Genomic DNA, 54,178 nt, shown 5'->3' on the forward strand with positions numbered 1-54,178 from the left:
CGGCAAGGGCTACATCACCGGCACCATCGCGGGCATCGCCGCCACCAGCAAGAAGCAGAACGCGGCCTGGGAGTTCGTGAAGTACATCAGCACCGACACGGACGCGGTGGTGAACTTCTCCAACGCCATCCACAACGTGCCGTCCACGCTGGCGGCCCTCAAGTCCCCGAAGCTGAAGTACGACCCGCGCTTCAAGACGTTCCTGGACATCGCGGCGAACCCGGACTCCACCACGGCTCCCGCCTCCCTCAACGGCGGTGTGTACCTGACGACGGTCCAGGAGCTCGGTTACGACTACGAGAGCGGCAAGCTCACCGACCTGAAGGCGGGCCTGAAGAAGGCCGCCGCGCAGATCGACACGGACATCGAGCAGGCGAAGTAGCGATGAGCACGATCACCCTCGCGTCGAAGCGCCGCCGGGCTGGCCTCGCTGCGAAGCAGCGGAAACAGGCACTGCGTACGGCCGCCTTCATGTCGCCCTGGCTGATCGGATTCGCGGTCTTCTTCGCGTATCCGCTGATCTCCACGGTCTATTTCTCGTTCATGCACTACGACGGCTTCAAGCCACCCACGTGGAGCGGAACGAAGAACTGGAAGTACGTCTTCGAGCACTATCCGTTCTTCTGGCCCGCGATGCGCAACACCCTGTGGCTCGTCGTGGTGATGGTGAGCCTGCGGGTCGTCTTCGGACTCGGTGTCGGCCTGCTCATCACGAAGATCAAGACGGGCACCGGCGTCTTCCGCACCCTCTTCTACCTGCCCTACCTGGCCCCGCCGGTCGCCGCGACCATGGCCTTCGCCTTCCTCCTCAACCCCGGCACCGGCCCGGTGAACTCGCTCCTGGAGAAGGTGGGCATCCCTGCCCCGGGCTGGTTCAACGACCCGACCTGGTCCAAGCCCGCGCTGACCCTGCTGGCCCTGTGGGGCGTCGGCGACCTGATGGTCATCTTCATGGCCGCGCTGCTGGACGTACCGAAGGAGCAGTACGAGGCGGCGGAGCTGGACGGGACGTCGGCCTGGCAGCGGTTCCGGTACGTGACGCTGCCGAACATCTCGCCGATCGTCATGTTCGCCGTCGTCACCGGCGTGATCCAGACCATGCAGTACTACACGCAGCCGCTTATCGCCGGGAAGGTCGCCTCGGGCGTGATCCAGGGCGCGGGCACCCAGTTCGAGCCCGGCTACCCGGAGAAGTCCACGCTGACCCTCCCCCAGTTGGTCTACAACCTCGGCTTCCAGCGCTTCGACTACGGCTCCGCGTGTGTCGTCGCCCTGGTCCTCTTCGCCCTGTCGATGGTGTTCACCGCGTTCCTGATGCGGCGCCGGGGCGGCCTCATCCAGGCAGGTGAATGACGATGACCCAAGTGCTGGACAAGCCGGTCGAGCTGAAGGCCCCGGCCTCCCCCGCCGAGCGCACCGCCCGCCGCAGGGCGCTCCTGGAGTGGGTCGCGATCCACTCCCTCGGTGTGGCGGCCGCCCTCTTCTTCACGCTCCCGTTCGTCTTCGTCTTCCTGACCTCGCTGATGAGCGACACCCAGGCGCTCAGCCGGGACCTGATCCCGCACACCTGGGAGTGGGGCAACTACCGGAAGGTGTTCGACACCCCGGGCTTCCTGACCTGGTGGAAGAACACGCTGATCTATGCCGGCCTGGGCACCGTCCTGACCGTGGTGTCCTCGATCCCCGTCGCGTACGCGCTCGCCAAGTTCCGCTTCCGGGGCCGCAATCTGTCCCTCATGCTGGTGATCTCGATGATGATGCTGCCCCCGCAGGTGATCATCATCCCGATGTACCTGTTCTGGGCGAAGCAGCTGGACCTGTCGGGCACGCTGTGGCCGCTGATCATCCCGATGGCGTTCGGCGACGCGTTCTCCATCTTCCTGCTGCGGCAGTTCCTGACGACGATCCCGAACGAGTACCTGGACGCGGCCAAGGTGGACGGCTGCGGCGACCTGCGGACCCTGCTGAAGGTCGTCCTGCCGATGGCGAAGCCCGGCATCGCGGCCGTCGCCCTCTTCCAGTTCTTCTACGCCTGGAACGACTACTTCGGGCCCCAGATATACGCCTCCGAAAATCCGGGCGCCTGGACCCTGAGTTACGGCCTGGAGTCCTTCAAGGGCGCGCACCACACCGACTGGAACCTCACCATGGCCGCCACCGTGCTGGTCATGGCCCCCGTGATCCTCGTGTTCTTCTTCGCCCAGAAGGCGTTCGTCGAGGGCGTCACGCTCACCGGAGTGAAGGGTTGATCCACGTATGAAACTCACCGTGGTCGGCGGAGGCTCGACCTACACGCCCGAACTCATCGACGGCTTCGCCCGCCTCAGGGACACCCTGCCCGTCGAGGAACTGGTGCTCGTCGACCCGGCCGCCGACCGCCTGGAACTGGTGGGCGGCCTGGCCCGGCGGATCTTCGCCAAGCAGGGGCACGGCGGCCGGATCGTCACCACCGCCGACCTGGACGCGGCCGTCGAGGGCGCGGACGCGGTGCTGCTGCAACTGCGGGTCGGCGGACAGGCGGCCCGCGAACAGGACGAGACCTGGCCGCTGGAGTGCGGCTGCGTCGGGCAGGAGACGACCGGTGCGGGCGGTCTGGCGAAGGCGCTGCGGACGGTCCCGGTGGTGCTCGACATCGCCGAGCGGGTCCGCCGCGCCAACCCGCGCGCGTGGATCATCGACTTCACCAACCCCGTCGGCATCGTCACCCGCGCCCTGCTCCAGGCCGGGCACAAGGCCGTCGGGCTGTGCAACGTGGCGATCGGTTTCCAGCGGAAGTTCGCCGGCCTGCTCGGCGTGACACCCGCCGACGTCCACCTCGACCACGTCGGCCTCAACCACCTCACCTGGGAGACCGGCGTCCGCCTCGGCGGCCCCGAGGGCGAGAACGTCCTGCCCAAACTGCTGGCCGAACACGGCGAGACCGTCGCCGGCGACCTGCGGCTGCCCCGCCCGCTCCTGGACCGTCTGGGCGTGGTCCCGTCGTACTACCTGCGGTACTACTACGCGCACGACGCGGTGGTGCGGGAGCTGCGCACCAAGCCGTCCCGGGCGGCCGAAGTGGCCGCGATGGAGAAGGAGCTGCTCGCGATGTACGGCGATCCGGCGCTGGACGAGAAGCCGGAGCTGCTCGCCAGACGCGGCGGCGCCTACTACTCGGAGGCGGCGGTGGACCTGGCGGCGGCCCTGCTGGGCGGAGCCGGCAGCCCGTACCAGGTGGTGAACACCCTCAACCGGGGGACCCTGCCCTTCCTGCCCGACGACGCGGTGATCGAGGTGCAGGCGGCGGTCGGGCCTGCGGGCCCCGCCCCGCTGCCCGTGCCGGAGGTCGACCCGCTGTACGCGGGGCTGGTGGCGAACGTGACGGCGTACGAGGAGCTGGCCCTGGAGGCGGCGCTGCGCGGGGGGCGGGACCGGGTGTTCAGGGCCCTGCTGTCCCATCCTCTGATCGGCCAGTACGAGTACGCCGAAGCCCTCACCGACCAGCTGGTCGCACACAACCGGGAGCACCTCGCGTGGGCCTGACCGCAAGCGTCCTCGCCATCGACGCGGGCAACAGCAAGACCGACGTCGCGGTCCTGGCGGCGGACGGCCGCGTCCTGGCCACGGCCCGCGGCGGCGGGTTCCGTCCGCCGACGGTGGGCGTGCCCGCGGCGGTGGACGAGCTGGCGCGGGCGGTGGCCCGGGCCTACACGGCCGCCGGCGTGGACTCCGTCTCCCATGTCTCCGCCTGTCTCGCCAACGCGGATCTGCCCGTGGAGGAGAAGCAGTTGGCGGCCGCACTGCACGCGCGCGCGTGGGGTGCGACGGTCGAGGTCCGCAACGACACCTTCGCGATCCTGCGGGCGGGAGTGGCCGAGCCCCGGGGCGTCGCGGTGGTCTGCGGCGCGGGCATCAACTGCGTCGGCATGCGCCCCGACGGGCGCACCGCGCGCTTCCCCGCCCTGGGCCGCATCTCCGGTGACTGGGGCGGCGGCTGGGGCCTGGCGGAGGAGGCCCTGTGGTTCGCCGCCCGCGCGGAGGACGGCCGGGGCGAGCCCACCGAGCTGGCGCGCACGCTCCCTGCCCACTTCGGGCTGGATTCCATGTACGCCCTCATCGAGGCCCTGCACCTGGAGCGCGTCGCGCACCTGCGGCGGCACGAGCTGACGCCGGTGCTGTTCGCGACGGCGGCCGGCGGCGACGCGGTGGCGCGGGCCGTGGTGGAGCGGCTGGCCGAGGAGGTGGTGACCATGGCCGCGGTGGCGCTGGCCCGGCTGGACCTGCTGGACGAGGAGACGCCGGTGCTGCTCGGGGGCGGGGTGCTCACGGCCGGGCACGCCCAGCTCGACGACCGGATCGGGGAACTGCTGGCCGTGCGGGCACCGAAGGCGGTGGCCCGGGTGGTGACGGCGAGCCCGGTCCTCGGGGCGGCGCTGCTGGGGCTGGACCGGCTGGGGGCGGCGGCCGGGGCGGGGGAACGGGCGCGGAGCCACTGGGAGGCCTGAGGGCGCCGGCGGGCCCCCTCCCGTGGAACCGAACAGAATCCCGGCGCGTATTCATGGGCACGGGGAGGTGACAAAGCCGCCCCCCGCTGCCCAATGTCGTACCCGGCGGTGATACTGGTCGGCAGCAGATGACCATGGGGGAGGTCAACGTGACACAACCGCCGACGAGCAGCGCGGCGCCACCGGTACAGGCACCGGCACCGGTTCCGGCCCGGACGCCGGCGCCCGTCCCGGCGCCGCCCCGGCGCACCGCGTTCGCCGAGGGCGTCGACCGGCTGCGCGCCGCGGCGACCACGGAACCGGGCCGGCTGCGCGTCATCGGTGCCGTACTGGCCCTGCTGGTCGTCGTGTTCGGCGCGGTCACCGCCTGGCAGGAGAGCGACCGGGCGGCCGCGGCCGACGACGTGCTGCACAGCAGCCAGCCGCTCAGCTCGGGCGCGGCCGACATCTACCGCTCCCTGGCGGACGCCAACACGGCCGCGTCCAGCGGGTTCCTGGCGGGCGGTCAGGAGAGCCCGGCCTCCCGCGACCGGTACGAGAAGGACATCCGTAACGCCGCGGCGGGGCTCGTCACGGCCGCCGCCGCCTCCGATCCGGGCTCCCCCTCCGAGGCGACCGTCGCCAAGCTCAACAAGCTGCTCCCCGAGTACAAGGGCCTGATCGAGCGCGCCCGCACGTACAACCGGCAGGGCTATCCGGTGGGCGGCGCGTACCTGCGGTACGCCAACGAGAAGATGCAGAACGACATGCTCCCCAAGGCCCAGGAGCTCTACACGACGGAGAACCAGCGGCTGAGCTCGGACTACGCGGACGCCACGCCCTATCCGTGGGCCGCGATAGCGCTCGGGGTCCTCGCGCTGGCCGCGCTCGCCTGGGCCCAGCACCGCGAGTACCGGCGCACCAACCGGGTCCTGAACCACGGCCTGGTCGCGGCGACGGCCGCCGCCACGGTGGTCCTGCTCTGGCTGGTCGTCGGTCACGCCGTCGCCCGCGCGGGCCTCGACGGCTCCTACGAGCACGGCGTCCGCTCGCTGAACGCGCTGCACGACGCCCGCATCGCCTCCCTGAAGGCGCGGGGGAACGAGAACCTCTCCCTGGTGGCGCGCGGCGCCGAGACCGTCAAGGTCGGCGACAAGAGCTACGACGCCTACTACCTCGCCTTCGACAAGGACATCAAGGAACTCGGCGCGCACCTGTCCAAAGCGGCCGGCCTCGCCGACGACCAGGCGGGCACCAAGCCGGTCCAGGCGGCCGAGGGCAACATGGCCGAGTGGACGAAGCGCCACGGGTCGGCCCGTGACGAGGACGAGAGGGGCAACTACGAGCAGGCCCTCGACCTGGTGATCGGTGCGAAGGGCGCGAAGGGCTCGACCGGCGACTGCTTCGACGCCGTCGACGGCAACCTGAAGGACGCGCTCGCCCACGAGCAGACCGAGTTCCAGCAGTCGGCCGGTGACGGCCGCGACGCGATGACGGGCCTCCCGACCGGCGCCGCCGCCCTCGCCGTCCTCGGCGCGGCCGGCGCGGTGTTCGGCATCGGCCGCAGGCTTTCGGAGTACCGGTGACAGGGGGCATGAGCATGCACGCACAGCGAGTGCGGGCCGCGCTGCGGGGCCCGGGCCGCGTCGTCGCGACGGCGGGCGTCCGCGCGCCCGCGACGGCCCACGGCACAGCCACCACGATCGGCCACGGCCGCACGCCTTCGGAGTACCGGTGACAGGGGACATGAGCATGCACGCACAGCGAGTGCGGGCCGCGCTGCGGGGCTGGGGCGGGGTGGGCGCGATGGCGGTCGTGTGCGCGCTGGCGCTGGCCTTCGTGCTGTTGCTGCCGCTGAGCCAGTCGCACGGGAGCGGTGGGCAGGGCCTCGGTGGGCAGGGCGTCGCCGACGCGCGGCAGGCTCGGGCCAAGACGTGCCCGGCTCCCGAGAAGCAGACGCTGCCCCCGTCGGGGGCGGACGGTCCCACGATCGACAAGATCAAGGCCCGCCAGGGCGACGCGCGCAAGATCATCGTGGGCGTCGACCAGAACAGCTACCGCTGGGGCTACCGCAACCCCAACACCGAGGGCGCGGAGCTCGAGGGCTTCGACATCGACCTCGTGCACCAGATCGCCAAGGACATCCTGGGCGACGCGAACGACGTCCAGTTCAAGGCCATCCCCACCAGCCAGCGCACCGACGCCGTCAAGAGCGGCCGCGTCGACATGGTCGTCCGCACGATGACCATCACCTGCGAACGCCTCGGCGAAGTCGCCTTCTCCGCCCCGTACTTCAAGACCGGCCAGCAGGTGCTGGCGCCCAAGTCGTCGTCCATCAAGGGGTACGACACGCTGGCGCACAAGCGAGTGTGCGCGGCCGACGGTTCGACCGCCTACACCCAGCTGGACCACGACAAGACAGCCAGCAAGCTGGTCGCCGTCCCCAACCAGCTCGACTGCCTGGTACGGCTCCAGCTCGGCGAGGTCGACGCCGTCGTCACCGACGCCGCGCTCGCCGCCAGCCAGGCCGCCCAGGACCCGACGGTCGAACTGAAGGGCGCCCCCTTCACCACCGACTACTACGGCGTGGCGATGAACAGGAAGGCGAACGATCTGGTACGCCGGGTCAATCAGATCCTGGTGCAGTACCGCGCGAACGGCTGGCAGGAGTCCTACAACAGGTGGCTGTCGGCGACACTGGGGGCGGACTCCGGCCCCTCGAAGCCGCCCACCCCGGAGTATCTGCGCAAGAGCTGACAGGAGCGTCGCGCGGGCGATCTTCGGGCATGAACTCCAGCAGACTTGAGGCGACGAGAGCAAGAGGTGATCGATGGGCGTCACGGACCCCGCCGGGCCGGTGATGGACCGGGACGAGGTGGACCGTGCGCTGGCGCGGCTCGGCGCGGAGCACGAGGCGATCGAGACCTCGCTGCTCGCCCTTCAGGACCACGCGGGCCGCCGCCTCCTCGAAGGCGCCGAACTGACCGGCGTCACCCAGGAGCGCTGGACGGCCACGGAGGCGTCGATCACGCTGCTGTGGACGTACTTCGACGCGTACACGGCCGCGCTGCGCGGCGCCCGGGAGATCCGCGCCCGCCGCCGCTGGTCCAGTCGCGAGGACCTGGTGGAGCTGACCGAGCTGCTGCGCGGTGAGTCCGTCACGGTCGCGGGCGGCGCGACGGCGACCGCGAACGCGCCGACGCTGCTGTCCGCCCCGGGCCGGCTCAGCGAGCGGTTCTCGCTGTCCGGTCTGGTGGACCGGATGAACGAGCTGTACGCGCGCTCGCTGGACGTGGTCGTCGCCGCCGACGCCGTGTGGTCGGCGCTGCCCGCCCGGATCGATTTACTGGCCGCGGAGCTCCAGCGCACCCGCAAGCTGGCGCACTCGGTCGGCGTGCGCCCCGGGGAGCACCCGGCGGGCGACGACCTGGAGCGCATCACGCGCACGCTGACCAAGCTGCGCGAGCAGGTGGTCTCCGACCCGCTCGCCTTCTGGGCGCGGGCCGAGGGCAGTTCTGCGCCGGGCGGCGGTCGGCCGGACACCACCGTGTACGACCGTGAGGCGCGCGCCCTGGAGGACGTACGGCGGGAGATCGACGCCGTACTGACGGTACGTCAGGATGCCGAGCAGCGGCTGGTGCGGCTGCGGGACGTGCTCTCCCGCGCGGACCGCACGCTCGCCGAGGCCCGCACCGCGCGCGGCGAGGTGCTGGCGAAGATCGCCGCGACGGAGGTGCCCGTGGTCAGCGGCCCGCCGACCGTGCTCCAGGAACAGCTGGCGGCGGCCGCCGAGTACCGCAGACAGGCCCAGTGGCACCGGCTCTCCCCGCTCCTGGAGTCGCTGGAGCAGAAGGCGGAGGACGAACTGCTGCGCGCCCGCGAGTCCCTGACGGCGGTCACCGCACCGCTCGCGGTCCGCGCCGAACTGCGCGGCCGGCTGGACGCGTACAAGGCGAAGGTCGCCCGGCACGGGCTCGCCGAGGACCCGTTCCTCGTCGAGCGCTACGACGCGGCGCGCCGCATGCTGTGGAGCGCGCCCTGCGACCTGCGGGTCGCCGAACAGGCCGTGCTGCGCTACCAGCACGCGGCGGCCGAACTGATCGGCGCGCCGCGCGTGCCGCAGCAGGGCGGGCCCGAGGACCGTAGGGGGGAACAGACGTGAGTCAGGCACAGCAGACGTGTCAGCGGCCGGGCTGCGAGGGCAGTTACGAGGACGTGGGCGGCGGCGAGCTGTACTGCGACACCTGCGGTCTCGCCCCGGTCGTCAGCTCGAGCGGCATGGTCGGCTCGCCGCCCACCGGGATCACCGGCGGCGGCAAGGGCTCCTCCGGCAGCTCCAGCGCGCGTTCCAGCAGCCGCAGTTCACGGACGTCCTCGCACTCCTCGAAGTCCCGTCGTTCGGTGTCGGGACGGCTCTCCCGGTCCGTGTCGGGCAAGTCGACGGGCCGCTCGGTGTCGGTGCGCAGCTCCGGTTCCAGCGCCGGGTCGTCGGCGCGCAGCAGGCTGGGCGCCGGACTGGTGACGGTGCCGCAGGTGCCGCGGCCCGACCCGCGCGTGATGGTCCTGGAGAACCCGGAGGTGCCCGAGCGCAAGCGGTTCTGCTCGCGTTCGGACTGCGGCGCGCCGGTCGGCCGGGCGCGCGGGGAGCGGCCCGGACGCACGGAGGGCTTCTGCACCAAGTGCGGCCACCCGTACTCCTTCGTGCCCAAGCTGAAGGCCGGGGACATCGTGCACGGCCAGTACGAGGTCGTGGGCTGCCTGGCGCACGGCGGCCTGGGCTGGATCTACCTGGCGGTGGACCGCGCGGTCTCCGACCGGTGGGTGGTGCTCAAGGGCCTGCTGGACACCGGCGACCAGGACGCGATGGCGGCGGCGATCTCCGAGCGGCGCTTCCTCGCGGAGATCGAGCACGCCAACATCGTGCGGATCTACAACTTCGTGGAGCACCTCGACCAGCGCACCGGCTCCCTCGACGGCTACATCGTCATGGAGTACGTCGGCGGCAAGTCCCTGAAGGAGATCGCCAACGCCCGCCGCGCCCCGGACGGCAGACGGGACCCGCTGCCGGTGGAGCAGGCGTGCGCGTACGGCATCGAGGCGCTCGAGGCGCTCGGCCATCTGCACAGCCGCAACCTGCTGTACTGCGACTTCAAGGTCGACAACGCCATCCAGACCGAGGACCAGCTCAAGCTGATCGACATGGGCGCGGTGCGCCGCATGGACGACGACGAGTCGGCGATCTACGGCACGGTGGGCTACCAGTCGCCGGAGGTCGCCGACGTCGGCCCGTCAGTGGCGTCCGACCTGTACACGGTGGGCCGTACGCTCGCGGTCCTCACCTTCGACTTCCAGGGCTACACGAACGTCTTCGTGGACTCCCTGCCCGACCCGGACAACATCGAGGTGTTCCGCCGGTACGAGTCCTTCTACCGGCTGCTGGTCCGCGCCACCGACCCCGACCCGGCCCGCCGGTTCGCCTCCGCGCAGGAGATGTCCGAGCAGCTGACGGGCGTCCTGCGGGAGGTCGTGTCCCTCCAGACGGGACGGCCCCGGCCCGCGCTGTCGACGCTGTTCGGGCCCGAGGTGAAGGTCACGGACACGGAGTTGTTCCCCAAGCCGGCCGGGGACGTGTCACGGCTGGGCGCGAGAGCGGTACAGGTGAAGGGCCCGGCCACGCCCGCCGCCCTGCCCGCCGCCCCGGGGCACTCCCCCGACGGCGCCACCGGCCTCGTCAAGCCCGTCCACACGGCCGCTGCCGCCCTCGCGCTGCCCGTGCCGCACGTCGACCCGGCCGACCCCAACGCGGGCTTCCTGGCGGGCCTGATGGCCTCCGCGCCGGGTGAGCTGATCGGCGCGCTGGCGGCGGCGCCGCAGCAGACCGTGGAGACGCGGCTGCGGCAGATCCGCGCCCGGCTGGAGAACGGCGACTCCGGGGCCGCGCTGACGTCCCTGGCGCAGCTGGAGGAGGAACGGCCCGACGACTGGCGGGTGGTGTGGTACCGGGGCGTGGCCGCGCTGGTGACCGGGGACTTCGAGGGCGCCGCGCTCCCCTTCGACGCGATCTACGACGCCTTCCCCGGTGAGAGCGCCCCCAAGCTCGCGCTCGGCCTGTGCGCGGAGGTGCTCGGGCAGCTCGACAACGCCGCCGAGTACTACCGCCTGGTGTGGTCGACCGACCCGAGCCATGTCAGCGCCGCCTTCGGCCTGGCCCGCGTCCAACTCGCGGCCGGGGACCGGCGGGACGCCGTACGGACGCTGGAGTCGGTGCCGGAGTCGTCCATCCACTACACGGCGGCACGCGTGGCCGCCGTGCGGGCCCGGCTGAGACAGCGCACGGCGACCGCCGCCGACACGCCGTTCCTGGAGGATCTGACCGCCGCCGCGGCCCAGGTCGAGGCGCTACAGGCGTACGGTCTGGACCCGGCGCGCCGCGAGCGGTTGTCGGCGGAAGTGCTCGGCAGCGCGCTCGACTGGATACTCTCCGGGGGCGAGGGCACCCAGCCCGCCGCCGGCGGCCGGGTGTTGCTCGGCAGCGGTCTGGACGAGCGGGGCCTCCGCTTCGGCCTGGAGCGCGCCTACCGCACGCTGGCCCGGCTGGCGCCCGGCGGTGAGGAGAGGATCGACCTGGTGGAACGGGCCAACCGTTACCGCCCCCGGACGTGGGTGTAGTTGATGTCGCAGATGCCCCAGCAGGCCGCGCTGTCGCAGTGCCCCAACTGCGCGGAGCCGCTCGAGTCGGATGACCGTTTCTGCGGTGTGTGCGGGTACGACCTGTCGGCGGTGCCCGCGCCGCCGCAGGACCACCCGACGCTCACCATGAACGGCTCGGACGGCCCCGGCCGGGCCCCCGGCCTGATCCCCGGCCAGGCGGCCGCCTGGCCCGGCGTGCCGGCCCCGGAGGCAGGCTCCGGCACCCCCGCGGCGGCGCACCTGCCGACGGACCTCCCGGGCACCGACTCCGGCGGCTCCCCGCTGCCGTCGGACCCGCCCGCGCCCGAGACGGTCCCCGCGCAGGCCCCGGGCTCCCCCGCGGCCCCGGTCTCCGGCGTCCGCTTCGACCGGCCTCCGCAGCCCGACGACTACCCGTTGCAGGCGCCCGACCCGCGGGCCGCCGCCGACGCCGCGAGCGCGGCCGCGGAGGCCAAGGTGTGCGTGGCGTGCCGGGCGGGCCGGGTGGACAGCGACGGCTACTGCGAGAACTGCGGGCACGCCCAGCCCCGCGAACGCGACCACATGGAGCAGGAGTCCGGCCCGGTCGCCGCCGTCAGCGACCGCGGTCTGCGCCACCACCGCAACGAGGACGCCTTCGCCATCGGCCACGCGGCGCTGCCCGACGGCTCGCCCGTGACCCTGGCGGTCGTCTGCGACGGCGTCTCCTCCGCGACCCGCCCCGACGACGCCTCGATGGCCGCGTCCCGGGCGGCGGGCGAGTCGCTGCTGGCCGCCCTGACGCACGGCACCCACCCGCAACAGGCCATGCACGACGCGATCGTGGCCGCCTCGCACGCGGTCAACGCCCTCGCGGACGAGCCCGCCGGGGCCCGCGAGCACGCCGTGCACCAGAACGCCCCCGCCTGCACGATCGTCGGCGCGGTGGTCACCTCCGGCCTGCTGGTCGTCGGCTGGGTCGGCGACAGCCGTGCCTACTGGGTGCCGCTGGACCGTGCGGCGCCCCCGGCCCGGCTCACCGAGGACGACTCCTGGGCCGCGCAGATGGTCGCCGCGGGCCTGATGAACGAGGCGGAGGCGTACGCCGACGAGCGGGCCCACGCCATCACCGGCTGGCTCGGCGCGGACGCCTACGAACTGGAGCCGCACACCGCGTCCTTCAAGCCGGACCGGCCGGGCGTCGTGGTGGTCTGCACGGACGGGCTGTGGAACTACGCCGAGACGGCCGGGGAGATGGCCGAGGCCGTCCCGCTCGACGTCGCCGCCCGCCCTCTGCACGCCGCCCAGGTCCTGGTCGGCCACGCCCTGGACGGCGGGGGCCACGACAACGTAACAGTGGCCGTGCTGCCGTTCCCGACCCCGCCGCAAGGGGCAGGATCGGCCTGAGGGGCCGCACACGGGGAGGCCCTGTGCGGACCGGAGGGGACCGGTCCGCAAAAGTCATCGCCCACGGCATCGTGGGTTCGGAGGGGGATTCGAAGCGATCATGGCCAATTTCTCGAAGTCGAACGTGCCGCAGTTCTCGGTGGACGTGTACCAGAACGAGTACCTGCCGGAGAGCGGCCGCGAGGTCAACGCGATCGTCACGGTGACCGCGACCGGGGGCGGGACGATCGGGAGCGCGGTGGCGGCCCCCCAGTTGTACACCGCCGGCCAGGGCCCGTCCGCCGCCGTGGCGCTCATGGTCGACTGTTCGGGGTCGATGGACTACCCGCCGACCAAGATGCGCAACGCCCGCGACGCCACGGCCGCGGCGATAGACACCCTGCGCGACGGCACGCACTTCGCGGTGATCGGCGGCACGCACGTGGCCAAGGAGGTCTACCCGGGCGGCGGCCGGCTCGCGCTGGCCGACGCCACCACCCGGGAGCAGGCCAAGCAGGCACTGCGCCGGCTCAGCGCGGGCGGCGGTACGGCCATCGGCACCTGGCTGCGGCTCGCCGACCGGCTGCTGTCCTCGGCGGACGTCGCCATCCGGCACGGCATCCTGCTCACCGACGGCCGCAACGAGCACGAGTCGCCGGAAGACCTGAAGGCCGCCCTCGACGCGTGCGCCGGACGCTTCACCTGTGACGCGCGGGGCGTGGGCACCGACTGGGAAGTGAAAGAAGTCACAGGGATCGCCTCCGCGCTGCTCGGCACCGCCGACATCGTCGCCGACCCGTCCGGTCTCGCCGCCGACTTCACGCGGATGATGGAGACGGCGATGGGCAAGGAGGTCGCCGACGTCGCCCTCAGACTGTGGACGCCGGTCGGCGCCACCATCCGGTTCGTCAAGCAGGTGGCCCCGACGGTCGAGGAGCTGACCGACCGCCGCACCGAGGCGGGCCCGCGCGCCGGGGACTACCCCACCGGATCCTGGGGCGACGAGTCCCGTGACTACCACGTATGCGTCGAGGTCCCCGCGGCGGGCATCGGCCAGGAGATGCTGGCCGCCCGGGTCTCGCTGGTCGTTCCGCAGCCTGGGGGCACCTCCCGCTCGGGCGAAGCCGAGAGTGTGGGAGGTACGGTGCGGAACCTGGGGGCCCAGGGCCTCGTACGGGCCGTGTGGACCGACGACATGACCGCCTCCACCTCGATCAACCCGCAGGTCGCCCACTACACCGGGCAGGCGGAACTGGCCCAGGCCATCCAGCAGGGGCTTGACCTCCGCAAAGCGGGTGATTTCGATGGAGCAACGGCCAAACTGGGGCGGGCTGTTCAGCTCGCCAGTGCCTCCGGGAACGCGGATACTGCGAAACTGCTTGCGAAGGTGGTGGACGTGGTCGATGCCACGACAGGTACTGTGCGACTGAAGGCGAAGGTCGCGGAGGCCGACGAGATGACTCTCGAGACCCGGTCCACAAAGACTGTTCGTGTAAAGAAGTGACGTAGGACAACCCGGGAACACCCCGGATCGACCCAGCAGGACCCTGTGAGAAAGGGGGACGCGCCGACATGCCGACCTGCCCGAACGGACACCAGTCGGGTTCCGACGACTGGTGCGAGGTCTGCGGTCACCGCATGGCCGGTGCCGTACCTCCGCCCCCTCCGCCGCCCGCCGGCGGCGGGTACGGGTTCCCGCCGCCGCCTCCCGGTCAGGGGGGCCAGCCCGGCGGACGCCATCTGTCCTCCGTGCCGAACCACGAGCCGGAGCTCTGCCCGCAGTGCCGCACGCCCCGCGAGGGCGGCGCGCCGTTCTGCGAGGAGTGCCGCTGGAACTTCCTGACCAACACGGCGACCTCCTACACCCCGGCCGCCCCGCGCCCGCCCGCGTCGGGTCCGGCGGCCCCCCGCTTCCAGCCGCCCGGCCCGTCCTACGGCGGCGGCGACTCGTTCGACTACCAGGGCTCGCGCCCGTCCCAGATGAACCGGCCCGCCGAGCCGATCCCGCCGAACCCCTTCGGCAGCGAGCCGTCCGGCCCGACGCCGTTCGGCGGCGAGCGCGGCCAGGGTGGTCCGAGCGGTCCGGGTGGACCCGGCGGCCCCGGCGGCCCCCGTCAGGGCCCCGGCCCCCAGGGCTTCGGCGGCGAGCGCGGCCCGGGTGGGCCCGGTCAGGGCCCAGGTCAGGGTCCCGGTCAGGGCGGTCCCGGCCCGTCCGGCTTCGGCGGCGGTCAGGGTCCGGCCGGTCCCTCGCCGTTCGGCCGTGAGCCGTCCGGTCCCGGTGGTCACCCCGGCCCGCCCGCCCCTCCCGGCCCCGGCGGTCCCGGTGGCTTCGGCGGTCCTGGTGGCCCCGGTGGCCCTGGTGGGTTCGGCGGGGACCCGTCGCGGCCGGTTCCGCCGCCGCCCGGTCCCGGTGCCACGGCCGGTGGTCCGCCGCCCGCGTTCCAGCAGGCCGGTCCGCCCGCCCCGCCGGCCTTCCCGCAGGAGACCCGCCGGCCGCAGTCGGGCGGTCCGTCCTTCGGCGGCGGTGAAGACGACTGGGTGATCTCCCCGCCGTCGTCCGCGAACCCCTCCGGCCCCGGTGGCCCGGGCGGGGGCGGCCCGGGCGGGGGCGGCCCGGGCGGGGGCTACGGCTATCCGCAGCCCGGCGCCACCCAGGCCCCCCAGGCCCCGTCCGGCTACGGCTACCCGCAGGCTCCGCAGGGCCCGGCCACCTGGACGGCGACCATCGGCCCGGACCGCGAGTACTTCATGGCGATGATGCAGCGCTCCGGCCCCGAGGCCACGGGCCTGAACCTGCCCGCGTACTCGCCCGAGCAGCAGCGCACGCTCACCGGCAACCAGGTCACCATCGGCCGCCGCCGCCACTCCACCGGCGACACCCCGGACATCGACCTGTCGGTGCCGCCGGAGGACCCGGGCGTCTCGCACCAGCACGCGGTGCTGGTCCAGCAGCCGGACGGCAGCTGGGCGGTCGTCGACCAGAACTCGACCAACGGCACGACGGTCAACGGCGGGGAGGAGCCGATCCAGCCCTTCGTGCCGGTGCCGCTCCAGGACGGCGACCGGGTGCACGTGGGCGCCTGGACGACGATCACCGTCCGGCGCGGCTAGCCGCGAGCCCGCTGCCACGGGCCGGATCACGGGAGGGGCCAGGTGTGCAGCCCCTCCGGGTCGTCCAGCCAGGCCCACTCGCGGTCGCCGCCGACCGTGACGCCGTACCGCTCGCGCGGGGGCCTGCCCTCGCGCTCCCACAGCGCGTACGCCTGCCGCGGGGTGAGGCTGCCGCGGGTGAGTGCGAGCAGGAAGCGGAACAGCTCCTGCCGGCGGGCCCGGGGCGGCAGCCCCTCCAGGGACATCGGCTCCCGCTCGGGCCGGTGCCCGCCGCGCAGCGGGACGAAGAACGCCGGTGTGGCGAGGAAGTGGCCCTCGGCGTGCCCGGCGTCCCGTACGGTCAGCGCCACCAGACCGGTGGCGAGCGGCGTCAGGACGCGCGCGCCGGGACGGCACTGGGCGAGCCAGGCGCGCGGCACCGACGGCAGGGCGCAGGTCGCGATGATCCGGTCGAAGGGGGCGCGCTCGGGAACTCCACGTGCCCCGTCCCCGGTGACCACGGCCGGGTGGTACCCGGCGACAGCCAGGTGCTGCCGGGCCGACTCGGTGATCTCCGGCTCCAGGTCGACGGTGGTGACCAGGTCGTCATCGCCGAGCCGGTGGGCGAGCAGGGCGGCGTTGTAGCCGGTGCCCGCGCCGATCTCCAGCACCCGGTCGCCGTCCCTCACCCGCAGCTCCGCGAGCATCTGGGCCATCAGCGAGGGCTGGCTGCTGGAGGAGAGCAGTTCCCCGTCCCGCAGCCGGGTGGCCAGCGGGGCGTCCGCGTAGGCACCGCTCAGCCAGCGCTCCCGCGCCTCGACGTCCGGGCTCTCGCCCCATCTGCGCTCGTAGCCGCCGGCGGTGCCGACGTAGTAGTACGGCACGAAGAGGTGCCGCGGCACCGCCGCGAAGACCTCCCGCCACACCGGATCGGCGTTCCACGCCCCGCTCGCGTCGATCTCCCGCACCAGCGCGGCCCGCGCGGCGCCGGCGAGTTCGGCGAGTTCCCTGTCGTCGTCGAGAGCGTACGAGCCCATACGTCCACTGTGCGGCGCCGAGCGGCCGGAGGCGAGTGGTCCTAGGGCCACAGTCCTCGGTCGGGGCGTCTGAGAGCATGGGGTACGTGAATGAGATCCGGCGCGGCACGCTTCAGGAGAAGACCTTCTACGAGCAGGTCGGCGGGGAGGAGACCTTCCGCCGGCTGGTCCACCTCTTCTACCAGGGGGTCGGCGAGGACCCGCTGCTCAGGCCGATGTACCCGGAGGAGGACCTGGGCCCGGCCGAGGAGCGGCTGACGCTCTTCCTCATCCAGTACTGGGGCGGCCCGACGACGTACAGCGACAACCGCGGCCACCCCCGCCTGCGGATGCGCCACGCCCCCTTCACCGTGGACCGCGCGGCGCACGACGCCTGGCTGAGGCACATGCGGGCGGCCGTCGACGAGCTCGGCCTGTCCGAGGAGCACGAGCGCCAGCTGTGGAACTACCTGACGTACGCGGCGGCCTCGATGATCAACACGGCCGAGTGACCGCGGCGGGCCGGGGCCCGGTCGGGCTCAGCGCACGCTGAAGCCCAGGGTCCCGAGTCCCGCCGTGCGCACGGCGACGGACCCGTACGGCGTGCGCAGCCTGAGCCACGTGCCGGACGAGAACAGCCCCAGGCCGCCCTCGCCGCCGGGGCGCAGGAACCCCAGCGACTGGGCCGCGTGCACGGCCCGCACCGGGAGGCCGGTGTCCGCGACCGTCCGGGACCAGATCTCCCGCCCGATCCGGTCGAGCTCGGCGCGGGTCCGCAGCTCGGGCGCCAGCTCCTGCGTACGGGACCGGAATTCGGCGACGGCCGCGGCCACCATGGTCCGCAGGGCGTCGGGGGCCGGCAGTCCCGGCTCCGCCCGCCAGCCGCCGCGCGGCGGAAGGACCCCCGCCCACGGCGGCCCGGTCACCGCGCCCGGGACGACGGCCGTGGCCGCCGTCTCGTCGACGGACTCGAGGAACTCACCCGCGGACACGGTCACGTCCAGGGTGCGGTCCAGCCCGTCCTCGTACGGCTTCTCGAGCCGTACCGCGCGGATCGTCAGCACCTCGAAGGACGGCGGCCGTCCGAACACGGCGAGCGCGGTCCCCGCGGCCTGAAGACGCACGGCGGCCCCACGGTCGTAGTGGAGCAGCCGGCCGAGGAAGGCGGCGAGATCGGCCGCCTCCCCCTCGTCGGCGAGGTGGAGCACCCGCGGCACCGTCATGCGGCGACGGCCTCCTCCGCGTCGTCCATGTACCCCTGGAGGAACTCCCGCTCCTCCCCGGTGATCCGCCGCGGCCGCTGGGCCTCGAAGTCGAACGGCACGACGACCGTCGAGGCCCGTACGTAGATCAGATCGTCGTCCTTCACCTCGTAGGCGATGGTGAAGGACGCGGCCCTGATCTCGCTGACCCACAGCTCGATGTCCACCGGGTGGTGGCGGTGGACGAGCTGCCGCTTGTAGTCGATCTCATGGCGCGCCACCACGGACCCCTGCTTGAAATCCTTCTCCGGGCGGTTCAGGAAGTCGATACGGGCCTCCTCCAGGTAACGGATGAAGACCGCGTTGTTGACGTGCCCGTACGCGTCCATGTCCGACCAGCGGAGCGGGCAGCGGTAGATGTGGCGCAAGACCGATCAGCCCCGGGTCAGCTTCTTGTAGGTGGCGCGGTGCGGACGCGCGGCGTCCGGGCCCAGCCGCTCGATCTTGTTCTTCTCGTACGACTCGAAGTTGCCCTCGAACCAGAACCACTTGGAATCACCCTCGTAGGCGAGGATGTGCGTGGCGACACGGTCGAGGAACCACCGGTCGTGGGAGACGACCACGGCGCAGCCGGGGAACTCGAGCAGCGCGTTCTCCAGGCTGCTGAGGGTCTCGACGTCGAGGTCGTTGGTCGGCTCGTCGAGGAGCAGCAGGTTGCCGCCCTGCTTGAGGGTGAGCGCGAGGTTGAGGCGGTTGCGCTCACCGCCGGAGAGGACACCGGCGGGCTTCTGCTGGTCCGGGCCCTTGAAGCCGAACGCGGAGACGTACGCACGGCTCGGCATCTCGACCTGGCCGACGTTGATGTAGTCCAGCTCGTCGGAGACGACGGCCCACAGCGTCTTCTTCGGGTCGATGTTCTCGCGGCTCTGGTCGACGTACGAGATCTTGACCGTCTCGCCGACCTTGATGTCACCGGAGTCGGGCGTCTCCAGCCCCTGGATCATCTTGAAGAGCGTGGTCTTGCCGGCGCCGTTCGGACCGATGACCCCGACGATGCCGTTGCGCGGCAGCGTGAAGGACAGGTTGTCGATCAGCACCTTCTCGCCGAAGGCCTTGTTGAGCTTGTCGACCTCGACGACGACGTTGCCCAGGCGCGGGCCCGGCGGGATCTGGATCTCCTCGAAGTCCAGCTTCCGCATCTTCTCGGCCTCGGCGGCCATCTCCTCGTACCGCGCCAGACGCGCCTTGGACTTGGCCTGCCGCCCCTTGGCGTTGGACCGCACCCACTCCAGCTCTTCCTTGAGCCGCTTCTGCCGCTTGGCGTCCTTCTGGCCCTCGACCTTGAGGCGGGTGGCCTTGGTCTCCAGGTACGTGGAGTAGTTGCCCTCGTACGGGTAGGCGCGGCCGCGGTCGAGCTCGAGGATCCACTCGGCGACGTTGTCGAGGAAGTACCGGTCGTGGGTGATGGCGACCACGGTGCCCGCGTACTTGGCGAGGTGCTGCTCCAGCCAGTTCACGGACTCGGCGTCGAGGTGGTTGGTGGGCTCGTCGAGGAGCAGCAGGTCGGGCGCCTCCAGGAGCAGCTTGCACAGGGCGACGCGGCGCTTCTCACCACCGGAGAGGGTGGTGACGGGCCAGTCGCCGGGCGGGCAGCCCAGCGCGTCCATGGCCTGCTCGAGCTGGGCGTCGAGGTCCCAGGCGTTGGCGTGGTCCAGGTCCTCCTGGAGCTTGCCCATCTCGTCGAGCAGCGCGTCCGAGTAGTCGGTCGCCATCAGCTCGGCGATCTCGTTGAACCGGTCGAGCTTGCCCTTGATCCCGGCGACACCCTCCTGGACGTTCTCCAGGACGGTCTTCTCCTCGTTCAGCGTGGGCTCCTGCATCAGGATGCCGACGCTGTAACCGGGCGAGATGAAGGCGTCGCCGTTGGACGGCTGCTCCAGCCCCGCCATGATCTTCAGCACGGTCGACTTACCGGCACCGTTCGGACCGACGACGCCGATCTTCGCCCCCGGCAGGAAGTTCAGGGTGACGTCATCGAGGATCACCTTGTCGCCGTGCGCTTTGCGCGCCTTGCGCATGGTGTAAATGAACTCAGCCAAGAGAAACCGTCCGGCAGCTTGAAATCTGGCAGTGGGCAGATACACCCCATCTTGCCCGACCGCCACCCCTAGGCGGAAACCCATATGGTCGCGGGGCTCTGACCTGGCACTTTACTGCTGGTGGCTGAGGCTCACCTGTCACTGCCGGTCGCTGTCGAGCACCCTCGGGCTCCCTCGCACGGCCCAGGGACGGCCCAGAAAAGCCCCGGCGGCCCGCTCGGCGGCTCAGGAGCTGATGGGCAACTCCCGTGCCCGCTGGCGAGCCTGGGCCCGTAGCTCCTTCAATCGGCTGTGGAACGCGTTGTGCCGGTTCTGATCGAGGTTCAACGGGAGGTCGAGTCGGGAGATGAGCTGTGACTCGAGGTCCCACGGTTCGTTCTGCTCGATCCAGCACACTCGCGCGTTGTCCGCCATCCACTGGCTCAGGGTGGCTTCGCCGGCCTTGCCGAAGGTCATCCGCTTGCCGCTGCCCACACGGCGCAGCTCAAGTCCGAGCAGGCAGCCGAGGGTGAGCCGTAGCGTCGAGCCGGCCGCGTTGCCGCGGTAGTGGTAGCGCACCCGCTTGCGCAGGTTCTGCGTGCTGGTCCGGTTCGCCATGTACCGCGGTGCTATCCCGACGTAGAGCAGGCGCCCAGCATCCAGGTCCTGGTGGGGCGGCTGCTTGAAGTGCCACCCGTAGACCCCTGCCGCTGCCGGGACAGGGCTCGGACGCACCAAAACCTCTGGCGCCGACCACAACCGATCGGGACTGACGAGAGCGGTAGCTTCCACGGACCCTCCAGGCGTACCACGAGTGATCGTCGCAGGCTACTGGTCGACGTTGACGGAAGGTTCGTGGCCTGCGTACGTCACATCAGCTTGGGAAGCTAGGGGCATCTAGGGCTTGCTCTGGTGCTGACCTGCGAGGGAGCAGCGTCGAGGCCTAGTCCGCGGCCCGTCACGGCTGCCTGAGAACCCATCGGCGTTTCCATTCCTTCGGGATCGATCCGCTGTTTTAGGAATAACCAGACAGGGCGACAAATAGGAAATTGGTGAAGAATATGCCCTCTATAGAAGAATAGAAATTCTTGCCGGAATCAACCAGTCCACTCTCAAGTCTCCCTCAATTCAATTGAGAGATGCGCTGTGTAGCCACTAGGTTTCTATTCGTTCGCCAGCACGGGAACGCAACCCGAGAGATGTAGACCGAGACCTAGGGGGAAACATGAATCGCACAGCACGGATTGGTGCGCTCGTCGGTGCAGCCGCCGTGAGTATGGGCTTAGCGGTTACGCCAGCGGCTCCGGCCGCGGCCCAGGACAGAGTAAAGACTCCCGCTGCAAGTACCGTCGCTGAGTTCTTTGAGCCTGGAGCCAAGATACCTGTCAACGTCTCCAAGCCTGGGGCCAGGTTGATACTCAAGCGTAATGCCGATTCTGCGCGGCCGCTTTCTGCTGTTTCGGCTCAGTCGGTATCCGATCTGGGCGAGATGTGCAACACCGAAGTAATTTCGAAGACTGCCGGCCAGGGTAAGACCACCCTGGTACTGTCGGTCAATAAGGAGCGATCGGTCCAGCTCAGCGGGGAGGCCGGACTCAGTAAGGGTCTAATCTCTGCCGCTGTAGGATTTAGTGTGACAAACACCTACAGGGTTACCGATGAAACTCGTTACGAGGTACCCAGAGGCAAGCATGGAAATATTGAAGCATACACTCTCCTTGAGCACTATCGGCTCAAGATTACGGACATTCATCGTATCCCCCATGTAGTCGAAGTGTACAAGCCCATTGGCGTATGCTTCAATGAGTGGCTAGACTAACCGGTCTAATTTCGGGACGTGAAAGGGTGGCCCATGGCGCAGATCTTTCGAAGGCTAGCCTTAGGGGCCGCCCTTCCACTCTTGTGTGTCGCGTGCACTTCGGGAGGCGGGCGTGGGGCTACGCATGACTCATCGGCCGGCCAATTCACACATCTAAGTCGACTTGATTCGATCGACGCGGCCGAAGAAAAGATCATTGCGGCGGATGAGTTCCCTTCAGACTCTCATGCCCCCAAGGTGGTAGGCGAGCTCAGGAAGGGTTCTGTTCGTCTGATCGCGTACACCCAGGGAGACTCCTGCGGCCTTCGGGTGGCTGACGCGATGGACTCAAAGCGATCATTGTTGCATATTACTTCAGCATGGCCTGAGAATGATTCAGGTGGAAGTGCGAAATACCCTGCTGGCCCATACAATTTTGCTTCGGCAGAAGGTGCGAGTGGATCTGTAACGTGGGCTTCGCTTGCTTGCAGCAAGTCTGCGATGGTGATCGATTACTCGTCTCATGCTCGTGGATCTGTTTCTGAGCAGCGCGGTAACGTTTCAGTCAAGGAGCACCCAAAGGATCTGGGGGCTCTCACTGTGATCATCGGTCCGCGAGAAGCTCGCGAAAAAATTCTGCCACGGGCCTGAACAACGACTATCGGCGGCTGATGCAAGCGGGCGGTGGAACGGCTTTGGGCTGGAGTTTGGGGCGAGTGATCATGGCCCCGTAAGCTTCCGGCGAGTCGGGCAGTCTGTGGACCTGCCCGTTAAAGCACGACGTTGGGGCCATGATCTTGGAGGCTCGCCCCAAAGTGGCTGCCTAAAGCCGTGGAGCCGACCGCCCCAGCCACAGCGGGTTTTCCCTGGCCTTCGCCCGCATGCACGCAGCGCGCCGCCGGGCGCGGCCAGCCGGGGCGCAGACAGGAGGCAGGCCGCGCCGCAGAGGCGGCGCGCGCCCGCGCCGTGCGCGGGCCTTGATGAAGTAGGGAAAGTCTTACCGCGCTCCCATCACAGAGCGACGATCATAGGGCGAACGGCTCGTAGGCCAGTGCTCGGTCCACAACCTTCTCGGCCGTCAGCTGGGCGTCGAAGTCCCAGAAGATGTAGTCACTGACGTGTGGGCAGCCGAGTCCGCGTACCAGTGCTGCGATGATCTCGTCGGCTTCGGCCTCGTCGGCGTAGTCGGCGTCCATGAGCCGCTGCACAAGGAGGATGCCTGCCTCTCGGCTCATGCTGCGTGGTGTGGTCATGCTGCCTTGTCGCCGGGCTTCTGCCCGTGTTCGAGGTAGACCGGTGCAGCCTCGTTTCGGGCCGCTGCTGCTGCGAGGATGCGTCGGGCCAGTCGCGGGATCGTGCGCTCGGTTACCTGGTCCGGGGGGAGGAACTCGAAGCTCTTCAGCTCGTCGGGCTGCAAGGTGATCTGGGCCAGGTCCTCCTGGCTGAGCCGGCCGCCATCGAACAGGTAGAGCACCTTGTCGCCCTCGGCGTCGTTCGGGGCCCAGTCGACCGCGAGCAGGCGACCGATGGGCGGTGTGATGCCCAGCTCCTCCTGGACCTCGCGGATGGCGGCGTGAAGCGGGGACTCGCCAGTCTCGACGTATCCGCCGGGGATCTCCCAGTAGTCCTTGTACGTGGGTTCCACCATGAGGACCCGCCCTGCGGCATCAAAGAAGAGCGCACCCGCTGCCATCCGCGGGTGCGCCATTTTCGCTTCCTGTGCATTCGGCGCCATGCAGCCGAGCGTACCCAGCTCAGACGACATGCAGCCTGTTGGCCAGGTCCGCCAGACTGCGGCTGGGCTTGCCTCGCTGGCTCCGGACCCAGGTGAGTACGAGCTCGCGCGCGAGGTAGTGGCTTCGTACCTGCTCGGGTGCCCAGCTCTCCGCTTCCAGGATCTTGCCCAGGGCGTCGTCCATGCGATTGTGGGCGCTGAGGGCTCGGGCCACCTCGATGTTGTGCCGGGTCCGGCGCTCGGTCGGCAGGCCGCTGGTGTCGATCTGTGGGCCCAGGTCGACGGCGATCTGCATGTCTCCCAGCTCCGCGGCGGTGGCCACTCGGTGGATCGCCACGTTCGTCGGGCCGAAAGCGGTCCAGACGTGGTTGGCGTCGCTTCCAAGGCGCTGCGCCGCCCGCTCGGCCTCCGTGATGAAGGCCTGCGTCGTTGCGCGGTCCTCCGCTCGGGCTGCTGCCATGGAGCCTGCGAGGAACAAGGTCCCGTAGATGGACAAAAACTCGGGGCTTGCGTTGTCGAGACCGGGGCGGAGGTAGTCGCCCGCGTCTCCGACGAGTTGTGTGGCGGCATCGAAGCGGCCGTTGGACAGCAGGCAGTGAGCCACGGAGCGGAACAGGGACCCGGTCACTACCGCATTGCCGGACTGCTGGGCTGCGGCCAGGCCGCGGTCGGCCGCGATCCAGGCAAGGTCGGTCTCGCCGAGCTTGGTGAGCACCATGGCCGCGCCCTGGTAGGTCATCGCCATGAGTTCGTGCGCCTGCTCGCGTTCCCGGCCTTCGTAGGCCTGGGCAGCGATGAGCGCGTCGGCCAGGAGCAGCGGCAGGCGGCGGGTGGCGAATGCGTAGCGGGACTCCTGGTAGGCGTCCCAGACCTCTTCGACGCTGGCCCGGAGTTCGTCGAGCGGGGTCGGCTCGCCCTCGGTGGTGACGCCCAACAGCGGAGTGAGCTGGCGGTAGTTCATCAGGGCCGAGCGAAGCGCCGGCACCGTGCGGGTGCCGCTGTCGGCTGTCCAGTCCAGCAGGGTCGGCTCGGCGAGTAGGTCCGCCAGAGTCACGTCGAGTGCGTCGGCAAGCGACTTGATGACAGAGAGCCGGTCCAGCTCGATCCGGTTGTTCTCGGCCTTGCTCAGCCAGTCGACGGTTCGGCCGACCAGTCCGGCCAGCACCTCTTGGGACATGCCCCGCCTGCGGCGGTACCAGGCAACGCGTTCGCCGATCGTCAGGTTCGTCGTCATTCCTCGCATGGCAAGAGCGTCCCCCCCTCTCTATGTGGGACCCCGGAGAGATTTTCCGGGGTACTCCGGCGCCCCGCTCCTAGCGTTGCTCACAACCGCAGGGACTGTCAGGTCGAACCACGACGAAGGAGCCACGATGCCGCTGACCCCGGCCGAAGTGGTGGAACTCATCAGTGAGGTAAGGCAACTTGGCGAGGAGGTAGCCGAGCTCGGGTGTCGCGCTGAGGCGTTGGTCAGTCGTCTTGCGTCTGCTTCCGCACCAGTTGCTCAAGCTGATCCATCCGCTCCGCGAGCTGACGCACCTCTCGGCGGACATCGGACAGGTACCCGGCGATCTCCTCAAACTCCGGGCTGTGCTTGGCCGGACGCGGCTCGTCAGGACGAGTGACAAAGCTGCCCTTGCCTTGGTGGGAGATCGCGTAGCCGTCCTCGCGGAGACGTGAGATCGCCTGCCGGGCCACCGTCCGTGAGACGTCGTGAGTGGTCATCAGCTCGGTTTCGGACGGCAACTTGGTGCCTGGAGTCAGTTCTCCCTGGCGGATGCGGCGCTTGAAGTCGTCGGCAATCTCCAGGTACTTCGCGCGTCCGGTGAACTCGGCCATAGCCCCTCTCAGTGCTTGTCGCACTAAGTGCAGCACATCCCCCGACGACAGTCGAGAACCCACTTGGCGTACTAAGTACTTCGGGTGCAGTCTCGTAGCAGGCCGACGTACTAAGTACGTCAAGTTCGACGACACCGAGGAGCGCACACATGCGTCAGATTCCCGTCGACACGTCCGCCGCGACCGTGATGGTCGCCAAGAACCCCCAGCCCAAGGTGAAGGACCGCCGTACCGGCGAGATCGCCACGGACGCCGAGACCGGCGCGAAGATGATGACCGTCGACGTGATGTTCGCGGCCAACGACGAGGTCGAGATCCTGTCCATCACCGTCCCGGAGCCGGGCATCTCCGGTGAGCTGACCATGGGTACCCCGGTCGCGCTCACGGGCCTGATCGCCCGGCCGTGGGAGAACGAGTTCAACGGCCAGAAGCGGCACGGCATCGCCTTCCGTGCCGTCGCGGTCACGTCCCTCGTCGCCGCTGCCGCGAACTCCAAGGCGGCCTGATCATGACCGCCTTCACGGTCACGCTGGTGCTGGTCGTCGCCACTGCGGGTCTCCTGCGGTGGCGCCGTCCCGCCTGGTACTGGATGACCTTCGGGGTCACCTTCGCCGCGCTGCGGGTCCGCTTCCAGTACGCCTCGGTCATGGAGGCCTGCGGGCTGACCGTCCCGCCCTCACGCTGGCGCCTGGCCCTGGCCCGGGCCACCAACCGGCCCGTTCCGGAGTCCCGCCCGCCGCGCATCCTGCGCCTGCGCCCGACCCGGACCGGCCTCGTCCTGCGGCTCAAGCTCCGCCCCGGCCAGGACGCCTTCGACGTCGCCGCATCGAGCGACCGGCTGCGGCACTCCTTCGGGATGTACGGGGTCACCTCGCGTGAGCTGCGCTCCGGGGTCGTCGAGGTGCGGATGACCGGCTATGACGTGCTCAAACGGGTGCAGATGCCCTCTACGACAGACACCCGTCCGATGCGGATCCCGGTCGCCCTGCGCGAGGACGGCTCGGTGCACTACCGCGACTACCGGGCCGTCCCGCACGCGCTCACCCTCGGCGCCACCGAGTCCGGCAAGTCCGTCTACCAGCGCAACCTGGTCGCCGGGCTCGCTCCGCATGACGTCGCCCTGGTCGGCATCGACTGCAAGCAAGGGGTGGAGCTCTTCCCGCTGGCCCGCCGGTTCTCCGCCCTCGCCGACAACCCGGACACCGCCCTGGAGCTGCTCGAAGCGCTCGTCACGCACATGGAGGGTGTGTATCAGCTCATCCGCGCCGAGCAGCGCATCAGCGTTGCCGTGCCGGATGCGGAGATCGCCGCCGACATCTGGGACCTGCCCGCCACGCTGCGCCCGGTCCCGGTCGTGGTCCTGGTCGACGAGGTCGCCGAACTCGCCCTGTACGCCAGCAAGGAGGAGGAGAAGCGGCGGGACCGGATCATCACCGCCCTGGTCCGCCTCGCCCAGCTCGGCCGCGCGGCCGGCATCTACCTGGAGGTGTGCGGGCAGCGCTTCGGCTCGGAACTCGGCAAGGGCATCACGATGCTCCGCGCCCAGCTCACCGGCCGCACCGCCCACCGCGTCAACGACGAGACCTCGGCGAACATGGCCTTCGGCGACATCTCCCCGGACGCCGTCCTCGCCGCCATCCAGATCCCGACCGACACCCCCGGCGTCGCCGTCACCGGTGACTCGACCGGCGGCTGGTCCCGGATCCGCGCACCGCACACCTCGCTGCGTGAGGCCGTGAACATCTGCAACCGGCACGCCGACCGCGCCCCGGACCTGCCCGCCCTCGCGCCCTTCCGCCCGGCCCTCACCCCGGTGCCCTCCGCCCGGGTGCCGCTGTCCAAGACGGCTCCCGCGACCGCCTGAGTCTCTGCTGCTCCTCCGGTCGGCGTGACCGCCTTCGCGCCAGGTCCCTACCCCTGCCATGCCTCATGAAGGGAGGAAGCCCCGCTATGTGCCCCAGCTGCGAGGACTTCGCCCGCACCGTGCTCATGCTCGGCCAGCTCGCCCTCTACGGCGACAGTGCCGGAGCCGACCAGGACTTCATCGAGATCGTCGGCACGTCCCTGGCCGCCTCGCTGCCCGAGCCGCCGCCCGGGACGTTCCCGCCCGGCTACGACCCCAACAGCGGCCCGCCCTACCCCGGAGAGGGGTCCTGATGGCCCGCCCCGCACTCCGCGTCGACGCGGTCCTGGTCCAGGCCGTCATCGCCGGAGCCCTGTCCTTCGCCCACCTCCACGACTTGGCCGCCGCTGCCGGACAGGACGGCTGGAAAGCCTGGGCCTATCCGGTCAGTGTCGACCTGCTCCTGGTCGCCGCCTGGCGACGCCTCCGCAGTGAGGGCCCGTCCCGGCTGGCCTGGTGCTGGTTCCTGATCGCCCTGGTCGCCTCGCTCGGTGCCAACGTGGCCACCGCCGGATTCCTGAACTTGGCGGACCCGCCCGCCCTGCTCCGCCTCGGCATCGCCGGATGGCCCGCCCTCGCCTTCCTCGGCGGCACGCTCCTGGCTCACTCGGCCGCGGACCGGATGCCGGATCCGCCGGCACCCGCAACCCCGGCCCCCGACCCCGAGCCAGAACCCGAACCCGCTCCTCCTCCGGCTCCGGAGCACGAGGCCGTCACGGCGGACGACGACACCCCGGCCCTGCCGGTCGCCGCTCCGGCGTCTGCCCCGGCTCCGCCTATGCCGGTCCCGGCCGCCCTGGTCGACCACGCCCGCAAGGTCGCCGAAGCGCATCGGGCCCGTACCGGCTCGCCGATCGACACCGACACCCTGCGCGCCCGGCTCGGCGTCCCGCCGCAGCTCGCCGACGCCATCGCCGCCCAACTCACCTGACCAGAAAGGACAACCGACCGCCATGCCTGCTCGCGACCACTTCCACTCCGTGATGAGCATCGGCCCGGTGCAGATCGGCACCCACCGCGACCGCCACGGCCGCACCAAGCACGCGGCCGTGTGCACCGCCGACCGGTGCGGCTGGTCCGCCGACTACACCAGCCAGTCCGCCGCCCAGCTTGCCGCCCGCACCCACCGCTGCCGCGTCCGCTAGGAGCCACCGCCATGCAGGTCCCGCTCTGGTTCGCCCTCCTGGTCGTCGGCTGGCTCGGCGTCAAGCTCATCCGCCCGCCCTGGTGGCTCGTCGCCGTGCTCCTCCTCGGCGGCTACCTCCTCGCCGACAGCCTCTTCGCCCCCGTCATCGACACCGCCGTCAAGTAACCACCCGCCGAAGGGAGACCGACCATGCTCCGGCCCAAGATCCCGACCATGCCCACGGCCACCGGCCTCACCCACCCGCCCGCCACCGTCACCGAGCAGACGGCCACGGTCCACCAGCCCGCCGCGCCCGCCCCGGCCCCGGTCGCGCCGACCTGCCCGACCGTTCAGCTCACGCCCGGCAGCGTCCTCGCCCTCGTCGGCGGCGGTACCGCCGTGGTCCTGGTCGTCGGCGCCGTCCTCGTCTCCATGCTCCTCGCGGTCGCCATCACAGGCGTCTCCTTCGCCATCTGCGCCCTGGTGATCCGCTCCCTCGTCAACGCCGACGCCAAGCGCCGCTGACCGGCCCCCGGGGCGGTCGTCAACCGCCAAGTCACCGCCGCCCCGGAAGCCGTGCCCCTGCCCGATCTCTCAACCGGAAGGAACCCCCAGCATGACCGACCGCACCACGTCCTCGCCCCGCATCTGCGGCAACTGCGACGGCTTCGCCTCCGCCGCCATCACCCTCGGCGGCCGAAACGCCCGCGGACACCTGCGCACCATCACCGCGCACTGCCCGGCCTGCAACGGCACCGGCCACGCCCGCACCCGTCGCGTCCGGGAGGGCGCCCGTGCCTGACACGCTGCTCGACCCGGCCACCCTCGGCGACCTGCTGAGGGTGGCCTCGGCCGATGACTACACCCGCTGGGAAGACCAGATCCGCCGCACAGGCGGCTGCTCCGACCCCATCCACCTGACCGGCTGGACCCTCCACAAAGACAAGACCACCGGCGAAACCCTGCACCACTACAGCACCGAGAACGAGCCAGGCGGACGGCTCCGCCTCGCCTGCGGCAACCGCCGCGCCTCCCGCTGCCCCTCCTGCGCCTGGACCTACGCGGGCGACACCTACCACCTCATACGCGCGGGCCTCGCCGGAGACGACCGCCGCGACATCCCCGCCACCGTCCGCGACCACCCCCGCGTCTTCGCCACTCTCACCGCCCCCTCCTTCGGCCCGGTCCACAACCGGCCCGACCGAGGTGTCTGCCGCTGCGGCACCCGCCACCCCGCCGACCATCCCGCCCTCGGCACCGCCCTGGACTCGGCCACCTACGACTACTGGGGCGCCGTGCTGTTCAACAACCACGCCGGACAGCTCTGGCAGCGCTTCACCAACCGGCTCCGCCGCGAGATCGCCACCCGCGCCGGCCTCTCTCAACGGGAGCTGAAGGAAGCCGCCCGGCTCTCATACGGCAAGGTCGCAGAGTTCCAAAAGCGCGGGGCCCTGCACTTCCATGCCGTGATCCGCATCGACGGCCCGGACGGCCCCGGCACCCCGCCGCCCACCTGGGCCACGGTCGACCTCCTCTCCGACGCGATCCGGGCCGCCGCCGACCACTCCTACACCTCGGTATCCGTCCCGGCCGCTGCCGACCAACCGGCCCGGACCTTCCGCTGGGGCCGACAGCTCGACGTCCGGCCGGTCAAGGCCTTCGGTGACGGCTCCGACATCACCGAACAGGCCGTCGCCTCCTACGTCGCCAAGTACGCCACCAAAGCCGCCGAGAACACCGGCACCCTCGACCGTCGCATCGGCGAGCTGTCCGAACTCGACCGCCACGGCGTCCCCGACCACACCCGCCGCCTGATCGAAGCCTGCAAGCTCCTCGACCCGCTCTACCCGGACCGCCGCCTCTGGGCCTGGGCCCACATGCTCGGCTTCCGCGGCCACTTCTCCTCCAAGTCCCGCCGCTACTCCACCACCCTCGGCGCCCTCCGCCAGGAACGAGCCGACTACCGCGCCGCCCAGGAACACGCCGCCCTCGGCCTCGAGGACCAGGAGCCGGACACCGTCCTGGTCCTCGCCGACTGGCAGTACGCCGGACACGGCCACACCCCCGGCGAATCCGCCCTGGCCGCCACCATCGCCCGCGATCTCCAGCTCAACCGCGAAACAGCCCGCGAAGCCCTACGGGACCAACTCGACCAGGAAGGGAAGTGCTGACCATGGCCGCAGAATTGCCGGACCGCTTCCTCACACCTGAGGACCTGGTGGAGATGTTCGAGCTTCCCAGCGTCGAGACGGTCTACCAATGGCGACGCAAGCGCACAGGTCCCCGCGGCTTCCGCGTCGGCCGGCACCTGCGCTTCGACCCGGACGACGTGCGCGCCTGGGTCGACACCCAGCTCGGGGAGGCCGCCTGATGGCCGGGCACATCCAAGACCGCTGGTACCGGACCGAGGTCGGCCCGGACGGCAAGACGCGCAAGGTCAAGACCGACCGGCACGGCATCGGCCTGCGCTACCGGGCCCGCTACATCGGCCCGGACGGCACGGAGAAGTCCAAGAGCTTCCCGGACAAGCAGAAGCGGCTCGCCGACCAGTGGCTGACCAACATCGAGGCCGACATGGCGCGCGGCCAGTACATAGACCCGAGGGCGGCCCGGGTCACCTTCCGTGAGTACACGGAGCGCTGGCTCGCCGCTCTCACGATCGATCTGACCAGCCGGGCCGCCGTGGAAGGCAGGCTGCGCCTCCACGCTCTGCCGTACCTCGGCACCCGTCCCATCGGCTCGTTCCAGCCCGAGCACATACGCGACTGGAACCGCCAGCTCGAAGACGCCGTGGCGTCGGCCCAGTACCGGCGCCTCATCTTCGACGCTGTCTCCTCCGTGCTGAACGCGGCCGTAGATGACCGTCTGCTCGCCTCGAACCCTTGCCGGGCTCGATCGGTCAAGGCACCGCGCCCCGCGCCGACACGCGTGCATCCATGGACCGCTGAGCAGGTGTTCGGCGTACGGGCTGGGCTCCCCGACCGGTACAGGGCCATGGTCGACGTGGGCGCCGGATGCGGTCTGCGCCAGGGCGAGATCTTCGGGCTCACCGTCGACAGCATCGGGGATCTTGGCTGGCTGTACGTGCGCCAGCAGATCAAGAAGGTCCGCGGCACGCTCGTCTTCGCCCCGCCCAAACGCGGCAAGCTCCGTGACGTCCCCCTCGACCCTGAGGTGTCAGCGGCGCTCCGCGAGCACCTGGAGCGCTTCCCGCCCGCCGACGTGACCTTGCCCTGGCTGACCCCGACCGGCCCCAAGGTCACGCATCGGCTCGTCTTCACGAGCGGCATCGGCGCGGCCATCTGGAGCCAGGGGTTCAATGACCAGTCGTGGAAGCCTGCCCTGGCATCCGCCGACATCATCCCGGCCCCGGAGAAGGGTGACCGCTACGCCGCGGCCCGCCAGCACGGGATGCACGCGCTGCGGCACTTCTACGCCTCGGTCCTCCTGGACGCCGGGGAGAACATCAAGGCCCTGAGCCTCTACCTCGGCCACAGCGATCCCGGCTTCACGCTCCGCGTCTACACGCACTTGATGCCGAGCAGCGAGACCCGGACCCGGAAAGCCATCTCCGCGATGTACCGGGCCGCCGGTCACGCTCATGACGGCCCAGAGACGGCCCAGGCTGCCTGAGACGGCCCCTCATCGGCGGGAAACCTGCTGGTGAGGGGCCTTTTCATGCCCTCTTGCGGCAAGTAACACCCCATCTTGCCCGACCGCCACCCCTGGGCGGAAACCCATATGGTCACGAGTCCCTGACCTGGCACTTTGTCGCCCGGTGGCTGAGACTCACGCGAGTGATTGGGCGCTTGCGCCGTCACGTAGCCTCGTGTGCATCCATACGACAAGGGGGGCGTTCACGCGATGGCGAAGCCGGTACGTGCGGCGATCGGTGAGATGTGGATCACTTGCCAGGTCTGCAAGGGGGACGTGTTCCGGGAGCGAGGCGTCCTGTTGAACAGCGCCGGCATGGAGTTCATGAAGATGGCCTGGGCCGACGAGAAGGCCACTGGCCTCATTTGCTGGCGGTGTGGGTACGTCCACCTCTTCGTCAACAAGGACATCGAGCTCTACCGGGTGGACACGTAGCGCATGACCCAGGGCACCTGCCGCGGTCGGCCGGTGGTGGGAGGCCGGTCGACCAAGGGTCCCGAATGCGGCGATTCGGGTTGAATGCTTGCAACCGATGCCCCGTATCACATATACGCCATATGTGGCAACATTGCCTGTGTGCCATTCGGTACTGACGACAGGCGAGAGGAGTGCATCGTGATCGCCAAGCTGCTCGGCAAGCTGTCCTTCGCCCGCCACTACGGTGCGTACGGGGAACACGAATGGGACGCGTACGCCGGCGACGACTCGGTCTGACCGCACCTCCGGCGGGCGCCCCCGGGCGTCCGCCGGCTCCCAGCCGCACTGCCGACGATCGAATGAACGAGCCGCCGCGGCTGCCCGAAGGAGGCTTCGCGGCGTGGAGCCGTGACCGGCTGGCGATGGCTCGCCGGGGCGCTGACGAGTGCGGGGACGTCTGGCAGCTGGAGCAGGGTGTCTACGTGGCCGCCACGGCCGAGCCGTGTGAAGAAGTCCTGCGCCGCGCGCGGGACTACCCCAAGGCACCCTCACCCCTCTTCCCGCCGTTGAAGCGGTCGAGCGGAGCACCGACCCCCGCGGAACGTGCGTACGCGCACGCCGCCCGCATGCGCGGGTTGCGCGCGCAGGCGGTCGCGGCCCGGATCGGTGAGATCGCGCCCGGCGCCGCTCGGTTCGCCGACCAGTTGCCCACCGGCCAGGACGTCGAGATCCTGCCCCCGGTCCGGCACGCCCTGGCGGAGACCGGTGTGCGCTACCTCTTCTCCGAGGACGCTCCCACCCTGCTGCCCTTCGCCCAACGGCTCTTCCTGGCCCGCGAGGTGCTCGTACGCCCCTCGCGCTGGGTGTGGCCGCGCTGGATCCCCACACCTGCACGGCGCTTCCGTACCCGGCAGCAAGTCGCCTTCACCGACGCTTTGCGGCCCATCGTCCGCCGGCGCCGTTCCTCGGGCCGGCTCGGTGACGACGTGCTCGGACAGATACTCCAGCCCTCCCCCCGTTACGGCCTGCTGCCGGAGGAGGCCATCCTCGACACGCTCCCCGGAATCACCGTCGCCACCTTCGAGACACCTTCCCGGGCAGCCGGATGGATCCTGCTCCACCTGGCCCGGTACCCCCAGGCAGCGGACCGGGTCGCGGACGAGGCCGCCCTGCTGCCCGCGGACCCCGCCGCGACGACCAGCGCCCACCTCGACAGCCTGCGATACACCCGGGCACTGGTGCACGAGGTGCTCCGACTGCACCCCCCGAGCTGGCTGTTGACCCGCCGCGCCGCGCGACGGACCCAGCTCGCCGACTACACCATCGACGCCGGGTCCACCGTGCTCGTCTGCCCCTACACCGCCCATCGCGACGCACGGGAACACCCCGACCCCGACCAGTTCCAGCCCGAGCGATGGCTCGATCATGCGGGCTCGCCGTCGAAACCCGGGGTGTTCCTCTCGTTCGGCACCGGGCCGCACGGCTGCGAGGGAGCCGCTCTGGCCATGGCGATGCTGACGCTCCTGACCGCGCAGACCGCCCGCCGCTACCACTTGAGCGAGCCGCCCGGACCGGAACCCAGCCACCAGGTCACCACCTTCGAAGGTCTCACCACTGCCGGCCTGCGCCTGCGCGCCACTCCGCGCGGCTCCGAGTAGGAGGGTCACGGAATGAAAGGCATGGGAACGGCCCTGCAGCTGACGATCTTCGTCGAGGAAAGCGACACCTGGCATCACAGGCCCCTGTCCGCCGAGATCGTGCACCGCGCCCATGAGGCGGGGCTGGCCGGTGCGACGGTGCTCCGTGGAGTCGAGGGGTTCGGGGCCTCATCGGTGATACACGGTCCGCGGTTCCTGTCGCTCAAGCAGGACCTGCCACTGGCGATCATCATCGTCGACGACGAGGAGCGCGTACGCCGCTTCGTTCCGGTACTGCGCGAACTGGTCGACGAAGGGCTCGTGATCGTCGAGCGGATCGAGGTCGTCCAGCGCACGGAGCGGGATCCCGTTCAGGCACATGCCTGAACGGGCTGAACGGGCTGTGGCCTAGCCGAAGGCCGCCTGGGCGAAGGTCATCCCGATGAAGACGGCTCCCAGCCCGGCGATCACCGAGGCCAGCACGTTGGCGGCGGCCAGGAAGCGCGCTCCGGCCTCGGCCAGGCCGAGCGTCTCGTAGGAGAACGTCGAGTACGTGGTCAGGGCCCCGCACAGGCCCGTGCCCAGGAGAAGCTGGATGCTCTGCGAGCCGGCTCCGGCGAGCGCCGCTCCCGCCAGCGTGCCCAGGATCATCGATCCGGTGACATTGGCCGCGAACGTTCCCCAGGGGAACGTACCGTCGTGGTGCGCCTGGACGGTGCGGTCGATCAGATACCGCAGGGGGGCGCCGACGGCTCCCCCGAGGACGACGAGCAGGTACCTCATGGGGCCGCGGTCTCCCGGCCCTTGTAGTGGACCACCTCCACTTCCTGCACGGTGATGAGGCCGCTCACGGGCAGTTCTTCGAGCTGGGACATGAACGCCCGGATGCGGTCCTCCTCGTCGACGATGACGACGGCCGTCGGCAGGTCGTCGGCCATGGACAGCAGTCGCGTGGTGTGCACGACCGATGTCTCTCCAAACCCCTCCACACCCCGGAAGACCGTCGCCCCCGCCAGGCCGAAGGCATGGGCGCGGTGCACGATCTCCGTGAACAGGGGCTTGTGCTGCCAGGTGTCCGTGTCGTCGACGATGATCGTCAGGCGTAGTGCGCGTCCGTGGAGTCTCATGATCACGGTCCTCTCGTCACCAGGATGCGCCGGATGGCGACCATGCCGGTCTTCGCGGCGGCCAGCGCGATGACCACGGTCGCCGCCAGATAGGCCAGGGCGATGCCGGGCCGGTCCGCACGCGCCAGACGTGCGATGTCCAAGCAGTACGTGGAGAAGGTCGTGAAGCCGCCCAGCACCCCCGTGCCGAAGAACGGGCGCAGCAACGGGTGCACGGTGAGGACTTCCGTGATCAGCACCATGAACATGCCGATGACCAGGCACCCCACCGCGTTGACCCCCAGCGTCGTCCACGGGAATCCGGCCTTGCCCGTCGGCCAGAGCAGTGCCGCTTCGTAGCGGGCGGTGGCGCCCAGGGATCCGCCCACGGCGATGACTGCCAGTACCTGTAGGTACTTGCGGCGGGCCTCCCGGCGCACACGTGCCCGTGCCGCCGCGGACTCTTCCACCGCCGCGGTCGCCACCGAGTGCTGCCCGGGCTCATCACTCACGTCGCCTCGCCCCACATGCTCCGAGGCCGTCCAGCTCAAGGCGAACCTTTAAACCAACCCTAAGCCTTGAGCCGGGGGGCGCCAGACGACGTCGGGGGCCTAGGACTCCCGTCGCCGGAGCACCACCAGCACTCCGCCACCGATGACCACCAGCCCGATCGCCACGCCCGCGATCAGCGGGGTGATCGCGGAGCCGCCCGTCGCGGCCAGGTCCGTGTCGGTGGTCGTGCCGCCCACTGACGCGGGGCTCGGCTCGCTGAGGGTCTGGACCGCGTCGCCTGTTTCGTCGGACTGGGTGCGGCAGTCCAGGACACCGGTGAAGCGCTGCTGGAAGCCGTTCGGGCCGGTGATGCTGAAGTCGTAGGCCTGGTCCTCCTGGAGGGGGACCTTCACCGTGCGGGTGGCGCCCGCGGGGATGGTGTACTCGGTGTCCATCAGCGAGAAGGTGAACGGCTTGTCGCCGGTGTTGGCGCCGGTGATGTCCAGGGTGCCCTTGGCGCAGTTCTCGGTGGCCGACAGCGCCGGTATCGCGCCCTTGGCCGCCCAGCCGGCGCTCGCGGTGGCGGAGACCGTCGACTCGCTGGAGCCGGCCAGGATCTGGATCTGGCTGCGGTTGTCGGAGGTGAAGGCACGGCCGACCGGGACGCTGGTCGACGCCTGCACCGTCAGCTCGGCCGAGCCTCCCCCACCGCTGAACGCACGGGCGGTGCCGCCAGCGGCGTCTTCGGGCACGTCGAAGAAGAGGCGGCTGCCGTCCGTGGCGGACGTGACCGGCTTGCCGGTCCTGTCGACTATGCGGACGCCGGTGATCGCCGCGTCGGCCGGCGGTGTCACCGTCACACTGCGCGCGTTGGTGTGCACGGTCACCGGTCCGAGCAGTCCGCCGGGCCTGCCGGAGACCGCGGGCGGGTCGAGGGTGAGGGAGGCGTCCGGCTCCGCCATGGAGCGGGCACTCTTCTCCAGGTAGTCCGCGAGCTTCTCGGCCTGCGGGTCGACCGCGTCGACGTGGGCGCCGTCGGACCAGCGCCAGATGGCGACCTGCGTGCCCGCCGCGGCGTCCTGCTCGGTGAGCCCGCGGACACCCGCCCGGCCGGCCAGCGCAGCGAGGTCGTTGACCTGGGGGTAGGAGTTCTGGAGGATCCAACGGATCCTGCCCGCGTTCTCGTTGGTGCCGAGCGAGGTCTCGCTCCAGGGGGTCTCCTGGTACTTGGCGTCCTTCTGCGTGGGGTTGCGCAGGTCGACGCAGTACGTCTGGAGGGTGCCGCCGCCCTCCACGGACATCTCGAACAGGCCCGCGGACACCCGCTGGTCGCCGCCGTCCTCGTGGATCACGGCCTCGCCGTACGTCTTCAGGCCGCCGATGGTGGCGGTCGCGCCGCCCTGGCGCTGCGACGTCCCGTCGGCGGCGGCCGCACCGGCTCCGGCCAGCAGGCCGACGGCCACCAGCCCGGTGACCAGGGCCGCGGCGACGAGACGGGCCGGCCCGCGTCCGCGCGCGGAACGCGCGGACGCTGTGGCGCACCCCGAGGACCCAGAGAACGCAGAAAGCACTAAATTCCCCTTCGAGCAGGACCCGTTGACGTGGGGGGAACGGTCCCACCAGCAGAATCAGCAGCCCCGAGAGCTACGCCCGGCATCTTATGGATCAAGCGCACCGCGCTTGGCGGTCATATCGTCGGATGACCGATCCGACTCGGAATCGTTATCGCGGCTGTGGCTGACGTCACGTCACCGCGGCCGGTTCCGGCTGCTGTTCCGCGGGCGGTGTCTCCCACGTGGGTTCCGGCCGGCGCGGGAGCGCCGTCTCGGGCCTGGGCGTGCGCAGGAAGGCCGAGGTGCCGCGGGCCATGTCGTGGCCGATCGCCGCGGCGTCGATGTCCGCGGAGACCCACTTGTGCCCGTCGCGCGTCTCCTCACGCACCTTCAGCCTGCCGTGAACGACGACGGGATCGCCCAGGTTCAGCGAGGCCGCCGCGTTGGCGGCGAGCTGGCGGTTGGCCCACACGGTGAAGTAGTTCGTGCTGCCGTCCGTCCAGACGTTCTTCTCGCGGTCCCAGTAGCGCGGCGTCGCCGCCAGCCGGAACCGCACCGACGGGCCGGAGGCCAGATCGCGGTACGTCAGCTTCGTCGCCACGTTGCCCACCACGCACACCATCGTCTCGTTCATCGCGGATCCCTCCCTCACGCGTACGGGCCCGTCCCGTACGGCTGCGTCCGGTCCGTCGATCGCGTACCGCCGCCGCAGAGCGTCGTGCGTCGCGATCGACGTGGGACCAGACTGCCGCCGTCGGGACGGGCCCGCCGAGCGCTGTGGACCACCGGCCGGCTGTGGACAACTCCCTCACCCGGACGGGTGGTTCACCTCCCCCGATGGCAGGGGTCACCCCACTGTCGCCCCCGCCCTCGTCACCCTCCCGTACTGCTCCCGTACCTCCCGGTACCGCAGCAGTTCCGCGGCCACCGGATCGAGCACCCGGGCCCGGCCGCAGCCCGCCGCGGCCTCCCGCAGCCGGCGTTCCGCCTCCAGGCCGTAGCGCCGCGCCGGGCCCCGTGCCGCCATCCGGCAGCCCCATTCGACGAGCGGCCCGCCGACGATGCCGGACACCATCAGCAGCACCGGGACGACCAGATTCGGCGTCACGACGCCGACGATCTGCCCCAGCAGCCACAGGCCGCCCACGATCTGGAGCAGGGTCATCGCCGCCTGCGCCAGCACGGCCACCGGCCACCAGCCCGGCCGCGGCGGGCGCCCGGCCGGCGTACCGGCCCGTGCCGCCAGCTCGTCCAGCGTCTCGGACAGCCCCTGGGAGCCGCGTACGGCCGCCTCGCGCACCGCCTGCGCCCAGGGTGTGGGCAGCCCCGCCGAGGCCCGGTCGGAGACCGTGCGGACCGCCTGCTCGACGCGCTGGCGGGCGGTGGCCTCCTCGTCCACCGGGGGACTCACGGGCAGCCGTCCCGTGATGGGGTCGTTCCGGCCCTGGCACCACCGCCACAGCCGCATCCAGGGCGTGCCGCAGGCCCGGTTGGCGTTGCGCAGCCAGGCGCGTTCGGCGGCCTCACCGGCGGCGGTGGCGCCCACGGCGTCCGCGAGCCGGGCGGCGAACTCCTCCCGCGCGTCCTCGCTCAGCCCGATGCGCCGCCCGGTGGCGTACACCGGCCGCAGCCGGTCCGCGGCGGCGTCCACGTCGGCCGCGATACGGCGGGCCGCCGCACCGCGCTCGGACACGAACTGCCCGAGCGCCTCACGCAGATCGCCGATGCCGTCCCCGGTGAGCGCGGACAGGGCCAGCACGACGGCGCCCGACTCGCCGTACTCTCCCAGGGCCACACCGTCCTCGTCGAGCAGCCGCCGCAGGTCGTCCAGGACCTGGTGGGCGGCCTCGCCGGGGAGCCGGTCGACCTGGTTGAGGACGACGAACATGACCTCGGCGTGGCCCGCCAGGGGCCGCAGATAGCGCTCGTGGAGCACCGCGTCGGCGTACTTCTCGGGGTCGACCACCCAGATGACCGCGTCGACCAGCCGCAGGATGCGGTCCACGTGCTCCCGGTGCTCGACGGCCGCGGAGTCGTGGTCGGGCAGGTCGATCAGGACCAGCCCGCGCAACTGGTCGTTCTCCGCGCTGAGCATCGGCCGGCGGCGCAGCCGTCCGGGGATGCCGAGCCGGTCGATCAGGGTGGCCGCGCCGTCGCTCCAGCTGCACGCGATGGGCGCGGCGGTGGTCGGCCGCCGTACGCCCGTCTCCGAGTGGGCGACCCCGGCGAGGGCGTTGAACAGCTGCGACTTGCCGCTGCCGGTGGCGCCGGCGATGGCCACGACGGTGTGCTGGCCGGAGAGCTTGCGGCGGGCCGCGGCCTCGTCGAGGACCCGGCCCGCCTCGGCGAGCGTGCGGCTGTCGAGCCGGGTGCGGGAGAGCCCGACCAGTTCGCGCAGGGCGTCGAGGCGTGAGCGCAGGGGGCCGTCGTAGGCGAGGGGGGTGACCGGCTGGGCGCCGGGCTTCCTGGCCTCGAGGACGGAGACCTGCTCGGCGGCGGCCGCGGCGTCCGTCTCGTTCACGCGCCGGGCGATGAGGCCGTCGTCCCAGACGTCCGTGGGGTCGGCGGCCGGTTCGGGAGCGGCCGCCGATTCGGGAGCGGCGGCAGCCCGCACGCGCGCGTGCCGCCCGTTCCGCGCCTGCTCGCCCTTGTCCGTGGCCTCGCTTCCGTCCGGGGCCCGCACGGTCTGCGCGGCCGGTGCCTCCTGCGCGGCCTTCGCGGCAGCCTCGGCTTCCTCCGGGCGGGCCGGACGGGGGGCGCCTGGTGACGGGGCATCGGCGGGGTGGCCGTTCCCCTCGTTCACGGGGGTGGAGGGCGGCTCGTGGGGGGCCACTTCGGCGCTGGGACCGGGGGTGCCGTGATCGGTGCGGTCGCCGTGACCGGCGTGATCGGTGCTGCCGTCCACGCCAGGGTCCGCGCCGCGGTCCGCACCTCGGTCCGCACCGCGGTCGGGGCCGCGATCCATACTGCGATCCGCACTGCCGTCCGGGCCGCGATCCATACTGCGATCCGCACCGCGTTCGCGACCGCGATCCATACTGCGATCCGCACTGCGGTCCGGGCCGCGATCCGTACTGCGTTCGATGGGGTCGGCCTGACCCATGCGACCGATGTGGTCGATGCGGCCGGGTTGATCGTCCATGTGACCTGTGGTCTCCATGTGCCCGGTGGTCTCCATGTGGCCGGTGTGGTCCTGGTCAGTGACGGCGGTCACCGGTCACCTCTCCTTCTGAAGTACGGACAGCGCGGCGATGAGTTCGGCCTGGGGCTCGGGATGGACCTCGAGGGCGTCGAGCGGGGCGAGCCGACGTTCACGCTCGCCGTGCATCACCCGGTCCACGTAGTCGGCGAGCAGCCGTCCGGCGCGGTCCCTCAGCCGCAGCGCGCCGTGGGCGCCGATCCGCTCGCCGAGCCCCTCGCTCGCGGAGCGCGCCCGACGGCCGCCGAGCAGCGCGGTGGCGACCAGGGCGGCGACGACTTCGGGGTCCGGGGCGACACTTCGGTCGAGCTCGCGCACCTCGTCCTCGGCGTACTCCTCGAGCTCGCGCCGCCAGCGTCGTACGGCGAGCCCGATGCGGTGTTCGGCGCTCTCCGGGGACGGATCCCGTTCGGTGAGGCCGGGGCCGTCCGCGGCCGGTTCGCGCCGCCAGGAGTCGTCCACGCGCTCGTCGGCGGCGGTGACGGAGCACAGCAGCAGTGCGGCCAGGCTCTCCGCCAGCGCGTCGAGGAGTTCCCCGGCCGTGCAGTCGAGCGGGAAGGCGCGCCAGCGCTTGAGCGCGTCCCCGGCTAGCACGGCCCCGGCCTGGAGCCGTGCCCGTACGCGCGCGTGCTCGCTGTCGTACGCCGCGTCGACGGCGGCCGTGAGCCGCAGGGCGGCCGCGTACTGGGCGGAGGCCGCGGCGGCCAGTTCGGGCAGCCGCGCCTTGAGCGAGTCGAGGAGGCCGTACGCCGTGCGCCCCATGACGTGCTGCCGGGACACGGGATCCTGCGCCTGTTGCAGGAGCCAGGTCCGCAGCGGGGCGACGGCCGTGGCCGGCAGCAGGCCCCCGCCCCAGGCCGACTCGGGCAGCTCGGGCACGGTGAACCGGGGTACGTCGCCGAGCCCGGCCTTGGCCAACAGCGCGCCGTACTGCCGCGAGACCTCGGAGACGACCTGGTGGGGCACCCGGTCGAGGACGGTCACCAGGGTGACGTCGTACTCCTTCGCGGTGCGCAGCAGGTGCCAGGGCACCGCGTCGGCGTACCGGGCGGCCGTGGTCACCATCACCCAGATGTCGGCCGCGCAGATCAGTTCGGCGGCGAGGACACGGTTGTCCGCGACCAGGGAGTCGATGTCGGGGGCGTCGAGCAGGGCGAGCCCGCTCGGGAGGCTTTCGGCGGTCTCGATCCGCAGCACGCGCGCGGGATCGTCGTTGGGGATCGCGAAGTCGTCGCTCGCGTCCCGCTGGGGAGCCCACGCGCGATTGAGGTCGGGCAGCACCCGCATCCCGCTGAACCAGTGATGGTCCTCCGGGTTGCAGACCAGCACCGGCGTCCGGGTCGTCGGCCGCAGCACGCCTGCCTCGCTGACCCGTCGCCCCACGAGGGAGTTGACCAGCGTCGACTTGCCGGCCCCGGTCGAACCTCCCACGACTGCCAGCAACGGCGCTTCGGGCTCCCGCAGGCGGGGCACCAAGTAGTCGTCGAGCTGCGCGAGTAGTTCGTCGCGGTTGGCACGCGCGCGTGGGGCCCCCGCCAGGGGCAGCGGGAAGCGTGCGGCGGCGACACGGTCGCGCAGGGCGGAGAGTGCGTCGAGCAGCTGAGGCCGTACGTCCAAGGTCACCACATGCGAAGAATGCCCAATTTTGGGGGAATTCTGAAGCATATAGACATGTCTGCGCGCCGAAGGGACAGAACCGGCACAAGGGACGACTGGGGCGCGGGCACAGTCCAGGCATAACGAGTGCACAACACCCGATGGCGTCGGACGTCAAAAGCGGTGCACGATTCGTACCTGCCTGCGATTATCAGGACCGCTTCACCGAACCTCCACATCGAGCCACGGAGGCGAAGCAACAGGGACAAGGAACCAGGAGCCCTATCCTTGTCCCCGGCCCCCGTAGCTCAGTGGATAGAGCAGGCGCCTTCTAAGCGCTTGGCCGCAGGTTCGAGTCCTGCCGGGGGCGCCCATGCTCCGCCCTCCTCCGGGAGGGCGTTTTTGCTGGTCAGGGTGGGTTCTGTGCGGCGCACGTCAGCAGCGGAAGCCTCTCGATGACGCAGGTCGGTCCCCGAACCTGCCGGGCCGCCACGGGGTCTTCGCGGTCGGCCAACGTCGAACGCGTGTCGAAGTTCCAGGCCGCAGGCCGGCTGACGGGTTCTCGGCCAGTGCGCCCACCAAATCCGATGAACAGTGCGCCCACCGTCGGACGGGCCGGCCGGGCCAGGCCAGGCCAGGCCAGGTCACCGGTGAGGACGACTTCCGTCGCCGGAACGGCGGCCGTGCCGGCGGCTGCGCGGGACTGGCTCACGGGCCACCACCCCCCGGATGACCGTACCCGCCGCCATGTGTCGCACAAACGCATATACCAGCCTCACGAGCCAGCAGCCCAGCTCATGCCATGAGACAAGATATTTTCACCTTGCATCTGCGGCACTATCATCGGCATTCGCCAGAGACAGAGGGAGTGGACCCGTGATGACCCGTTCCGTACGCCGGACCCGCCGGATGCTTCAGGTGACCGGCGCGGGTGCCACCGCCCTGCTGGCCCTGAGTGCCTGCTCGTCGTCCGACTCGGACTCCTCGACGAAGTCGGACTCCTCGGCTTCGGCTTCCTCGTCGGGCAAGTCGGATAAGCCGGATAAGTCCGGCAAGTTGTCCGGCACGGTGACCGTGTTCGCCGCCGCCTCGCTGAAGGAGAGCTTCACGACGCTGGGCAAGGAGTTCGAGAAGGAACACCCCGGCACGAAGGTCACCTTCAGCTTCGGCGGCAGCGACTCCCTGGCCGCGAGCATCACCGGCGGCGCCCCGGCCGATGTGTTCGCCTCCGCCAGCCCCAAGACCATGGCGATCGTGACCGGAAGGAAGGACAACGCCACCGAGCCGGTCACCTTCGTGCGCAACCAGCTGGAGATCGCCACCCTGCCGGGCAACCCGGACAAGGTCTCCTCCCTGAAGGACCTCACCAAGTCCGGTCTGAAGGTCGTACTGTGCGACAAGGCGGTGCCGTGTGGTGCCGCCGCTCAGAAGGCCCTGGACGCCGGCAAGCTCAAGCTCACGCCCGTGTCCTATGAGCAGGACGTCAAGGCCGCCCTCAACAAGGTGGTGCTGAAGGAGGCCGACGCGGCGGTCGTCTACAAGACGGATGTGCACGCGGCGGGTGACAAGGTGGAGGGCGTGGAGTTCCCCGAATCGGCCAAGGCCATCAACGACTACCCCATCACCGTGCTCAAGGACTCGAAGAACGCCGAGGCCGCCAAGGCGTTCATCGCCCTCGTGGGGTCCGCCGAGGGCCAGAGGGTCCTGACCGAGGCCGGGTTCCTCAAGCCGTGACCTTCCCGCACGACGAGTCCGGTGCCGTGGCCGGCACCCTGGCGGGTGGGCCACGGCGCGGGCGTGTCCGGGCGGGCGCCGGACGGGGCGCACCCCTGCCGCTGCTGGTTCCGGCGCTGGTGGGGCTGGCTTTCATGGTGCTGCCGCTGATCGCCCTGCTGGTCCGTACCCCCTGGCACAGCCTGCCGGACCTGCTGACCAGCACGGAGGTGTGGCAGGCGCTCCAGCTGTCCCTGGTGTGCGCGACGGCGGCGACCGCGGTGAGTCTGGTGCTCGGGGTGCCGCTGGCCTGGTTGCTGGCGCGGGTGGAGTTCCCGGGACGTGGGCTCGTCCGGGCGCTGGTCACCCTGCCGCTGGTGCTGCCGCCGGTGGTGGGCGGTGTGGCGCTGCTGATGGCGCTCGGCCGCAACGGGGTCGTGGGCAAGTGGCTGGACGCCTGGTTCGGCATCACGCTGCCGTTCACCACGGCCGGCGTCGTGGTGGCCGAGGCGTTCGTGGCGATGCCGTTCCTCGTCATCAGTGTGGAGGGCACGCTGCGGGCGGCCGACCCGCGCTACGAGGAGGCCGCAAGCACCCTGGGCGCCTCCCGGTTCACCGCGTTCCGCCGGGTCACCCTGCCGCTCATCGCCCCAGGGGTCGCCGCCGGTGCCGTACTGGCCTGGGCCCGCGCGCTCGGCGAGTTCGGCGCGACGATCACCTTCGCCGGCAACTTCCCCGGCCGTACGCAGACCATGCCGCTCGCCGTCTACCTGGCCCTCCAGAACGATCTCGAGACCGCTATCGCCCTCAGCCTGGTGCTGCTGACCGTGTCGATCGCGGTCCTGGCGGGCCTGCGTGACCGCTGGATGACCGCCTCATGACGGACATCGAGAAGGGGACCGGCACCGAGAAGGGGACCACCCGGCCCGCCTCCACGGGGGGTTCCGGGGCGGAGACGGAGGGGCTGGACGCCCGCCTGGTCGTCGAACGCGGCGCCTTCCGTCTCGACGTCGCCCTCACGGCCGCCCCCGGTGACGTCGTCGCCCTGCTCGGTCCCAACGGTGCCGGCAAGACCACCGCCCTGCGCGCCCTCGCCGGTCTCGTTCCCCTCACGGACGGCCATCTGCGTCTCGACGGCGCCCCGCTGGACCGTACGCCGCCCGAGTCCCGCCCGGTCGGTGTGGTCTTCCAGGACTACCTGCTGTTCCCGCACCTCACCGCCCTGGACAACGTCGCGTTCGGCCCGCGCTGCCACGGCGCCGGCAAGGCGGAGGCCCGCGCCCAGGCGGCCGAGTGGCTGGACCGCATGGGCCTCGCCGCCCACGCCGGCGCCAAGCCCCGCCGCCTCTCCGGCGGCCAGGCCCAGCGGGTCGCCCTGGCCCGCGCCCTGGCCACCCGTCCCCGGCTGCTGCTCCTCGACGAGCCCCTCGCCGCGCTCGACGCCCGGACCCGGCTGGACGTCCGCGCCCAGCTCCGCCGTCATCTCGCCGAGTTCGAGGCCGTCGCCGTGCTCGTCACGCACGACCCGCTGGACGCCATGGTGCTGGCCGACCGGCTGGTCGTCGTCGAGGAGGGCCGTGTCGTCCAGGAGGGCACGCCGTCCGACATCGCCCGCCATCCGCGTACGGACTACATCGCGCACCTCGTCGGCCTGAACCTCTACCGGGGACGGGCCGAGGGGCACGCGGTCCATGTCGACGCGGGGCCGGTGATCACGACCACGGAGGATCTCACGGGGCCGGCCTTCGTCGCGTTCCCGCCGAGCGCGGTCACTCTGCACCGTGAGCGCCCCGTCGCTTCCAGCGCCCGGAATCTCTGGCGGTGCGAGGTGGCGGGTCTGGAGACCCACGGTGATCAGATCCGTGCCGATCTCGGTGGCGAGCTCTCCCTCGCGGCCGACCTGACGACGGTGGCCGCGGCCGAGCTGGGGCTGCACCCGGGGGCCGTGGTGTGGGCGACGGTCAAGGCCGCCCAGACGCATGCCTACCCGGCCTGAGCGGGTTGCCTGCCGTTGTCCTCCCGTCCGGCCGCGGATCGCGGGCCGCGGACCCGCCGGTGGCGACCAGGGTCATCGCCGGGTCGAGCCAGGAGAACCCGTTCCTGACGGCGGACCTGCCGCACCTCGGCGAGCGTGCGTGAAAGGCGACTTGCACGGTGCGCAAGTACGGACTCGAACACTGTTTAAGTTCCTGGGCTACGCTGGCCGCATGCCGCGTGAAACGTTGAATCGCGATCAGATCGTCGAAGCAGCGATCGAGCTCCTCGACGAAGCGGGAGTCGAGGGTCTGAGCATGCGGCGCCTCGGCAAGCGGCTGAACTCGGCCGCGACCGCCGTGTACTGGCACGTCGGCGACAAGGGGAACCTCGTCGTCCTCGCCGCCGACCGGGTGTGGGGCGAGATCGAGCTGCTCGACCCCGCCGGGACGGGCTGGCGGACCGCCGCGCGTGCCCTGGTGCAGGACACGTACGCGATGGTCGAACGCCACCCCTGGCTGGTCCAGGCGATCAGCACGCACTTCGTCCACGGCCCCGGCATGGCCCGCTTCCAGAACCATTCGTACGCCGTCTACGAAGCGGCCGGATTCACCGGACGTGACCTCGACGGGGCCGTGAACACGGCCTTCACCTTCGTGGCGGGCACCGCCCTGCTGGACGCCACCCGGGCCGCCGCGTCCCGCGCGAAGTCCACCGACGTCGCCGCCCAGGCGGACGAGATCGCCGCCACCTACCCCCGGCTGCGCGAGCGCATGGAGGCCCTCGGCGACGTCGATCCGGCCGAACTGTTCAGCCAGGAGTTCGCCTTCGGCCTGGAGACCGTCCTCGACGGCATCGAGGCCCGGCTGCGCGGCGAGGGCGCCGCCCACGCCGTGCGGGAGCTGTCCCACTGAGGACCGCGGCTTCCTCATGACGTCCGCCGGGAGAGCCGACACTCCGTCAAGTCCCGTCTTATTGTCGAATTAAAAACAGCACTTCAGTCGAATGGAACACGCTAATCGATATGCCCGAGTAAAGCCTTATCGCCCACAAATGGGTGATTACATCAATTTGGTGAGATTTCTGGTAACTATGGGATGGTCCGCCGTCGTTCCTTCTTTCCCGGAGCCATCCATGATCACTGCCGTCACGTCGGAGCAGGTGGAGGAGCGGAGCCTCGCTTTCGAGGGTTTCGCGTACGAGTGCCGCATCGTCCATCAGAGAGCCCCGGTGACGGAACCGTTGGTGCTGCTCGGAGGCTCGTCCCAGAACAGATACTCGTGGCAGGGGCACGAGAAGTGGCTGTCGCCGCTGTGCACGCTGATCACCGTGGACCTGCCCGGTTACGGCGCCTCGGATTTCCTGCCCGCGCGATACGACATCGACTTCCTCGCCGCCGCGCTCAGGCACATGCTGGTCGAGACCGGGATGCCCCGGGTGAATCTTTTCGGCGGCTGCTTCGGTGAAGTCGTCGGCCTCCGCTTCGCGCAACTCCACCCGGAGTTCATCAGCCGCATCGTCTTCTGCGGCGCGGCGATGCGCCTGCCGGAGATCTACGCCGAGGCCGTACCGCGACTGTCGCGGTCACTCGAGCGCGGTGACATCACCGGGGCCGCCGACGGGCTCGTACGAATGTTCATGTCGAACCCCGGCGCCGGCCGGGTCCGCAAGCACGCGGCCGTGGCGCGCCTCCTCCACCGGCAGTTCATGAGCCAGACCCCGGACGAACTCAGGAAGGCCGTGGAGCACAACACCAGGCTGATGACGCACGGCTGCTACCGGCCGCTGCCCGTGCCCCGGGTGCCCTCCCTGGTGTTCACGGGCGAGTACGACAGCCTGTGCACCCCCGACATGGGCCGCGAGGTCGCCGCGACGATGCCCATGGCGCGGTTCACGACCGTCAAGGAGGCCGATCACCTGGTCACGCTGGAGCGCATGGAGGAGGCCTCGGACCTGATCGGCCGGTTCTGCACGGACCGCCCCGTCGACGGCCTGCCGTACTGCAACGCCGTCGAGTCGCTGTGCGCCGGCGTGTGATCTGCCCCCACGTACACGGAGAATGGCCGGGACCCGGTATCGGGTCCCGGCCATTGTCCGCAGGACGTCGGTACTACTTCTTGCCGCTGAGAGCGACGGTGCTGACGCAGCTGACCTCGCCCGTCGACGAGGGGCAGGTCTGCGTCGAATCGTTCACGACATGAACGTTTCCCTGCTTGTCAGTGGTGACGGTGTACTCGCTCACCTGCACGCAGCGGACGTGGCCGTTGCCGTCGTCAGCGCACTTGCTGGGGCCGTCGGCACCGAAGGACTGAGCGGCTCCGACGCCGATCAGGGCGAAGCTCCCCAGGATCCCCGCCACCGCTGCGATCTTCTTCGACTTGAGCATCTACCTTTTCCTTAGCTGAACCGGTACGCGAGTACTGGACCGGTACACGAGCCAGGCAGGCCCGGGCCCGGACGCATCGGTCCGAGCCACGGAGCCTGCCTAGATCACCTGGTCAGTGATCACTTGCCGAGAGCGAAGCCCTGGCTGCACGTCAGCGACTTGGTCTCGCGGTTGTCCTGGTTGGCCAGGCCGAGAAGGGCGAGGTTGACGTTGATGTCGTCGATGTTGATGAGGCCCTGGGTCGACGTGTTCTGCTCGCACGACTGGTTCTGCTTGTTGTCGAGCTTGAACGCCGCGTCGTCGCCGGCCTGGCTGACGCCGGCCCCCAGCATGCTGACGCTGCCGATCATGGCTGCGACGACTGCGGCCTTCTGGTACTTGCGCATTACCTCTCCGTTTCTCGTGTCGACACGGTCCGTGTTGAACCGGCCACGTTCGGTGATTAACATAAGGGGCAGTTGAGGATCTTTGGCAGATGAAACGCCGAATAACGTAAGTTTCTTGAAAAGTGCATTCGCAAGCGGACTCGGGGCTCGAACACATGGGGTTCGAGCCCCGAGGCGCGCTAGATCACCTGGCGAGTGATCACTTGATGCCGAAGGCCTGGCTGCAGGTCAGCGACTCGACCTCGCGGTTGTCCTGGGTGGCGAGACCCAGCAGGGCGCCCACGTTGACGTTGACGTCGTCGACGTTCACGAGACCCTGCGTGCTGTCGTTCTGCGAGCAAGCCTGGTTCTGCTTGTTGTCGAGGCGGAACTTGCCCTCGTCGTCGTGGGCCTGGCTGACGCCGGCACCCAGGAAGCTGACGCTGCCGAGCATGGCCACGACGACCGCGGCCTTCTGGAACTTGCGCATTACCTCTCCGTTTCTCGTGTCGACACGGTCCGTGTTGGACCGGCCACTGACAGTCACCAACGTAAAGGATCTGTGCGGCTTTTGAAGGATGAAACGCCGAATTGCGTAAGTTTCTTGAAAAGGCTGCTCGTGGCACCGCGGCGAGCCGCGGGCCCGCACCGGGAGGGTGATCCGGGGCGGCTCGCCGTGACTCGTCCGGCGCCGCCGCGTTGAGCGGGAAGTGCGGCCAGCGTGTCCTGCTGCCGCACCTACCAAGTCACTAAGGAGAACGTGATGTCTCGCATCCTCAAGGCGGCCACCGTCGCCCTCGGTACCGGCGCCGTGGCCCTCGGCGGGGCCGGCATCGCCATGGCGAACGCCGGAGCCGAGGGTGCCGCGGTCGGCTCGCCCGGCGTGGCGTCCGGCAATGTCGTCCAGGTGCCGGTCCACGTGCCGGTCAACGTGTGCGGAAACACCGTCACCATCATCGGGGCCCTCAACCCGGCCATCGGGAACGTCTGCGAGAACGGCCACAAGGTGAGCGGCTACGGCAACTGAGCAGCTCTGCCGTCCTGTTGTGAGAGCCCCGGCGCCGTGCGGCGCCGGGGCTCTCCCCGTGGGTCCGCGTCACCTCACGCGTACCGGTAGATCCGGCCCACGTCCTCGAGCTCGTCGGGCGTCACGTCCCACGGTGGCAGCTTCTGGTGCCGTGCCACGATCCGGTCGTGCTGCGCGTCCCTGGGGCCCGGTGGCGTCGCGGGGAGGTAGCGGGCCCCGCGGTGGCGGCGCTGCCAGCGGTACCACTGGAGGTCGATGAAGGCGTGATGCAGCCAGAAGACGGGGTCGTTGACGGAGGCACCGCCGAGCATCGCCCCGCCGACCCAGCGGTGCACCAGGTTGTGGTTGCGCCAGGAGGGGCTGTCCCGGCCGGTGTTCCAGCCCTCCAGCCTGTTGCGGAAGCCCCGCGTGACCGTCGAGTCCCAGGGCGCGACGTCGTAGTCGGGGTCCCGCAGCGCCCACTCCAGGTCGTCCTTCGTGGGCAGTTCGAGCGGATCGCGGGCGCGGCCGAGGTCCCGGGTGAGGAACTTCCCTTCCGTCACGCCCGCGTTGAGGGTCCAGTGGCCCTCGCGATAGGCGAACGGACCGGTCCTCACCTGGCGGTCGGAGCCGTGTCCGTCGCCGCCGAGGAGGTCCGCCGTCCAGGGCACGGACGTTCTCGTGCGGTTCCGGGTCCAGTCCCAGTACGGAACGGTCACCGAGGAGTCCACGCGGCGCAGCGCGCTCTCCAGGTCGAGCAGGAACCGGCGGTGCCAGGGCAGGAAGGAGGGCGCCATGTGTGCGGTGCGCAGTCCGTCCTCGCCGTCGGTGGGGAAGTACGCGATGTGCGTCCGTACGAACTCGTCGTACTCGCCCCGCCGTTTGACCTCCAGCAGCGCGTTGACGAACCGTCGCTTCTCGGCCGCCGTGAGCGTGGCGGCGTCCTTACGCACGTACGTCATGCCGGTCCCCCATGTGCGAGTGCCCCGCGCCCACCGGTCCCGGGGCCACGTCGCGCAGCCGCTCACCGGGGCCGAGTTCGTCGACCGCGGCGCGGGCGGCCTCGACCGGTGTCCGGTAGGGCCGGTAGTGGTCGACCATGCTGAGCCAGGTGCCGTCGGCCCGGCGCATCAGATGCAGCGGGCGGCCGTCCACGGTGACGCGCCAGTGTCCGTCTCCGGACGGGCCGTCGGCGGGGGTCCACGTACCGTGGATGCTGCGACCGCGGTAGGTCTCCGCGAAGGCGGTGCCGTCCGGCGTTCTCCCGGACTCGGCCTCCCGGCGCGAAGGCCACTCGGCGACGACCGCCGGGGCCAGCGCGGCGGCGAGTGCGCAGGCGAGCAGCCCGCGCGTCGCGTCCCGCCGTGTACTGCTGACGACCATGTCCACTCCTCGTACGGTTCGGGTCCCTACCCGTAACCGCCGAACGCCCCAGGCGGTCACCGTCGTTCGGCCGGACAGCGATCATCCGGCCGTACACACGGAGGGACGGCCCTCGGACTGAACCGGGGGCCGTCCCTCCGTACGGCTTGTCCTCAGGGCTACAGCGACAGACCGCCGTGCAGCGGCTTGGCGTCCTGCAGTGCTTCCCTGGCGTCCTTCGCCGAGTGGTGCAGCGGCCGGGCATCGTTCAGCGCGTTCGCGGCGCCCTTCACCGACTCGATCAGCCCTCCACTCTTCCCGGACGCGAGGTCCGACTGGTGCAGCGGCACGTCGAGGGGGAGCTTGGTGTTCACGGTGCCGCTGAAGCCGGTGTTCGCCACGTCCTCGGCGGCGAACGCGGGCCCGGCGACACTGGCGGCGATCAGGGATCCGGCAAGGACGGCGGCAGCCTTCAGGGACTTCATCGTGTTCCTTTCTTCGGCAACGCGGGTTGCCGGAGGTGACTCTCTGTCGCCGTGCCTAACGAGCCCTGACCGGTGCGGAAACCGGAGACACCCAAGATTGCGAGTCCTCATATGAGATTGCTGAAGGGCCGGACCTCACACTCCGGGTGCGACGCTCGTGCGGCGATCAGGAGGCCGGCGCCTGCACCGGCGCCTGCACCGGCGCCGGCAGCGTGACCGCGGGGAGCGTGACCTCGGGAAGTGTGACGGCGGGGAGCGTGACCGCGGGGAGCGTGTCCGGGTCCGCTGCCTCCGGCTCCGATGCGGCGGGCGTCGGCAGCGCGCCGTCGGCCAGCGCGCCGGTGAGCAGGTCGATGAGGTCGCCCAGCAGACCGCCGAGCGACGGAAGCACCTGGTCGGTGTCACCGGAGGTGATCGAGTCCAGGAGGTCTTCCAGGGCCTTCTCCAGGTCGTCCAGCAGGTCGGCGGGGGCGGCGGCGCGCCGCGTGGACGCCCTGGACTCGGCCTTGGCGACCACCTTGGCCAGGGCGCGCTTCGCCGGGTCGCCGAGCCTTCTGGCCTCGGCGGCGGACAGCCGGCCGTGGTCCGCCTTGAGCACGGCGTTCAGCAGGTCGGTGACCGGGACGACGTCCTTGCCGAAGGCGTTCAGCTTCCTGACCTGTGCGAGGAGCTCGTCCGCGCGCAGGCGCGGAGCGTCCGGCGACGTCGCGTGGCTGCGTTCGCGGGCCGGGTCGGCTGCCATGGCGGCCGGCCCGGTGACCCCGACGAGGAGGGCGGCGCACAGGGTGCCGGACGCGATACGCCGTGCGGGCAGAGCGCGCATGGGAGTTCCTTTCGATGGGCCTGTGGTCCTGAGCCCACCGTGAAAGCGCCCGCGACCGCCTGCAACCTCTCCTGGGCATTAGGGGGAACGACGCCGGCCGCCCTCCGCGGAAGGACTCCGGGAGGGCGGCCGCCAAAGGGATGGTCTCGGGCGTCAGCGGTTGACGCAGTAGTTGCCCAGCGTCGGGTTCAGGAACCCGGCGCCGTTGACGGTGTTGCCGCAGATGTTGATCGGGACGTTGATCGGGGCCTGGACGACGTTGCCCGACAGGACGCCCGGGGAGTTGGCGGCGGCACCGCTCGCGTTGCTGTTGGCGGCGGCGACACCGGCACCGCCGGCGACAGCCGCGGCGGCGGCGGAGGTCAGTACCAGGCCCTTGGCGATACGCGACATGGAGAAGTGCTCCTTGAGTTGACGCAGAACATCCGGGCGGTGTGCCCGGCTCTGTGTTAACGCGCGACGCCATGGACGGTTGTGCGCCGATGGCGTGATTCTTTGCGGCCGATGGGTTTCACCATTCCGACACACTTGTCGGCTTTCACCATACTTGTCCGGTTAGCGATTAGCGTGCGGATCTCCCGACGACCCCCTCTGGGCTGGCACGCGCACTCTGCCGCCGCTGCCATCGCCACCTGTTCCGAAAGGGCCACGACGGTCATGCCCCATTCCCTGGGTCCGCTGCTTCGCCGTGCGACGGTGGGCGTCCTCGCCCTTGCCGTGACATGGGCGCCCGGCGGCTTCCCGGCCTCCGCGACAGCCGCGAAGGCCACGAAGGTCACAAAGGCCGCACCCGAGGCGAGCAGCGTCTCGTTCGCCCAGCGGTACCGCGCCCACCAGCACGGCGGCATCGTGCGCGCGGCCAACACGTCCATCAGCTGCCGCCCGGCACCCATGTGTTCCGACGCGCAGGCGGGCGGGGGCGGGGTGAACGGCGACTTCGACATGTTCTACACCGACGTCGACGGCGACCCGAACACCTACAACTCCTCCCGCGCCGAGGTCCGCCTGCCCGCCGGCTCCCGGGTGACGTACGCGCGTCTGTACTGGGGCGGCAACCTCCGCGTGGGCGAGCAGAAGCCGCCCGAGGACAACGAGAAGGTACTGATCGCCGAGCCCGGCGGCGAGTACAAGCCGCTGCGCGCGGACACGGTCGTCGGCCACCGCGCCGCGGACGGCGCGGAAGCCTTCCAGGCCTCGGCGGACGTGACCCAGCTGGTCCGCGACAGCGTGCCGGGCATGTACACCGTGGCCCAGGTCAACGTGGCGATGGGCAGGTCCGAGGCCGGGGCCTGGGGCGGCTGGACGCTGGTCGTGGCGTACGAGAACCCGGCGGAGCCCCTGCGGGACCTCACGATCTGGGACGGCTTCGCACGGCTGAAGTCCCATGACGCTGAACTGCGGCTCCGTGACGCCGACTTCGCCGCCGGCGCGGGCGGCTACGCGGGCATGGTGGCGTACAACGGCGACCGCGGCGTCACCGGCGACTCGCTCACCATGTCGACCGGCCACGACGGATCCATCGACCTCACCGGCCCCGCCAACCCGCCGGACGACGTCCTGAACTCCACCATCGCCGACTGGGGCATCGCGCGCGTGCCGGCGTACGCCAACAACCTCGGCTACGACTCCGACGTGTTCGACCTCGCAAGGGGCCTCCAGCAGGCCGGTGACCGGGTGAACCTGCGGCTCGTCTCCGACCGGGACTCGGCCTGGGCCGGCGTCCTCTTCGCCGCCGTCGACGCCCGGCAGTGAATCCGTCGCCACCAGTTCCGAGCGCTTTAGCGAGCCAGAAAGCCGCGCATATGCATCTGTCAACCACCAGCCGCCGACCGCGGGTCATGCACCTCACCCAACCGGTGGACGGCGGGGTCGCACGCGTGGTGACCGACCTGGTCCGGGAACAGCTGGCCGACGGCGCGGACGTCGTCGTCGCCTGTCCCGACAGCGCGCTCACGGCGGAACTGCGGGCGCTCGGCGCGACCGTACGGCACTGGGCCGCGACCCGGTCGCCGGGTCCGGCGCTCGCGCGGGAGGTACGGCACCTGGCGCGGCTGATCGACGAGGCACGCCCCGATCTGGTGCACGCCCACAGCGCGAAGGCCGGGCTCGCCGGGCGGCTCGCGGTGCGC

At 70.7% G+C, this 54,178-nt stretch carries 61 protein-coding genes and 1 tRNA gene (2 of these 62 running past the window's edge); 38 read left to right on the forward strand and 24 right to left on the reverse strand.

Going from position 1 to position 54,178, the window contains the following annotated elements; genetic code table 11:
- The 13 genes from ACFY01_RS14970 to ACFY01_RS15030 all read left to right on the forward strand — a co-directional run.
- Nucleotides 1-382, forward strand: the 3' portion of a protein-coding gene (locus ACFY01_RS14970) for an ABC transporter substrate-binding protein (RefSeq protein ID WP_390736124.1). 971 nt of this gene lie to the left of the window's left edge; the window shows 382 of its 1,353 coding nt (coding positions 972-1,353); the start codon falls outside the window, past its left edge; the stop codon is at nt 380-382.
- 2 nt (nt 383-384) lie between these two features.
- Nucleotides 385-1,353: a carbohydrate ABC transporter permease gene (locus tag ACFY01_RS14975; protein WP_390736125.1), complete on the forward strand. Its 969-nt coding sequence runs from the start codon at nt 385-387 to the stop codon at nt 1,351-1,353.
- 2 nt (nt 1,354-1,355) lie between these two features.
- A complete protein-coding gene (locus tag ACFY01_RS14980; RefSeq protein WP_390736126.1) occupies nt 1,356-2,249 on the forward strand; it encodes a carbohydrate ABC transporter permease in 894 nt (297 codons plus the stop codon).
- Between the two features lie 7 nt (nt 2,250-2,256).
- On the forward strand, nt 2,257-3,522 hold the full coding sequence (locus ACFY01_RS14985) for a 6-phospho-beta-glucosidase (protein ID WP_390736127.1): 1,266 nt from the start codon (nt 2,257-2,259) through the stop codon (nt 3,520-3,522).
- Entirely contained in the window at nt 3,513-4,484 is a 972-nt protein-coding gene (locus ACFY01_RS14990) for an N-acetylglucosamine kinase (RefSeq protein ID WP_390736128.1), read from the forward strand. The genes ACFY01_RS14985 and ACFY01_RS14990 overlap by 10 nt, the downstream gene beginning before the upstream one ends.
- Before the next feature lie 134 nt (nt 4,485-4,618).
- The gene (locus ACFY01_RS14995; protein ID WP_390736129.1) at nt 4,619-6,049 is read left to right on the forward strand and encodes a hypothetical protein; all 1,431 of its coding nucleotides are present in this window, start codon (nt 4,619-4,621) and stop codon (nt 6,047-6,049) included.
- Between the two features lie 14 nt (nt 6,050-6,063).
- A complete protein-coding gene (locus ACFY01_RS15000) occupies nt 6,064-6,201 on the forward strand; it encodes a hypothetical protein (protein WP_390736130.1) in 138 nt (45 codons plus the stop codon).
- Nucleotides 6,202-6,215: 14 nt separating this feature from the next.
- Entirely contained in the window at nt 6,216-7,220 is a 1,005-nt protein-coding gene (locus ACFY01_RS15005) for a glutamate ABC transporter substrate-binding protein (RefSeq protein ID WP_390736131.1), read from the forward strand.
- A 73-nt stretch (nt 7,221-7,293) separates the two neighbouring features.
- Nucleotides 7,294-8,625, forward strand: a complete 1,332-nt coding sequence (locus ACFY01_RS15010) for a hypothetical protein (protein WP_390736132.1) — start codon at nt 7,294-7,296, stop codon at nt 8,623-8,625.
- Nucleotides 8,622-11,132 (forward strand): tetratricopeptide repeat protein, encoded by a 2,511-nt coding sequence (locus tag ACFY01_RS15015; protein WP_390736133.1) that lies wholly within the window; start codon nt 8,622-8,624, stop codon nt 11,130-11,132. The genes ACFY01_RS15010 and ACFY01_RS15015 overlap by 4 nt, the downstream gene beginning before the upstream one ends.
- Before the next feature lie 3 nt (nt 11,133-11,135).
- A complete protein-coding gene (locus ACFY01_RS15020; RefSeq protein ID WP_390736134.1) occupies nt 11,136-12,518 on the forward strand; it encodes a protein phosphatase 2C domain-containing protein in 1,383 nt (460 codons plus the stop codon).
- Between the two features lie 100 nt (nt 12,519-12,618).
- The gene (locus ACFY01_RS15025) at nt 12,619-14,001 is read left to right on the forward strand and encodes a VWA domain-containing protein (protein WP_390736135.1); all 1,383 of its coding nucleotides are present in this window, start codon (nt 12,619-12,621) and stop codon (nt 13,999-14,001) included.
- Nucleotides 14,002-14,069: 68 nt separating this feature from the next.
- Nucleotides 14,070-15,608: an FHA domain-containing protein gene (locus ACFY01_RS15030; RefSeq protein WP_390736136.1), complete on the forward strand. Its 1,539-nt coding sequence runs from the start codon at nt 14,070-14,072 to the stop codon at nt 15,606-15,608.
- Between the two features lie 26 nt (nt 15,609-15,634).
- On the opposite strand, the gene ACFY01_RS15035 is transcribed toward ACFY01_RS15030, so the two are convergent.
- A complete protein-coding gene (locus ACFY01_RS15035) occupies nt 15,635-16,624 on the reverse strand; it encodes a methyltransferase domain-containing protein (protein WP_390736137.1) in 990 nt (329 codons plus the stop codon).
- Nucleotides 16,625-16,701: 77 nt separating this feature from the next.
- On the opposite strand from ACFY01_RS15035, the gene ACFY01_RS15040 reads away from it, so the two are divergent.
- Complete coding sequence (locus ACFY01_RS15040; RefSeq protein WP_390736138.1) at nt 16,702-17,115, forward strand: globin; 414 nt, start codon at nt 16,702-16,704, stop codon at nt 17,113-17,115.
- A gap of 27 nt (nt 17,116-17,142) precedes the next feature.
- Here the strand turns inward: ACFY01_RS15040 and ACFY01_RS15045 are convergent, their stop codons facing one another.
- From ACFY01_RS15045 to ACFY01_RS15060, 4 genes are all read right to left on the reverse strand, one after another.
- Nucleotides 17,143-17,826: a hypothetical protein gene (locus tag ACFY01_RS15045; protein ID WP_390736139.1), complete on the reverse strand. Its 684-nt coding sequence runs from the start codon at nt 17,824-17,826 to the stop codon at nt 17,143-17,145.
- On the reverse strand, nt 17,823-18,233 hold the full coding sequence (locus ACFY01_RS15050; protein WP_390736140.1) for an acyl-CoA thioesterase: 411 nt from the start codon (nt 18,231-18,233) through the stop codon (nt 17,823-17,825). Before ACFY01_RS15050 ends, ACFY01_RS15045 begins: the two co-directional genes overlap by 4 nt.
- Nucleotides 18,234-18,239: 6 nt before the next feature.
- Nucleotides 18,240-19,904, reverse strand: a complete 1,665-nt coding sequence (gene ettA, locus ACFY01_RS15055) for an energy-dependent translational throttle protein EttA (protein ID WP_390736141.1) — start codon at nt 19,902-19,904, stop codon at nt 18,240-18,242.
- Between the two features lie 225 nt (nt 19,905-20,129).
- A complete protein-coding gene (locus tag ACFY01_RS15060) occupies nt 20,130-20,501 on the reverse strand; it encodes a GIY-YIG nuclease family protein (protein WP_390736142.1) in 372 nt (123 codons plus the stop codon).
- 607 nt (nt 20,502-21,108) lie between these two features.
- Between ACFY01_RS15060 and ACFY01_RS15065 the strand changes: the two genes are divergently transcribed.
- Nucleotides 21,109-21,702, forward strand: a complete 594-nt coding sequence (locus tag ACFY01_RS15065) for a hypothetical protein (protein WP_390736143.1) — start codon at nt 21,109-21,111, stop codon at nt 21,700-21,702.
- 1,004 nt (nt 21,703-22,706) lie between these two features.
- Here the strand turns inward: ACFY01_RS15065 and ACFY01_RS15070 are convergent.
- The 4 genes from ACFY01_RS15070 to ACFY01_RS15085 form a co-directional block, all read right to left on the reverse strand.
- Complete coding sequence (locus ACFY01_RS15070; protein WP_390736144.1) at nt 22,707-22,916, reverse strand: e9imm peptide; 210 nt, start codon at nt 22,914-22,916, stop codon at nt 22,707-22,709.
- Between the two features lie 14 nt (nt 22,917-22,930).
- Nucleotides 22,931-23,416, reverse strand: a complete 486-nt coding sequence (locus ACFY01_RS15075; RefSeq protein ID WP_390736145.1) for an NUDIX domain-containing protein — start codon at nt 23,414-23,416, stop codon at nt 22,931-22,933.
- Between the two features lie 19 nt (nt 23,417-23,435).
- Nucleotides 23,436-24,650, reverse strand: a complete 1,215-nt coding sequence (locus ACFY01_RS15080) for a helix-turn-helix domain-containing protein (protein ID WP_390736146.1) — start codon at nt 24,648-24,650, stop codon at nt 23,436-23,438.
- A gap of 233 nt (nt 24,651-24,883) precedes the next feature.
- Complete coding sequence (locus tag ACFY01_RS15085) at nt 24,884-25,252, reverse strand: GntR family transcriptional regulator (RefSeq protein WP_390736147.1); 369 nt, start codon at nt 25,250-25,252, stop codon at nt 24,884-24,886.
- Nucleotides 25,253-25,401: 149 nt separating this feature from the next.
- Here ACFY01_RS15085 and ACFY01_RS15090 point away from each other — a divergent pair, with 149 nt between their 5' ends.
- From ACFY01_RS15090 to ACFY01_RS15155, 14 genes are all read left to right on the forward strand, one after another.
- Nucleotides 25,402-25,758, forward strand: coding sequence for a hypothetical protein (locus tag ACFY01_RS15090; protein WP_390736148.1), 357 nt, complete (start codon nt 25,402-25,404; stop codon nt 25,756-25,758).
- Between the two features lie 2 nt (nt 25,759-25,760).
- A complete protein-coding gene (locus ACFY01_RS15095; protein WP_390736149.1) occupies nt 25,761-27,116 on the forward strand; it encodes an FtsK/SpoIIIE domain-containing protein in 1,356 nt (451 codons plus the stop codon).
- An 86-nt stretch (nt 27,117-27,202) separates the two neighbouring features.
- Nucleotides 27,203-27,409, forward strand: a complete 207-nt coding sequence (locus tag ACFY01_RS15100; protein ID WP_390736150.1) for a hypothetical protein — start codon at nt 27,203-27,205, stop codon at nt 27,407-27,409.
- A complete protein-coding gene (locus tag ACFY01_RS15105; RefSeq protein WP_390736151.1) occupies nt 27,409-28,086 on the forward strand; it encodes a DUF2637 domain-containing protein in 678 nt (225 codons plus the stop codon). The genes ACFY01_RS15100 and ACFY01_RS15105 overlap by 1 nt, the downstream gene beginning before the upstream one ends.
- 22 nt (nt 28,087-28,108) lie before the next feature.
- Nucleotides 28,109-28,300: a mobile element transfer protein gene (locus ACFY01_RS15110; RefSeq protein ID WP_390736152.1), complete on the forward strand. Its 192-nt coding sequence runs from the start codon at nt 28,109-28,111 to the stop codon at nt 28,298-28,300.
- 11 nt (nt 28,301-28,311) lie between these two features.
- Nucleotides 28,312-28,467: a hypothetical protein gene (locus ACFY01_RS15115; RefSeq protein WP_389140846.1), complete on the forward strand. Its 156-nt coding sequence runs from the start codon at nt 28,312-28,314 to the stop codon at nt 28,465-28,467.
- 24 nt (nt 28,468-28,491) lie between these two features.
- Nucleotides 28,492-28,806 (forward strand): SpdD-like protein, encoded by a 315-nt coding sequence (locus tag ACFY01_RS15120; RefSeq protein WP_390736153.1) that lies wholly within the window; start codon nt 28,492-28,494, stop codon nt 28,804-28,806.
- Nucleotides 28,807-28,897: 91 nt separating this feature from the next.
- On the forward strand, nt 28,898-29,083 hold the full coding sequence (locus tag ACFY01_RS15125; protein ID WP_390736154.1) for a hypothetical protein: 186 nt from the start codon (nt 28,898-28,900) through the stop codon (nt 29,081-29,083).
- On the forward strand, nt 29,076-30,452 hold the full coding sequence (gene repSA, locus ACFY01_RS15130) for a replication initiator protein RepSA (protein ID WP_390736155.1): 1,377 nt from the start codon (nt 29,076-29,078) through the stop codon (nt 30,450-30,452). The genes ACFY01_RS15125 and repSA overlap by 8 nt, the downstream gene beginning before the upstream one ends.
- Nucleotides 30,453-30,454: 2 nt before the next feature.
- Nucleotides 30,455-30,652, forward strand: coding sequence for a helix-turn-helix transcriptional regulator (locus ACFY01_RS15135; RefSeq protein WP_390736156.1), 198 nt, complete (start codon nt 30,455-30,457; stop codon nt 30,650-30,652).
- On the forward strand, nt 30,652-31,914 hold the full coding sequence (locus ACFY01_RS15140) for a tyrosine-type recombinase/integrase (RefSeq protein ID WP_390736157.1): 1,263 nt from the start codon (nt 30,652-30,654) through the stop codon (nt 31,912-31,914). The genes ACFY01_RS15135 and ACFY01_RS15140 overlap by 1 nt, the downstream gene beginning before the upstream one ends.
- 231 nt (nt 31,915-32,145) lie before the next feature.
- The gene (locus ACFY01_RS15145; RefSeq protein ID WP_390736158.1) at nt 32,146-32,370 is read left to right on the forward strand and encodes a hypothetical protein; all 225 of its coding nucleotides are present in this window, start codon (nt 32,146-32,148) and stop codon (nt 32,368-32,370) included.
- 341 nt (nt 32,371-32,711) lie between these two features.
- Nucleotides 32,712-34,010: a cytochrome P450 gene (locus ACFY01_RS15150; RefSeq protein WP_390736159.1), complete on the forward strand. Its 1,299-nt coding sequence runs from the start codon at nt 32,712-32,714 to the stop codon at nt 34,008-34,010.
- Between the two features lie 12 nt (nt 34,011-34,022).
- Nucleotides 34,023-34,376 (forward strand): DUF190 domain-containing protein, encoded by a 354-nt coding sequence (locus ACFY01_RS15155; RefSeq protein WP_390736160.1) that lies wholly within the window; start codon nt 34,023-34,025, stop codon nt 34,374-34,376.
- Nucleotides 34,377-34,397: 21 nt separating this feature from the next.
- Here the strand turns inward: ACFY01_RS15155 and crcB (ACFY01_RS15160) are convergent, their stop codons facing one another.
- The 7 genes from crcB (ACFY01_RS15160) to ACFY01_RS15190 form a co-directional block, all read right to left on the reverse strand.
- Nucleotides 34,398-34,772 (reverse strand): fluoride efflux transporter CrcB, encoded by a 375-nt coding sequence (gene crcB, locus ACFY01_RS15160; RefSeq protein ID WP_390736161.1) that lies wholly within the window; start codon nt 34,770-34,772, stop codon nt 34,398-34,400.
- Nucleotides 34,769-35,119 carry a DUF190 domain-containing protein gene (locus ACFY01_RS15165; protein WP_390736230.1) on the reverse strand — a complete coding sequence of 117 codons (351 nt, stop codon included), beginning with the start codon at nt 35,117-35,119 and terminating at the stop codon, nt 34,769-34,771. Before ACFY01_RS15165 ends, crcB (ACFY01_RS15160) begins: the two co-directional genes overlap by 4 nt.
- Entirely contained in the window at nt 35,119-35,607 is a 489-nt protein-coding gene (gene crcB, locus ACFY01_RS15170) for a fluoride efflux transporter CrcB (RefSeq protein WP_390736162.1), read from the reverse strand. The genes ACFY01_RS15165 and crcB (ACFY01_RS15170) overlap by 1 nt, the downstream gene beginning before the upstream one ends.
- Before the next feature lie 99 nt (nt 35,608-35,706).
- A complete protein-coding gene (locus ACFY01_RS15175; protein ID WP_390736163.1) occupies nt 35,707-37,158 on the reverse strand; it encodes a Cys-Gln thioester bond-forming surface protein in 1,452 nt (483 codons plus the stop codon).
- Between the two features lie 172 nt (nt 37,159-37,330).
- A complete protein-coding gene (locus ACFY01_RS15180) occupies nt 37,331-37,774 on the reverse strand; it encodes a single-stranded DNA-binding protein (protein ID WP_390736164.1) in 444 nt (147 codons plus the stop codon).
- 213 nt (nt 37,775-37,987) lie between these two features.
- Complete coding sequence (locus tag ACFY01_RS15185) at nt 37,988-40,045, reverse strand: GTPase (RefSeq protein ID WP_390736165.1); 2,058 nt, start codon at nt 40,043-40,045, stop codon at nt 37,988-37,990.
- Between the two features lie 312 nt (nt 40,046-40,357).
- The gene (locus ACFY01_RS15190) at nt 40,358-41,965 is read right to left on the reverse strand and encodes a dynamin family protein (RefSeq protein WP_390736166.1); all 1,608 of its coding nucleotides are present in this window, start codon (nt 41,963-41,965) and stop codon (nt 40,358-40,360) included.
- 267 nt (nt 41,966-42,232) lie between these two features.
- On the opposite strand from ACFY01_RS15190, the gene ACFY01_RS15195 reads away from it, so the two are divergent.
- The 6 genes from ACFY01_RS15195 (at nt 42,233) to ACFY01_RS15220 (ending at nt 47,659) form a co-directional block, all read left to right on the forward strand.
- Nucleotides 42,233-42,305 (forward strand) — tRNA-Arg (locus ACFY01_RS15195).
- Nucleotides 42,306-42,814: 509 nt separating this feature from the next.
- Entirely contained in the window at nt 42,815-43,669 is an 855-nt protein-coding gene (gene modA / locus ACFY01_RS15200; RefSeq protein ID WP_390736167.1) for a molybdate ABC transporter substrate-binding protein, read from the forward strand.
- A complete protein-coding gene (modB, locus tag ACFY01_RS15205) occupies nt 43,666-44,529 on the forward strand; it encodes a molybdate ABC transporter permease subunit (RefSeq protein ID WP_390736168.1) in 864 nt (287 codons plus the stop codon). The genes modA and modB overlap by 4 nt, the downstream gene beginning before the upstream one ends.
- On the forward strand, nt 44,526-45,644 hold the full coding sequence (locus ACFY01_RS15210; protein ID WP_390736169.1) for an ABC transporter ATP-binding protein: 1,119 nt from the start codon (nt 44,526-44,528) through the stop codon (nt 45,642-45,644). Before modB ends, ACFY01_RS15210 begins: the two co-directional genes overlap by 4 nt.
- A 211-nt stretch (nt 45,645-45,855) precedes the next feature.
- Complete coding sequence (locus ACFY01_RS15215; RefSeq protein ID WP_390736170.1) at nt 45,856-46,536, forward strand: TetR/AcrR family transcriptional regulator; 681 nt, start codon at nt 45,856-45,858, stop codon at nt 46,534-46,536.
- Between the two features lie 220 nt (nt 46,537-46,756).
- Nucleotides 46,757-47,659: an alpha/beta fold hydrolase gene (locus ACFY01_RS15220; RefSeq protein ID WP_390736171.1), complete on the forward strand. Its 903-nt coding sequence runs from the start codon at nt 46,757-46,759 to the stop codon at nt 47,657-47,659.
- A 73-nt stretch (nt 47,660-47,732) separates the two neighbouring features.
- Here ACFY01_RS15220 and ACFY01_RS15225 read toward each other — a convergent pair whose 3' ends face one another.
- From ACFY01_RS15225 to ACFY01_RS15235, 3 genes are all read right to left on the reverse strand, one after another.
- On the reverse strand, nt 47,733-48,008 hold the full coding sequence (locus ACFY01_RS15225; protein ID WP_390736172.1) for a hypothetical protein: 276 nt from the start codon (nt 48,006-48,008) through the stop codon (nt 47,733-47,735).
- Nucleotides 48,009-48,127: 119 nt separating this feature from the next.
- Nucleotides 48,128-48,394 carry a hypothetical protein gene (locus ACFY01_RS15230; RefSeq protein ID WP_390736173.1) on the reverse strand — a complete coding sequence of 89 codons (267 nt, stop codon included), beginning with the start codon at nt 48,392-48,394 and terminating at the stop codon, nt 48,128-48,130.
- Between the two features lie 199 nt (nt 48,395-48,593).
- The gene (locus ACFY01_RS15235) at nt 48,594-48,863 is read right to left on the reverse strand and encodes a hypothetical protein (RefSeq protein ID WP_390736174.1); all 270 of its coding nucleotides are present in this window, start codon (nt 48,861-48,863) and stop codon (nt 48,594-48,596) included.
- 273 nt (nt 48,864-49,136) lie between these two features.
- Here ACFY01_RS15235 and ACFY01_RS15240 point away from each other — a divergent pair, with 273 nt between their 5' ends.
- Nucleotides 49,137-49,400 carry a chaplin gene (locus ACFY01_RS15240; protein WP_390736175.1) on the forward strand — a complete coding sequence of 88 codons (264 nt, stop codon included), beginning with the start codon at nt 49,137-49,139 and terminating at the stop codon, nt 49,398-49,400.
- 74 nt (nt 49,401-49,474) lie between these two features.
- Here ACFY01_RS15240 and ACFY01_RS15245 read toward each other — a convergent pair whose 3' ends face one another.
- From ACFY01_RS15245 to ACFY01_RS15265, 5 genes are all read right to left on the reverse strand, one after another.
- A complete protein-coding gene (locus ACFY01_RS15245; protein ID WP_390736176.1) occupies nt 49,475-50,341 on the reverse strand; it encodes a tyrosinase family protein in 867 nt (288 codons plus the stop codon).
- Nucleotides 50,325-50,762, reverse strand: coding sequence for a tyrosinase family oxidase copper chaperone (locus ACFY01_RS15250; protein ID WP_390736177.1), 438 nt, complete (start codon nt 50,760-50,762; stop codon nt 50,325-50,327). The genes ACFY01_RS15245 and ACFY01_RS15250 overlap by 17 nt, the downstream gene beginning before the upstream one ends.
- A gap of 158 nt (nt 50,763-50,920) precedes the next feature.
- A complete protein-coding gene (locus ACFY01_RS15255) occupies nt 50,921-51,226 on the reverse strand; it encodes a hypothetical protein (protein WP_390736178.1) in 306 nt (101 codons plus the stop codon).
- Between the two features lie 166 nt (nt 51,227-51,392).
- Nucleotides 51,393-52,049, reverse strand: coding sequence for a hypothetical protein (locus tag ACFY01_RS15260; protein ID WP_390736179.1), 657 nt, complete (start codon nt 52,047-52,049; stop codon nt 51,393-51,395).
- A 153-nt stretch (nt 52,050-52,202) separates the two neighbouring features.
- On the reverse strand, nt 52,203-52,442 hold the full coding sequence (locus ACFY01_RS15265) for a chaplin (protein ID WP_390736180.1): 240 nt from the start codon (nt 52,440-52,442) through the stop codon (nt 52,203-52,205).
- Nucleotides 52,443-52,706: 264 nt separating this feature from the next.
- Here ACFY01_RS15265 and ACFY01_RS15270 point away from each other — a divergent pair, with 264 nt between their 5' ends.
- Nucleotides 52,707-53,801, forward strand: a complete 1,095-nt coding sequence (locus ACFY01_RS15270; protein WP_390736181.1) for a DUF3344 domain-containing protein — start codon at nt 52,707-52,709, stop codon at nt 53,799-53,801.
- 50 nt (nt 53,802-53,851) lie between these two features.
- On the forward strand, nt 53,852-54,178 hold the 5' portion of the coding sequence (locus tag ACFY01_RS15275) for a glycosyltransferase family 4 protein (protein WP_390736182.1). The gene runs 906 nt beyond the window's last position; only the first 327 of its 1,233 coding nucleotides appear in the window; its start codon is at nt 53,852-53,854; the stop codon falls past the right edge of the window.

The organism is Streptomyces sp. NPDC001480 (assembly GCF_042894725.1).
Taxonomy (GTDB): domain Bacteria; phylum Actinomycetota; class Actinomycetes; order Streptomycetales; family Streptomycetaceae; genus Streptomyces.

Bases quoted from the DNA above. Each gene is read 5' to 3' on its own strand.
- ACFY01_RS14975 (WP_390736125.1), top strand. From the start codon at position 385: ATGAGCACGATCACCCTCGCGTCGAAGCGCCGCCGGGCTGGCCTCGCT.
- ACFY01_RS14980 (WP_390736126.1), top strand. From the start codon at position 1,356: ATGACCCAAGTGCTGGACAAGCCGGTCGAGCTGAAGGCCCCGGCCTCC.
- ACFY01_RS14985 (WP_390736127.1), top strand. From the start codon at position 2,257: ATGAAACTCACCGTGGTCGGCGGAGGCTCGACCTACACGCCCGAACTC.
- ACFY01_RS14995 (WP_390736129.1), top strand. From the start codon at position 4,619: ATGGGGGAGGTCAACGTGACACAACCGCCGACGAGCAGCGCGGCGCCA.
- ACFY01_RS15000 (WP_390736130.1), top strand. From the start codon at position 6,064: ATGCACGCACAGCGAGTGCGGGCCGCGCTGCGGGGCCCGGGCCGCGTC.
- ACFY01_RS15005 (WP_390736131.1), top strand. From the start codon at position 6,216: ATGCACGCACAGCGAGTGCGGGCCGCGCTGCGGGGCTGGGGCGGGGTG.
- ACFY01_RS15010 (WP_390736132.1), top strand. From the start codon at position 7,294: ATGGGCGTCACGGACCCCGCCGGGCCGGTGATGGACCGGGACGAGGTG.
- ACFY01_RS15020 (WP_390736134.1), top strand. From the start codon at position 11,136: ATGTCGCAGATGCCCCAGCAGGCCGCGCTGTCGCAGTGCCCCAACTGC.
- ACFY01_RS15025 (WP_390736135.1), top strand. From the start codon at position 12,619: ATGGCCAATTTCTCGAAGTCGAACGTGCCGCAGTTCTCGGTGGACGTG.
- ACFY01_RS15030 (WP_390736136.1), top strand. From the start codon at position 14,070: ATGCCGACCTGCCCGAACGGACACCAGTCGGGTTCCGACGACTGGTGC.
- ACFY01_RS15035 (WP_390736137.1), bottom strand. From the start codon at position 16,624: ATGGGCTCGTACGCTCTCGACGACGACAGGGAACTCGCCGAACTCGCC.
- ACFY01_RS15040 (WP_390736138.1), top strand. From the start codon at position 16,702: ATGGGGTACGTGAATGAGATCCGGCGCGGCACGCTTCAGGAGAAGACC.
- ACFY01_RS15045 (WP_390736139.1), bottom strand. From the start codon at position 17,826: ATGACGGTGCCGCGGGTGCTCCACCTCGCCGACGAGGGGGAGGCGGCC.
- ACFY01_RS15060 (WP_390736142.1), bottom strand. From the start codon at position 20,501: ATGGCGAACCGGACCAGCACGCAGAACCTGCGCAAGCGGGTGCGCTAC.
- ACFY01_RS15065 (WP_390736143.1), top strand. From the start codon at position 21,109: ATGAATCGCACAGCACGGATTGGTGCGCTCGTCGGTGCAGCCGCCGTG.
- ACFY01_RS15070 (WP_390736144.1), bottom strand. From the start codon at position 22,916: ATGAGCCGAGAGGCAGGCATCCTCCTTGTGCAGCGGCTCATGGACGCC.
- ACFY01_RS15075 (WP_390736145.1), bottom strand. From the start codon at position 23,416: ATGGCGCCGAATGCACAGGAAGCGAAAATGGCGCACCCGCGGATGGCA.
- ACFY01_RS15080 (WP_390736146.1), bottom strand. From the start codon at position 24,650: ATGACGACGAACCTGACGATCGGCGAACGCGTTGCCTGGTACCGCCGC.
- ACFY01_RS15085 (WP_390736147.1), bottom strand. From the start codon at position 25,252: ATGGCCGAGTTCACCGGACGCGCGAAGTACCTGGAGATTGCCGACGAC.
- ACFY01_RS15090 (WP_390736148.1), top strand. From the start codon at position 25,402: ATGCGTCAGATTCCCGTCGACACGTCCGCCGCGACCGTGATGGTCGCC.
- ACFY01_RS15095 (WP_390736149.1), top strand. From the start codon at position 25,761: ATGACCGCCTTCACGGTCACGCTGGTGCTGGTCGTCGCCACTGCGGGT.
- ACFY01_RS15100 (WP_390736150.1), top strand. From the start codon at position 27,203: ATGTGCCCCAGCTGCGAGGACTTCGCCCGCACCGTGCTCATGCTCGGC.
- ACFY01_RS15105 (WP_390736151.1), top strand. From the start codon at position 27,409: ATGGCCCGCCCCGCACTCCGCGTCGACGCGGTCCTGGTCCAGGCCGTC.
- ACFY01_RS15110 (WP_390736152.1), top strand. From the start codon at position 28,109: ATGCCTGCTCGCGACCACTTCCACTCCGTGATGAGCATCGGCCCGGTG.
- ACFY01_RS15115 (WP_389140846.1), top strand. From the start codon at position 28,312: ATGCAGGTCCCGCTCTGGTTCGCCCTCCTGGTCGTCGGCTGGCTCGGC.
- ACFY01_RS15120 (WP_390736153.1), top strand. From the start codon at position 28,492: ATGCTCCGGCCCAAGATCCCGACCATGCCCACGGCCACCGGCCTCACC.
- ACFY01_RS15125 (WP_390736154.1), top strand. From the start codon at position 28,898: ATGACCGACCGCACCACGTCCTCGCCCCGCATCTGCGGCAACTGCGAC.
- ACFY01_RS15135 (WP_390736156.1), top strand. From the start codon at position 30,455: ATGGCCGCAGAATTGCCGGACCGCTTCCTCACACCTGAGGACCTGGTG.
- ACFY01_RS15140 (WP_390736157.1), top strand. From the start codon at position 30,652: ATGGCCGGGCACATCCAAGACCGCTGGTACCGGACCGAGGTCGGCCCG.
- ACFY01_RS15145 (WP_390736158.1), top strand. From the start codon at position 32,146: ATGGCGAAGCCGGTACGTGCGGCGATCGGTGAGATGTGGATCACTTGC.
- ACFY01_RS15150 (WP_390736159.1), top strand. From the start codon at position 32,712: ATGAACGAGCCGCCGCGGCTGCCCGAAGGAGGCTTCGCGGCGTGGAGC.
- ACFY01_RS15155 (WP_390736160.1), top strand. From the start codon at position 34,023: ATGAAAGGCATGGGAACGGCCCTGCAGCTGACGATCTTCGTCGAGGAA.
- crcB (WP_390736161.1), bottom strand. From the start codon at position 34,772: ATGAGGTACCTGCTCGTCGTCCTCGGGGGAGCCGTCGGCGCCCCCCTG.
- ACFY01_RS15180 (WP_390736164.1), bottom strand. From the start codon at position 37,774: ATGAACGAGACGATGGTGTGCGTGGTGGGCAACGTGGCGACGAAGCTG.
- modA (WP_390736167.1), top strand. From the start codon at position 42,815: ATGACCCGTTCCGTACGCCGGACCCGCCGGATGCTTCAGGTGACCGGC.
- ACFY01_RS15210 (WP_390736169.1), top strand. From the start codon at position 44,526: ATGACGGACATCGAGAAGGGGACCGGCACCGAGAAGGGGACCACCCGG.
- ACFY01_RS15215 (WP_390736170.1), top strand. From the start codon at position 45,856: ATGCCGCGTGAAACGTTGAATCGCGATCAGATCGTCGAAGCAGCGATC.
- ACFY01_RS15220 (WP_390736171.1), top strand. From the start codon at position 46,757: ATGATCACTGCCGTCACGTCGGAGCAGGTGGAGGAGCGGAGCCTCGCT.
- ACFY01_RS15225 (WP_390736172.1), bottom strand. From the start codon at position 48,008: ATGCTCAAGTCGAAGAAGATCGCAGCGGTGGCGGGGATCCTGGGGAGC.
- ACFY01_RS15230 (WP_390736173.1), bottom strand. From the start codon at position 48,394: ATGCGCAAGTACCAGAAGGCCGCAGTCGTCGCAGCCATGATCGGCAGC.
- ACFY01_RS15235 (WP_390736174.1), bottom strand. From the start codon at position 48,863: ATGCGCAAGTTCCAGAAGGCCGCGGTCGTCGTGGCCATGCTCGGCAGC.
- ACFY01_RS15240 (WP_390736175.1), top strand. From the start codon at position 49,137: ATGTCTCGCATCCTCAAGGCGGCCACCGTCGCCCTCGGTACCGGCGCC.
- ACFY01_RS15245 (WP_390736176.1), bottom strand. From the start codon at position 50,341: ATGACGTACGTGCGTAAGGACGCCGCCACGCTCACGGCGGCCGAGAAG.
- ACFY01_RS15250 (WP_390736177.1), bottom strand. From the start codon at position 50,762: ATGGTCGTCAGCAGTACACGGCGGGACGCGACGCGCGGGCTGCTCGCC.
- ACFY01_RS15255 (WP_390736178.1), bottom strand. From the start codon at position 51,226: ATGAAGTCCCTGAAGGCTGCCGCCGTCCTTGCCGGATCCCTGATCGCC.
- ACFY01_RS15260 (WP_390736179.1), bottom strand. From the start codon at position 52,049: ATGCGCGCTCTGCCCGCACGGCGTATCGCGTCCGGCACCCTGTGCGCC.
- ACFY01_RS15265 (WP_390736180.1), bottom strand. From the start codon at position 52,442: ATGTCGCGTATCGCCAAGGGCCTGGTACTGACCTCCGCCGCCGCCGCG.
- ACFY01_RS15270 (WP_390736181.1), top strand. From the start codon at position 52,707: ATGCCCCATTCCCTGGGTCCGCTGCTTCGCCGTGCGACGGTGGGCGTC.